Origin of the sequence: Mesorhizobium sp. CA12, assembly GCF_020165255.1 — a bacterium.
Classification (GTDB): Bacteria; Pseudomonadota; Alphaproteobacteria; order Rhizobiales; family Rhizobiaceae; genus Mesorhizobium.
In genome coordinates this window covers 111554-167084 of sequence record NZ_JAIUHT010000011.1, presented here as the reverse complement: position 1 = coordinate 167084, position 55531 = coordinate 111554, and the positions used below count along the sequence as shown (strand labels likewise).

Sequence of the window (55531 nt, the reverse complement as noted above, 5' to 3'; positions counted from 1 at the left end):
GGCTTTGCCGTCGAGGTCTTCGACGTGCCGGGCGCCTACGAGATTCCGCTGCACGCCAAGACGGTTGCCGAGACCGGCCGTTACGCCGCGATTCTCGGCACCGCCTTTGTCGTCAATGGCGGCATCTACCGGCACGACTTCGTGGCGAGCGCCGTCATTGACGGCATGATGAACGTGCAGCTTGCGACCGGCGTGCCGGTGCTGTCGGCGGTGCTGACGCCGCACAACTACCATGACAGCGCCGAGCACCATCGCTTCTTCCATGAGCATTTCACCGTGAAGGGCAAGGAAGCGGCGAAGGCCTGCGTCGAAATCCTCGCCGCGCGCTCACGCATCGCCGCATGAAAGCAAAACCTAAAGCGTGGAGCCTGAATCCTTTTCAGCGCGACGCGCTTTAGGCCCGGCCGCGGCCGGATTTCAGCCCTGCAACAAGAATTGCGGCCGAAAAGGCTCCGAAAGGTTGCGGTAGCTCCGAAATCCGGCCAGAAGCAACGGGGCCGCCCGACGCCCGGGCGGCCTTTTCAAACACGGGCTCGAACCAGATACGGGAGACTATTCGTTGGCTCGCATCACACTGAGACAATTGCTCGACCATGCTGCCGAACATGGCTATGGCGTGCCTGCCTTCAACATGAACAATATGGAACAGGGCCTCGCCATCATGGAGGCGGCGGAGGAGACCAAATCGCCGGTCATCCTGCAGGCCAGCCGCGGCGCGCGCGCCTATGCCAATGACGTGGTGCTGGCCAAGCTGATCGACGCGCTGGTCGAGATCCATCCCGACATCCCGGTCTGCATGCATCTCGACCACGGCAACAACGAAGCGACCTGCGTCACCGCGATCCAGTACGGCTTCACCTCGGTGATGATGGACGGCTCCCTGAAGGAGGACGGCAAGTCGCCGGCCGACTACGCCTATAATTCCGGCATCACGCGCCGTGTCGTCGACATGTCGCATTGGGGCGGCGTTTCGGTGGAAGGCGAGATCGGCGTGCTCGGCTCACTGGAGAGCGGCGGCGGCGAGCAGGAAGACGGCCACGGCGTCGAGGGCGCGATCAGCCATGACCAGCTTTTGACCGATCCGGTGCAGGCCGAGCAGTTCGTGCGCGACACGCATGTCGACGCGCTGGCCGTCGCCATGGGCACCAGCCACGGCGCCTACAAATTCTCGCGCAAGCCGGATGGCGCGGTGCTGGCGATGAACGTGATCGAGGAGATCCACCGCCGCCTGCCCAACATGCATCTGGTCATGCACGGCTCGTCCTCGGTACCCGAGGAACTCCAGGAGATCATCAACAAATATGGCGGCCAGATGAAGCCGACCTGGGGCGTGCCGGTGGAAGAGATCCAGCGCGGCATCAAGCATGGCGTGCGCAAGATCAACATCGACACCGACAACCGGATGGCGCTGACCGGCGCGATCCGCAAAGTGCTGAGCGAGAACCCCAGCGAGTTCGATCCGCGCAAATATCTGACGCCGGCTATGGCGGCGATGAAGAAGCTCTGCAAGGAGCGCTTCGAGCAGTTCGGCACCGCCGGCAACGCCTCGAAGATCAAGCCGATCCCGCTGGCCGACATGGCCAAGCGCTACAAGTCGGGCAGCCTCGACCCGAAATTCGGCTAAGCCAACTTTCCCGCGGCCGGTTTTCGGCCGGTCGCGGTAGCCGGCCCTGCCCCGCCTCAGCATCCGCGTGGCGGAACTTCATGCCGGCCAAACCGGTTCCTGCTCTGACGCCTCCCGTGCCCGCTCACAGGGAAGGAGACAACCATGAGCAAGGACCGCGACAGCGAAGGTCCGGTGTTTTCCGGGCAGGACGCGCGACAGGGCGAAATCATCCTGCGCACGCGCACCCGTCGCATCATCTTCATCGCTGGGCTGGTCGGCATCGTCGTGCTGGCGCTGGTGCTGAGCATTGCCGTCCGGTGAGGCGATTCGCGCATGATGGAGTAGCGGCCAGGGAACCATCGGCGGCCAAGCCTAGTTGAGCATTCCAGACGCAACGGAGGGCGCGCTTAGGCTGCCCCGACGGACCATGCTCACGCCGCTTTGCTGCGACATGCCGCTTCATCCGACATGGCCGGACCTCGTCGCGCGGCTGCTGGTCACGGTGCTTGCAGGCTTCCTCATTGGCCTGAACCGCCAGGCCCGCGGTCATTCCGCCGGGTTGCGGACGACCATCCTGGTCGGCCTTGCGGCCTGCGTCGCAATGGTCCAGGCCAACATGCTGCTCGGTGTCTCGGGCAAAGGACCGGACTCCTTCGTGCGCATGGATGTGATGCGTCTTGCGCTCGGCGTGCTCACCGGTGTCGGCTTCATCGGCGGCGGCGCTATCTTGCGGCGCGGCGATCTGGTCACCGGCGTCACCACCGCCGCCACGATGTGGATCATGACCATGATCGGCCTTGCCTTCGGCGGCGGTCAGTACGGCCTCGGCGCGATCGCAACCGTGCTGACGCTGGTGACACTGCAGGCGCTGAAATGGGTCGACCTCAAGATCCGGCGCGATCACAAGGCAATCCTTTCGGTCTCCTGGCCGAAAAACGCGCCGCCCGACCTCCAGGAAATGGTGCGGCCGCTTGGCTACAGTGCCCGCTTCGTCGGCATGGAGCACGACGCAGACCGTGAGCGCTTTGTTTATTCCTTCAACATTCTGTGGAAGCAGCCCGACGCTATTCCACCTTCGACCGACGTGCTGACGCTTGTCGGCGAGCATTGCGCGGTCGAGCGCTTCGAGGTGATCAGCGAGAAGCCGTTCTAGTGTCGTAACGGAGGATGCTTGAAATCGTCCCGGACATGAAACTTTCCCGCCCGCAGATGGTTCTGGGAAAGATGGTACTTGTCCATGATCGGTAGGCATTGATGGCCGAACTTTCTCTGACGCGCGGCCGGATGGTCGATGTCCAGATCGCCCAGCGTGGAATTCATGACCGCCGGGTTCTGGAGGCCATGCGGGAGGTTCCACGCGAGGTCTTTGTCGACCCCGATTTCGAGGAATTCGCCTATGAGGACACCCCTCTGCCGATCGGCAAGGGTCAGACGATCTCGCAACCCTTCATGGTCGCCTACATGATCGAAGCCGCCGAGATCGATCCTGGCGACCGCGTTCTCGAGGTCGGCACAGGTTCGGGCTACGCGGCGGCAGTGATGAGTCGTGTTGCAGCCCGCGTCTACACGATAGAGCGCCATGCGATGCTCGCCGAAATCGCCCGGCAGCGGTTCGAACGCCTCGGTTACGACAATATCGAGGTTCGCGCCGGCGACGGCACCAAGGGATGGAGCGACGCCGCTCCGTTCGATGCCATATTGGTGGCCGCAGCCGGTCCCGGCGCGCCGCTGGCGCTTCAGGAACAGCTCGATGTCGGTGGCCGTCTGGTGATCCCCGTCGGCAAGGAGGTCGACGACCAGCGGCTGCTGAAGGTCACCCGAACCGGCGCAACGACCTACGAGGAGGAAGACCTCGGTGGCGTGCAGTTCGTTCCGCTCATCGGCGAACAAGGCTGGGCGGAACGGCCTCGATATGGAGCCGATCGACCGGCTGTGGTCACGCCGCAGCCGCGCGAAAGAAGCCTGCCGGAGATGATCGCGGCCGCCGCCGAGCCGCTGCGGGATTTCGAAGACCCGGCCTTCGGCGATCTGTTCGACCGCTTCGCGGACCGGCGTGTTGTCCTTCTCGGCGAGGCCAGTCACGGCACCTCCGAATTCTACAAGGCGCGCGGCGCGATCACGCGTCGGCTCATCGAAAAGCATGGCTTCAGCATCGTCGCGGTTGAAGCGGACTGGCCGGATGCTGCGGCCATTGACCGCCATGTACGCCATCGGCCGCCGCGCGCGGCCGCAGAGCCGCCGTTCCAGCGCTTTCCCACATGGATGTGGCGCAACACCGATGTCGACGCATTCGTCGGCTGGATGCGGGATCACAATGGAGACCTCGACGATGTAAACCGCCGGGCCGGCTTTTACGGTCTCGACATCTACAATATGAGCGCGTCGATTGCGGCCGTCCTGCGCTATCTCGACCAGGTCGATCCGGAAGCCGCCGCCGCTGCGCGGCAACGCTATGGCTGCCTGACCCCGTGGCAGAAAGAGCCTTCCACATACGGGCGCGCCGTGCTCACCGCCGGCTATCGCAAATGCGAACAAGCCGTGCTGGAGCAATGTCAGGAGCTGCTTGCAAGACAGCTCGACTACGCTCGACAGGACGGCGCCGACTTTCTCGATGCTACGCAGAACGCAAGGCTGATCGCAGCCGCTGAACGCTACTATCGCATCATGTATTACGGCGGGGCGGAATCCTGGAATCTCCGCGACACGCACATGTTCGAGACGCTAGAGCATCTACTCGAGGCGCGCGGCTCGGAGTCAAAGGCCGTCGTCTGGGCCCACAACTCGCATATCGGCGATGCCCGTTTCACCGAGATGGGAACGATCAGGCAGGAGTTGAACATCGGCCAGCTCTGCCGCGAGCGCTTCGGCGACCAAGTGACGCTGATCGGCTTCGGCACCCATTCCGGAACCGTGGCCGCCGCTTCCGATTGGGACGATCCGATGCAGGTCATGCGGGTGCGCCCTTCGCATGCGGACAGCTACGAACGGCTCTGCCACGACAGCGGGGTGTCGCGGTTCCTGCTCGATATGGACCGCGACGCCGCACTGAGACATCGCCTGCTGGAGCGGCGGCTGGAGCGCTTCATCGGCGTGATCTACAGGCCGGAAACCGAACTGCGCAGCCACTATGCCGATGCCTCGCTGCCGAGGCAGTTCGACGCCTTCGTCTGGTTCGACAAGACGAAAGCGGTGACGCCGCTTGGGCCGGAGCATGCCAGGACCGGTGTACCCGAAACCTATCCGTTCGGACTTTAACGAAGTCGGAGTTTCGAAACGGAGCGGCGGCCAAACGCGCTCGGAACATTCGCTTCGGCCAATCAGTTCCTCATCCAGCAAATCTTGGAAGGAGCCTGCCATGAGCACCAAGCATCTCAAATCGCGCAAACCGAGCGACGCCGATCTGGAAAACAATCCAGGCATCGGAACGTCAAAGGGCAGCATCAAGGAAGGCGATGATCTCGAGCTCGGCGAGAACACGACCGAAGGCGACGTCGAGAACGACACAACGGCCAGCGGCGGCATCAATCCGCGGCAAAAAATGCGCACGAACAAATAGAGTCTAAAGCCAGGCGCGTGCCTCACGCATCCGTTTTTGGCTCTTCCGCGTCGGCGCGAACGAGCTTGATGTCGGCCCCTGCCGCCCAGGCGCCGATGTCCTCGCGGCGCAGCGCCGCCGCCATCATGTCGGGGAAGTGATCCGGCGTGCAGGCAAAGACCGGAATGCCCAGCGCCGCGACCGAGCCGGCCATGGAAGGGTCGTAGCCGGGGCGGCCCTGGTCGGTAAGCGCGAGCAGCACGACCACGTTGACGCCCGACCGCACCAGCGTCGCCAGCCTTTGCAGAAGCTCCTTGCCGTTGCCGCCCTCGTAGAGATCGGTGATCAAGATGAAATGCGCCTTGGCCGGCCGCTCGATACGCTCGGCACAATAGGCGACGGCCTGGTTGATATCGGTGCCGCCGCCGAGCTGGACGCCGAACAGCACCTCAACCGGATCGCTGAGCTCTTCCGTCAGATCGACGATGGCGGTGTCGAAACATACGAGCTTGGTGCGCACGACCGGCAGTGACGCCATCACGGCGGCAAAAATCGAGGCGTAGATGACCGAGCTTGCCATCGAGCCGGACTGGTCAACGCAGAGCGTTACCTCGTCGAGATCGACCAGCCGCCGCTGGCGGCGCATGAAGCCGACCAGCTTTTCCGGCACGACGGTCTTGTGGTCCGGCTGGTAGTGGCGAAGGTTCGCCGTAATAGTGCGCGGCCAGTCTATGTCGCGCTGGCGCGGGCGGTTGGTGCGCCGCGACTTATCGAGCGCGCCACGGATCGCCTCCGCGGTCTTCTGCTCCAGACGTTGCATCAGCTTCGCGACAATATCGGTAATGATCGAGCGCGCGATGTCCTTGGTCTTGTCCGGCATTGCCGAGCGCAGCGAGATCAGGTCGGCGACGAGATTGACGTCGGCCTCGATCGCCTTGAGGAATTCCGGCTCCATCAGCATCTGCTTCAGGTTCAGCCGCTCGAAGGCGTCCTTCTGCACGACCTGCACGACCTGCTCGGGGAAGAAGGAGCGGATGTCGCCCATCCATTGAGCGACGCGCGGCGCCGAGCGGCCAAGCCCGCCACGCCGCTTACGCGGATCGCCGGCGGTGTCGCCGCTGCCGTCGCCATAGAGCGCGTCGAGCGCCGCAGACAGCCGCCGATCCTCGGCCGAGAGCGCCGACGATGTTTCCTCGTCGGCGCCGATCGCCAGCCGCCAGCGACGCTCCCGATTGTCCAGCGTCTGATCGAGCTCCGGCCCAGTCGCTTCGTCAGCCATGGCGGGGCTCCCCTGCGAGCAGCTTTCCAAGAAGGGCAAAATGCCGGCGCCAAGCCTCGCCGCCGTCCGGTGCCGGCGTCAGCCCCTTGGGCAGGCTCGCTCTCTTGCCAAGCACGGCCTCGATCAGGCGCCGGCGTTCCATGCTGTCGAGGTTGGAAAAGACGCGGCGCAGCAGCGGCAGATGCGCCACGAAAGCTTCCTCTTCGAGCGAGGCCAACCAGGCATCGACGGCGCCGCGCAGGCCCTCGTCGTAGATCAGCCTCTGGCCGGCACCGCTGAAAAAGCCTTCGAAGAATGCCGCGGCATCGGCAACGGGCGTCCCCGGCGACAGACGCTTTGCGAGCAGATTAGCGGTCGCCTCGGCGGAGAGCCGGCCGTGCTCGTAGAGCAGATGCGCGGCGCAGCCGGCGACGAGCGCCGTCGAGCGCGATGAATCGAGCACGGCAGCCAGACCGTTGCGCCAGGCCTCCAGGACATGCTCGTCCGGTTCGACCAGCCTGATCGCCTCGTCGGCCTTGCGCAACGCGGCCATCAAGGCCGCGGCGGCCTGCGCGTCGAGGTCGCGCGCCGCATAAGGCAGCGCGATCGATCCTTCGATGATCAACCGTTCCAAGAGGCCGGCGAGGCGTTCGGTCTCGGTTTTGCGCGCCTCGCCGTAGCGGATGATGTCGGCCAGCGGCGGCACCGAGGCCAGCAGCTCCAGGCACTCGCTGCTGTGTGCCGCCTTTTCCTCCAGCGCCGCGAGCCCGGCGGCGGACGCCTCGCTCAGCCCCGCCGTGATCGCGTTTTGCACCAGTGTGGCAAGCGTATCCAGTGTCGCGGCCGCGCCGATCATCTGGATCAGGCGGCCATTGGCGGCCTTCTCGATGGTCGGTCCATAGACCAGGTTCTCGACCAGGCGAACCGCATATTCCGGTTGCCAGGCCAACATCCAGCGCTCGCGGAACGTGCCGCGACTGCGGCCGACATCCGTCAGCCTGCCCCAGTTGACGCCAAGCACATTCAGCCGGTGCAGCAATGTCGAGCGGAAGAGCCCGCTCTCGCTGCGCAGGTCTACGGAAAGTTCCCGCTCAAGGGCCTCGGGCTTCAGCCGGGCCGCCTTCTGGTTGCGCTGCAGATCATCGATCAGTGGGGCAAGCGGCGTGTCGGGTGGAATCTCGCCGACATCGGCGCCGAGCAGCAGCTCGGCCTCGACCATCTTCCACAGCAAAGCCTCGCCGTTGAAGAGCGCTGAGACCGAGGCGTCGCGCAATTCCTCGAAGCCGGGCTTCGGCCTGTCGCGGATGGCGGCGAGCGCGCGAGCCAAGCGTTCTGCCTCGATCAGAGAGGCCGTGGAAACCATATGGCCCTTACCCCTGAGCACCGCGGCGATCCGCGCCAGCCAAAGGACCGAAGCATCATCGCGCCCGCGCGTCGCCCACAGATGCTTGCACCAGCCGGGAGCGACGACGCCGGCGCCATAGCCATAGCCCAGCGCCAGGCGCGGTCCGGTCCATGGCGCGAAGGTCATCGTGGTCTTGCGTCGGCCGATGCCCTTGAGCAGCGCCTGGTCGCTCTTTTGCGTGTGCGCCGCTTGCAGGGCGGGTACATGCCAGGCGCCGCAGACGACGGCCAACGGTCCATCGAATTCCTTTCGCGCGGCGGCGATCTCGAGACGCATATGCGCCTCGCGCATCGCCTCAAAGTTGCCGATCGCGCCCTCGCCGTCGCGCAGCGTCGTCATCGCGTCGGCAATGGCCGCGAAGATCGGGCCGGGTGCAGGATTCTGCTCGATGATATCCGACCACCAGCTCTCGCCGTCCTCGTAGCCGGCGGCGCGCGCCAGGGTGCCGATCGGATCTCGGATGCGTTCGGCCTCCTCGCCCTGCTCTTCCGTCGCCTCCGCTTCGGCCCCATCGGCGTCCGTCGCACTTTCAGCCGCCTTCTCGGCCAGCCGCGCCGCCGACGGCAGGTCGATGACGCGAAGCGCCGCTTTGTTGGCTACGGCCCACAGCGCCGCTTGGTACTCGGGCGAGAATTCGGCAAAGGGCCAGAAGCTCGTTGCCGCGGGATCATCTTCGGGATAGCAGAGCAGCGCCACCGGCGGCTTCATGTCGGGGCTGGCGAGCAGCGGCAGCAGCGGCGTGGCATCCACCGGCCCCTCGATCAGCACGGCGACGGGCCGCAATTCCTGCAACGCCTTGACCAGGCTCTCGGCGGAGCCCGGCCCGTGATGGCGAATGCCGAAATAGCTGATGCCGCCCTCAGTCATCGCTCAGATGGCCGCGTTGAGCGCCGCGTAATAGCCGGCATAGTCCGGCCGCTTCTTGAGCACCGTCTCCAGATATTCCTCCAGCACCACCTTGTCTTGCACCGGATCCTTGACGATGGCGCCGACAAGGCTCGAGGCAAGGCCCGCGGCGTGAAGCTTGCCGTCGTCGAACCAGGCCGCCTGGCTGAGGCCGCCGACCATTGTGGCGATCGCCTCGGCAGTGGACAGCGAGCCCGACGGCGTCTTCAGCGTCACCTTGCCGTCGGCGGTCGCGCCCGAGCGCAGCTCACGGAAGATGGTGAGCACGCGGGCGATCTCCTCGCCGACATTCTTCGGCACCGGCAGGTCAAGCCCACCGGCCATCTCGCCGACGCGCCGGGAGACGATGGAGACTTCCTCGTTCATGTCCTCAGGCAAGGGCAGCACCACGACATTGAAGCGACGCTTCAGCGCCGAAGAGAGCTCGTTGACGCCCTTGTCGCGGTTGTTGGCCGTGGCGATGATGTTGAAGCCGCGCTGCGCATAAATCGAAGCGTTCAATTCCGGCACCGGCATCATCTTTTCCGAGAGCACGGTGATCAGCGTGTCCTGGACGTCGGAGCCCATGCGCGTCAACTCTTCCAGGCGACAGAGCTTGCCGTCCTGCATGGCGCGGTAGAGCGGGGTCGGCACCAGCGCCTCCCGGCTCGGGCCCTTGGCCAGCAGCTGGGCATAGTTCCAGCCATAGCGGATCTGGTTTTCGTCGGTGCCGGCGGTGCATTGCACGACCAGCGTCGAGTTTCCCATGATGGCGCCGGCGAGATGTTCCGACACCCAGGATTTCGCCGTCCCGGGAACGCCGAGCAGAAGCAGCGCCCGGTCGGTAGCCAAAGTGGCGACCGCCGTTTCCATCAATTGCCGGCGGCCGACATATTTCGGCGAAATCACCGTGCCGTCGCTGGTCTTGCCGCCCATCAGATAGGTGAGCACTGCTTTGGGCGACAGGCTCCAGCCGGCAGGCTTCTGACGGTCGTCGCCGCGCGCCAGCGCCTGCAGTTCCGACGCATAGATTTCTTCGACCGGAAGGCGGATGGCTGCGTTCATGCGATCGTCTCCAGCTTGATCATCTGTGGGATTGATTCTCGGCAAGCGCCGCGTTGAGCCGCAGCAGACCGAGCGATGGGGATGCGGGCGGCAAGCCTGCGGCAACGACCTCGCCGATCAATTTTTCCGCCGTCGCCGCCGTGGCGAGAAAACCGATAGTTTCGAGATACTGCTCGGCGCTTCGTTTCATGATGTCGTTGTCACCCGAGACGGCGGCACGCAGCGCCGAAAGCGTCTTGCCGCGTGTGAGGTCGCCCCATTCCAGCCAGCCTGCTTCCGCGCCTTCGACTAGGGTGAGCGCGGCCAGATTTTGCGCGTCATTCAGGATCTGCCTGATCAGGAGACGTTTCCTGCCGCCGTCCAAACGCAACATGAGCTGGAGGACGAGAAGCGCCAACCTGCCGCCGGCGGCGACGAGCAGGTCCGCCAAACAAGCCACCGCCGCATCGCCGCCGGACGCCGAGACCATTCGAACGAGAAAGAGGTCGGCATTATCATCGACGCCAAACTGCCATGCCGCAATGAAATCGGGCTCCGCCTTGCCGAAGCGGGCGACGAGATCGCCGAAATAACAAGACGCGAACAACTCGGCGCGACGTGCCTGTTGCGCGGGCGACTTGATTTTTATCGGCGCATAGGTGGTGCGGCGCCGGATGAAGCCGGACTTGCCTTCCTCGATGAAAGCGGCGAGCTCGGCTATCGGATTTTCCAGCCCGCCATCAGTTGGATTGCCACGTTCGCCCAATCTTGCCAGGAGCCGGCCGGCCGTTTCGCGCACTTTGCCTGAGCGATCGGCGGACAAGCTCTTCAGAAACGGAACGTCATCGGCACCAAGGCCGAAACGCATGAGTTCGACAAGTGGAAGCCTGACCTCCGCCGGTTCGCTTGCCCCTTTGGTCTCGATGAGAGCCCGCGCCAAGGCAGGCCTGGTGCGCCGTAAATCAATCAAGGCAATACGGCGCGCGGCGGGATAGAAATCGTCCCAGGTCTCCGCCGTCAGTTGCTCGCGGCCGGACCGTTTTTCGCCTTCGGCGCCTGCCTGCCAGTCGATCCAAGGCGCATAGACTTCCGGACTGTCCTGATCCGTCGCAGCGGGCATCCAGTCCATCGGATGCAGCACGAAGCCTCGGCTGGCGACGAGCGTGGCCACGCGGGTCTTGAGCCTCGCATCGGCTGCATATTTCAATGCGGCACGCAGCGACGGCCGCAGCCGTTCAGGAAGCATCGGCAAGGCCAGCACCGGCAGTGGCGGACGGCGTTTCAAGGTTTTCGGCGCCGCCGGGCGAAGCGCGACATCCAGCGCCTGCGCGGCAATGGCCAGCAGCCGCCGCTCCTGCTCGTCCGGGTTGGCCGCCGCCACGACTTCCTTCCATTCGGCGGGAGCCAATTCGAAAGCAGCGCCGCCGGAAATCCAGCCGTCGCGCAGCCTCGCCAGCCCTGCCTGATCGAGCTCGTTCACGACAGGTCGAGCCTCCCCATGCTGCTTTGCGAAGCCAGAAGCTCGAGCCTCGCGCCATTCCAGAGCGCGGCCGTCGCCGCGAGGTCGAGACCGAGCAAGGTTTGATTGACCGAACCCGCGACAGGCAAGGCGATGCCATGCGGATCGTTCGCCGCCTGCCACCAGGCGCCGTCCCTTTCGTCCAGCGCGATCGCGCCGGCCGGCAGGATGAGCGGGCAATCGGACAGCCAAGGCGTTTTGTCCTGGAATACGGAATAAGCGGCGAGCGGATCGGCCTCGGCGCCGCCGGCGAACGCCGGCCATGCGCCAGGCGACGCGTCGCCCAGCCGCTCCGCGATCAGCGCCCTGAGCGGATTGCGGGATGGGTAGAACACCAGCCTCGCCTTGAAGCGGTCCCCGGCGGCAAAAGCGCCGGAGCGCCGCCCCGCTGATGCCGGGAAGAAATCGAGCAGGAGTGCAAATCGTGGAGTTGGACTCCCGAGATCGAGCAACCAGGTGGCGTGGCTCACAAGGCCGTCGCGCCGCGTCTCGATCTTTTCGCCAAGCACCTCCCAGTCACTCTCGACCCGGACGGCATCGGGGTCGGCGAGGATCTGGTCGCGCGTCTCCGACGTCGAGACCAGGCGCTTCAATTCGGCATCGTCGGGCGCGGCACGCCAGGCCTTGCCGAGCAGCACCAGCTTGCCGAGCTCGCGGATCGCGGCATCCGGGCGCTCCTCGCCACGCAGCGCCATCAGCCGCGCCGGCAACTCGTCGATGCGCCCGGCGAGCGTCGTCGCCTTCAGATCGACAAGACGCGCCGCGATGCGGCGGCAGCGTTCACTGCTGGCGTTGACAAAACCGGCGAGACCGAGCCGAAGCTGGTCGGCGATCCATTGGTCGAGCTCATCGAGCGCCGCAGAAACCGCGCTGCGCGTGTCCTCGGCCCGTTTGCGCTGCGCGGCCTCGCGGCGTTCGGCGGCAGCAGCGTCCTCAACAGGAGCGGTCTCTTCCGGCCGCGATGCCTCGTCGATGCTTTTGCCTTCCGCGCGCGCGGGCGCTTGCGCCGGCGGCTGTCCTGGCTTGCGGCGCCGGCCGAGCCAGTCGTTCACCCAGTCGGGCGTCTGGTCGACACGCGCGAAGCTGTCGGGCGCCGTGGCACCGATCCACGCCAACGCCAGTATGTGCTTGCACGGAAATTTTCGCGACGGACACGTGCATTTTGCGCCGTGATCGGAGGTGTCGAATGCGACCCGGTACGGGTTGGATCCTGAGCCCTGGCATTCGCCCCAGATGAGCGGAAGCTGTTCATGTGCTTCAAGCCTGGGCCAGTTCGACCGCTTGGTTAGCTTGGCCGCGGCGCCAAGCGAAGCCTGATCGGGGGCCAATGCCTCGATTGTCTTCAAATCCAGCTGCAAGCCGCGCGCCTCTCACCACCCCGAAGCAATGACGTCGCAACGATTGATAGCCGTTTGCGGCGCGCCGGTGTAGCTCCAGCCGCCGTAAAATTTGAGAACCTGTCTAACGTTCCGTTGCTCTCCTGACAGTGCCGGTCAGTCACTTGTGAACATCGTTCAATTTTCCGCTTGAACGTCGTTCACGATGTGCTATAGTGCATTCGTGAACAGCGTTCAAGGCAATGTATCCGGCCTGAAACAGACCGGCGCCGATCCGGCTTAACGCTGAAACGAAAGGATCATATCGATGCTCGCCGACAGCCAAGCCCGCAAACAGTCAAGCGCCTGGAAAGCCTGGAGGCCGATCATGAACGACGGATTCCAGGCGCCAAGAACAAGAAACAAATGGATTGGATTGAATCGCAGTAACGAAGTTTAACGGCTTCCCGATAAACAAGGCTCAAACCGCGCAAGTGTCCGCTCAGTCCAATCGGATTGCCAGCCGGCCTTGCCCAATGGAAATTGCCATGAACACCCATCTGATGATGTCGCGGCGCTTCGCGCCTCTCTTCTGGACGCAATTCCTCTCAGCCTTCAACGACAATTTCCTGAAGAACACGCTGGTGTTCCTCATTCTCTTCACGCTAGCCAAGGACCAGGCCGCGTCGCTGGTGACGCTGGCGGGGGCTGTCTTCATGGCGCCCTTCCTGCTGCTGTCGGCGCTTGGCGGCGAGATCGCCGACCGCTTCGACAAGGCGCTGATCGCGCGGCGGCTGAAGTTCACCGAGATCGCCGCGGCCGCCGTCGCCGTCGCCGGCATCGCGCTGTCCTCGATCCCGGTGCTGATGACGGCGCTGTTGATGTTCGGCACCATCTCGGCGCTGTTCGGGCCGATCAAATACGGCATCCTGCCGGATCATCTCGAGCGCAAGGAACTGCCAAAGGCCAATGCCTGGATCGAGTCGGCCACGTTCGCAGCGATCCTCGGCGGCACCATCGCCGGCGGCGTCGTCTCCGCCGATGGTATCGGCGTTTGGGTGTTCGGACCGATCATGATGGCGCTGGCCGTCGGCTGCTGGTTCGTCAGCCGCTATATACCGTCCACCGGTTCGGCCGCGCCCAATCTTGCCATCGACAAGAACATCTTCCGCTCGACCTGGCGGCAGGTCGCCGACTTGCGCACCGACACGCGCATCTGGCGTGCCGGCCTGATGACCTCCTGGTTCTGGCTGGTCGGCGCCATCGTGCTTTCGATCCTGCCGACGCTGATCAAGGATTCGCTCGGCGGCAACGAGATCGCCGTCACCGCCTATCTCGCCGTGTTCGCCGTCTCGATCGCCATCGGCTCGGCCATCGCCGCCTGGATGTCGCAAGGACGAATGGTGCTGCTGCCGGCGCCGGTCGGCACGGCGCTGCTGGCGCTGTTCGGCCTGCATCTTGCCTGGACCATCGGCAGCATGCAGCCTTCGCCCAAGGCCGAGACGCTTGCCGCCTTCTTCGCCGGGCCTAACACCATCCGCGTCGCCATCGACCTCGCCGGCATGGCCATTGCCGCCGCCTTCCTGGTGGTGCCGACCTTCGCCGCCGTGCAGGCCTGGTCGCCGGAAGCGCGCCGCGCCCGCATCGTGGCCGCGGTCAGCATCGTCAATGCGGGCTTCATGACCGTCGGCGGCATTCTCGTCGCGGCCATCCAGGCTGCGGGCGTCTCGATCGCGGGCATCCTGTTCGGCCTCGTCGCGGCCAACGCCCTCGCCGCCTGGCTGATGCTGAAATATCTGCCGACCAACCCCTTCCGCGACTTCGTCTCTATCCTCTTCCGCGCCTTCCTGCGCTTGGAGATCGAGGGCATCGAAAACCTCAAGGCGGCCGGTAAGGCGCCGATCCTGGCCCTCAACCATGTCAGCTTCCTCGACGGTCCGCTGGCGCTGACCCTGACCGACGAGGAACCAGTCTTCGCCATCGACTACACGATCGCCCAGGCCTGGTGGATGAAGCCGTTCATGAAGCTTGCTCGCGCTTTGCCGCTCAATCCGGCGAAGCCGATGTCGACCCGCACGCTGATAAAGATCGTGCAGGGCGGCGACCCGCTGGTCATCTTCCCGGAAGGCCGCATCACTGTCACCGGCGGCCTGATGAAGGTCTATGACGGCGCGGCCATGGTGGCCGACAAGACCAGCTCGATGGTGGTGCCGGTGCGCATCGAGGGGCTGGAGAAGAGCTACTTCTCGCGACTGACCTCGCAGCATGTGCGCCATCGCCTGTTCCCGAAGGTCAAGGTGACCATCCTGGAACCGGTGAAGCTCGAAGTCGCGCAGGAACTGAAGGGCCGCCAGCGCCGCGCCGCGGCCGGTTCCGCGCTCTACCAGGTGATGTCGGACCTGGTCTTCCGCACCCAGGACATCGGCAAGACGGTGCTGGAGAAGATCATCGAGACCGCCAACGAGCGCGGCATGAAGGAGCTCGCCGTGCAGGATCCGGTTACCGGGTCGCTGAGCTACGGCAAGCTGCTGGCGGCCGCTGCGGTGCTCGGCGAGAAGTTCGAGCATCTCTATGCCGGCCAGCAGACATTGGGCATCATGCTGCCCAACGCCAACGGCGCCTGCGCGGCACTTCTCGGCGTGATGTCGGCCGGCAAGGTTCCGGCAATGATCAACTTCACCGCCGGTGCAGCGAACATCCTGTCGGCCTGCAAGGCGGCCGAGGTGCGCACCGTGCTCACCTCCCGCGCCTTCGTCGAACAGGCAAAGCTCGGGCCGGTCGTCGAGGAGATCGGCCGCTCGGTCGACATCGTCTGGCTCGACGACCTGCGGGCCACGATCGGCCTCAAGGACAAGCTACTCGGCCTGTTGCGCAAGACGACGCCGCGGGTGGCGCGCAAAGCGGACGATCCGGCAGCGATCCTGTTCACCTCGGGCTCGGAAGGCACGCCCAAGGGCGTGGTGCTCACCCATCGCAACATCCTGGCCAATGCCGCCCAGGCCGCCTCGCGCATCGACTTCCATTCGGGCGACAAGGTGTTCAACGTGCTGCCGATCTTCCACTCCTTCGGCATGACGGCGGGCACGGTGCTGCCGCTGATCTCCGGCGTGCCGGTCTATTTCTACCCCTCGCCGCTGCACTACCGCATCGTGCCGGAACTGATCTACGGGTCGAACGCGACGATCATCTTCGGCACCGACACGTTCCTCTCCGGCTATGCCCGCACGGCGCACCCTTACGACTTCCGCTCGGTGCGCTACTGCTTCGCGGGCGCCGAGCCGGTCAAGGCCGCCACGCGCACGACCTATATGGAGAAGTTCGGCCTGCGCATCCTGGAGGGCTATGGCGTGACCGAAACCGCGCCGGTGATCGCCATCAACACGCCGATGTACAACAAATCGGGCAGCGTCGGTAAGATCATGCCCGGCATGGAGTACCGTCTCGAGCCGGTGCCCGGCGTCGACGAAGGCGGGCGCCTTTTCGTGCGCGGCCCCAACGTCATGGCCGGCTATCTGCGCGCCGAGAATCCTGGCGTGATCGAGCAGCTGGAAAACGGCTGGCACGACACCGGCGATGTCGTCACCGTCGACGATGCGGGCTTCATCTCGATCCGTGGCCGCGCCAAGCGTTTCGCCAAGATCGGTGGCGAGATGGTTTCGCTTGCCGCGGTGGAGGCGCTGGCGGGCGAATTGTGGAAAGGCTCGCTGTCGGCCGTCGCCACGCTGCCGGACGCGCGCAAGGGCGAGAAGCTGATCCTGATCACGGAAGCGTCCGGCGCCACCCGCGCCGAGTTCCTCGCCTTCGCCAAGGCCAACGGCGCCATGGACCTGATGGTGCCGGCCGAAGTGCGTGTCGTGGCGAAAGTGCCGGTGCTCGGTTCCGGCAAGCTCGACTTCGCCGGCGTGACCAGGATGGTGCGCGGCGAGGAGGACCTGAAGGTCAAGGCCGCCTGACCCGCGCATGCGAACAGGCCGGCAACAAGCTCCGGCCTGTTCATTGCCAATCGCTGGCGTTCACTCACATGTTGGCGGCGGTCGGGCGCACGATCACTTCGTTGACGTCGACGCCGTCGGGCTGTTCGAGCGCGAAGCGGATCGCGCGGGCAATGGCGTCCGGCTTCAGCGACTTTTGCCGCCACTCTTTCAAAGCCGCTGCCACCTGCGGGTCGCTGATGTCGTCGCCCAACTCGGTCGCTGTCACCCCGGGGGAGATGATCGTGGCGCGGATGTCGTCGTGCTCCTGCCGCAGGCCTTCGGTGATCGCCCACACCGCATATTTCGTGCCACAGTAGACCGCCGCGGTGGGCAGCACGAGATGCGCGCCGACGGACGCCACGTTGACGACGTGCCCGTTTTTCTGCGCGACGAAGCGCGGCAGCACCGAAGCGATCCCGTTCAGCACGCCAAAGATGTTGACGTTTATCATGCGCGCCCACTCATCGCGCTTCAGCGCGGCAAGCGGCGACAGCGGCATGACGCCGGCATTGTTGACCAGCGCATCGATCCGTCCGAATTGGGCATGAGCGGCATCGACGAAAGCGTCGAAGCTCTCGGCATCCGTTACGTCGAGCTCGCGCCAGGCGACGCGTTCACCGATTTCCTCGGCCAGCGCCTTCAGACGCTCGGCGCGTCGGGCTCCGATGAACAGTCTGGCGCCGGCCGCGGCAAGCTCTCGTACCGTCGCTTCGCCGATGCCGCTCGATGCGCCGGTGATGAGTACAATCTTGTCTTTCAGTCCCGTCATGATCGTTCCTTTTTGGCTTGCGGTGACGGGATGCAAAATGGCGCCGCACAGGTGAAGACCGGTAGCGTGATCGTCCAAAGAGTTTGCACAATCCTCCAAACGAGGCGGACAAGCCTTGCAACATTCCGCGTCATGCAGATTTATGCGGCATGGAAAAAATCACCGAACTGGCCGGGCTGATTGCCCGACATACCAGGGATCCGGGCATTTCAGGCACCGCGATCCCCCGGCTGACGCTCATTCGTGCCGACCGGCCCAGCGCGCCGGTGCCGGCGGTCTATGAAGCCTCGCTTTGCATAATCGCCCAAGGGTCGAAGCGCGTCTCGCTGGCAGACCAGAGCGTGGTCTATGATGCATCGAGCTATCTTCTTGTTTCGGTCGACCTGCCTCTGGTCGGCCATGTTCTCGAGGCCAGTCCGGCCGCACCATATCTATGTTGCAAGATCGACTTCGACCTCGCGGCACTTGCCGATCTGCTGGTGACGGAGCGGCGGGCTTCTGGCGAAAAGGACTTGCCTGTGCTTGCTGTCTATCCAAGCGATCCGGACCTGATCGATGCCGCGGGCCGATTGGTGAAGCTGCTCGATCGCCCCGAAACCATCGATGTTCTGGCCCCGCTGATAGAGCGCGAAATCCTCTACCGTCTGCTTACCGGTCCGCATGGCGCAACGCTTCGTCAAATGGGAACCGTGGACAGCCACCTGAACCAGGTGAGCCGCGCGATCGCTACGATTCGGAACGGCTTCCAGGCGCAATTGCGGATCGACGAGATTGCCGCGGCGTCAGGCATGAGCGCGTCGTCGTTTCATGCTCACTTCAAGGCGATCACGCGCATGACTCCGCTGGAATATCAAAAACAGCTACGCCTGCAGGAAGCGCGAAGGCTGATGCTGGCCGACGGGGCCAACGCCGGCACGGCCGGTTTCGCGGTCGGCTATGACAGCCCGTCCCAGTTCAGCCGCGAGTATCGGCGCCTGTTCGGCGCCCCGCCCCGTCAGGACATCGAGCGTCTTCAGGCCATACCCGGCTCGGCCGCGGCCTATTGAGGCTTTGGCCGAACGGGGTGCAGCTGTCAAACAGGCCCTGGATCGCCGGAGACTTTGCGCCGGACCGATCGGCTCAGGCCGCGTATCTTGCCATGACGGGCTGCCTCGACCACTGGGCATACCAGGTGTCGAAGAGCTTGAGCTGCTGCTCGGCATAACCGCGTTGGCTCTCGCTCAGCGCGTCCGTCTCGTTGAAGTGCAGCCTGTATTCGGGATTACCCTTCAGCACCATCATGTGCTTGAAATAGAGCACGAGGTCCGGACCCTCGTCGAAAGAGGACAGCACGGCCAGTGCCGCGTCCAGCTCCTGCGCCAGCCGGCGCGCTTCGGCATCGCCTTGCGCCGCCGCTTGGCTGAGACCCACCAGATGCAGCACTTCCTTCGGCAGGACATTGCCTATGCCGGTGATGGCGCCGGACGCTCCGCAATTGACGAAGCCGTGGAAGACGGCGGTGTCGACGCCGATCATCAGCGCGACCTCATCGTCGCGGCTGGTTATGTTTTCCGCCGCATAGCGCAAATCCGCCGGGCCGCCGAACTCCTTGAAGCCGACCAGGTTCGGATGCTCGGCGCGCAGCGCGAAGAACAGGTCGGCGCGCGTGGCAAAGCCGTAATAGGGACTGTTATAGATGACGGCCGGCAGGTCGGGCGCGGCGGCAAGGATTGCCTTGAAATGATGGCGCTGCGCCGTCACCGACGGGCCGCGCGAGAGCACGCGCGGGATCACCATCAGGCCCCGCGCGCCGACCTTTTGCGCATGGGCGGCGTGCGCCACGGCGCTGGCGGTGTTGACCGCGCCGGTGCCGACGATCACCGGGACGCCGGCTTTCACCAGGCGCTCGACGCCTTCCATGCGTTGAGCGTCGGTCAGCAGCGGCCAGTCGCCCATGGAGCCGCAATAGACGACGGCCGACATGCCGGCGGCGATCAGCTCGCGCCCCTTGCGCACCAGCGCGTCGAAGTCGGGAAGTCGGTCATCGGTGCAAGGCGTCATCAGCGCCGGCATGCAGCCGGAAAAAACATTGGCGGTCATCTTCGAAGTCTCCTTGAGGCAGGCATGCGGAACGACCAGTTTGGCCCGGCGCAGCACCGCTTGCCAAGCGGATAGTCGCTTTTCCGGCTGAAGAGAGCCTCAAACGGTCACCACGATCTTGCCGAACTGTTCGCCTGCTTCCAGAAAACGGTGCGCCTCGGCGATCTTCTCGAACGGAAACGTCCTGGCGATGACCGGCTTCAGCGCGCCTGCGGCGAGGCCGTCGAGGATGAAGGCCTTGGCGGCTTCAAGCCGGGCGGGATCGCCGGTGATCTCGTGGACGAGGTAGCCGCGCAGCGTCAGCGTCTTCGCCAGGACATCGGGCAGCGGGAACGGCGTCGGCTCGGGGCTGAGGCCGCCATATTCGATGAGAATGCCGCCGGGCGCCATCGCGGCGGTAAGCGGCGTGAAGATCGGGCCGCTGACCGCGTCGAGAACGACGCGCACGCCTTGCGGTGCTATCTCCCTCAGCCTCGCTTCGATATCCTCCTCGGCAGAGGCCACCACATGCGCCGCGCCGGCGTCGAGCAGCGCCATCTTCTTGGCCGATGTTCGGGTGACGGCGATCGGCACCGCGCCAATTCTGTTGGCGATCTGGATGGCGGCCAGTCCGACGCTGCTCGACGCGGCGGTGATGACGACAGGCTCGTCAGGGCCGAGACGCGCGATATCGACCAGCGCGCCACAGGCGGTGAGATATTGCATCCATGTCGCGGCGGCGGCCTCGAACGAAAGCGATGGCGGATGTTTCACCACAAGCTCGGCGGGAAAATTCACGAGCTGGCCATAGGCCGGCCAGCGCGCCATCGAGCGCGGCGGGATGATGCTGACTGCATCGCCCAGTGCGAAGACTTCCACGCCGGCTCCCACCGCCTCGACGATCCCCGCCGCTTCGAGGCCGAGGCCCGATGGCAGCGTCGGCGTCTCGATGTAAGAGCCGTTGCGCATCAAGGCTTCGGCGCGGTTCAAGCCCAGCGCCCTGACGCGCATCCGCACCTCGCCGGGGCCTGGCGACGGAACATCCATATCTTCGATGCGAAGCACCTCGGGACCCCCGTGACTGTGAAAGCGAACAACCTTTGTCATCCTGCAACTCCAAACCCACCTGATGGAATGGACTATGCAGCGGTATCGAGAACCGATAAATCTGCACGCAGACAGAACAGTCGAAACGGTTGGTTTTGAATATGGATCGCCTCGAAAGCATGGAGGTGTTCGTCAAGGCTGTCGATCTCGGCTCGTTCGCGGCCGCCGCGGCGGCGCTCGACCTGTCGGGGCCGATGGTCGGCAAGCATGTCCGCTTCCTCGAAGAGCGGCTCGGCATGCGGCTCATCAACCGCACCACGCGCCGGCAAAGCCTGACCGATTTCGGGCGCGCCTATTACGAGCGCTGCCGCATCGTGCTGGCCGAAGTGCAAGCGGCCGATGCCTTGGCAGCCGATCAGTTGTCCGAGCCGCGCGGCACACTGCGCGTGACGATGCCGGCGCATTTCGGTCGCCACTGCGTCACGCCGATCCTAATCGAGCTGGCCCGGCGTTATCCGACGCTGGAATTGGACCTGTCGCTCAGCGATCGCTTCGCCGATCTCGTCGAGGACGGGTTCGACCTGGCGATCCGCACCGGCACGCTGGACGACAGGGCCGGCATCATCGCGCGCCGCGTCGCGCGCCAGCGCATGATCGTCTGCGCGTCGCCGTCCTACATCGAAAGCTTCGGCCGACCGCATCAACCCGAAGACATAGCCAGCCATCAAGCGATCGTCTACCGGCGGCTCGGCCAGGCGCTGCAGCCATGGCTGTTTACGCGCGACGATGACTCGGTGACGCAGATCGCCCCCGCCGGCCGGCTGCGGCTCGACGACCTCGACGCCATCGCCGATGCGGCAACCGACGGCATGGGACTGGCCTGGCTGCCATACTGGCTGGTGCGACAACGCATCGAGGGCGGCACACTGGTCCGCCTGCTGCCCGAGCAACGGGACTATCTCTATGACTGCCATGCGCTCCGGCTGCAGGCGCCGGATTTGCCGCTGAAAGTGCGGCTGGCCGTCGACGCGCTGGCGGCGGGATTGCCGAAGATGATGAGCTAAGTCCACGCCGATTCCAGTCGCTGCATCACACCGAGCCGCATCAGCACCTTCGTCGCGAACAGATGATCGTAAGCCCCGGAACCTTCAGCACTGCGGCGGGTTCGACGGTCTATGCGCTGGAAGTCTCATGCCTTTCACACCGTAGAGCGCAGAAGGGCCTGCATGTGTTCTGGCAGGTCGAGCTCGCCGCGCGCCTCGATCTCCAAAAGGTATCGGGCCTTGGCCAGGCGGTCGCCTTGCTTGACCGCCCGATAGGCGCAGATGGCTAGCAGCGCCCTCTCCTCCTCTCGCCCGGCCTCGATGTGGTCACGGCTATGGCTGCCCCTTTTGTGGACGGCCTTGCCGAACGCTGCGTACGCTGCCTTGTGCGCCTCAATCAGGGCGAACAGGTCATTGGATGGTTGCCGGTCACGCCTCAGCGCCTTCGTGCTGTGACCGTTTGCTGCGACGGTCGAGGCGACGACCGCGCAGCCGGAATGAAAGAGCAAGGCGCGGCGGCTGATCCTGGACGTGGCGAACTCTCCTCTTCACTTTACGGCAGGTCCGAGCGGATGCCGTGAACATCACCAACACCGTAACACAACGGTTCGCGCATTCATGTCAGGATGGAATAGCGGGGAAAATGCGCTTGAGGTTCGAGCGCGCGAAATATTCGAGCGGCGGCGGCTGACGAGTCGGAGCCGGTGAAGGGGTCGACATCCAAATGCAGGCCGAGCGCTTCGCCGGTCTGACCGGAGGATTCCCGACGCAGATAAGAAAAAGGCCGGGCGCGAAAGCGGCCCGGCCAAAGTATGAAGGTCATAACCTTCAGAGGGGAACATCGCCCGGCGCAATGGGAGGAAAACACCGAGCGATACTTCCTATGTGGGCCTGAAGCGGCATATTTTCCACGAACGGAATTCCAAAAAAGAGGAGAAACGCGAAAAATCTCGCTCAAATCCAACGAAATCGTCAGCCGATGGCCGCTGCTTTTCCCAGAAGATCGGCATAGTGACGCCGCGCCACGTTGGGATGCGACCGCAGGCGGCTTTTCAGCACATTGGTTCCGACGTTGCGGAAGAGCGGATTGTCGGGATCGCTGGCCGGGCCGCGCGCTTCGGCAGCGAGCTCCTCCGGCAGGTCGAGCAGCGGGATCGTGGCATCGAGCCGGGCGCTGAAGAAGAACGGCACCGAAATGCGTTCGACGCCGGCCGGCGGCGTGACGACGCGATGCACAGTCGCCCTGAGATAGCCGTTCGAGGCGAGCTCCAGCAACTCGCCGATGTTGACGACGAGCGTTCGCGGGATCGGGTCGACATCGACCCAGTTGCCGTCATACTCGACCTGCAGGCCCTTGTTCTCGTCCTGCAGCAGAAGGGTGAGGAAGCCGCCATCCTTGTGCGCGCCGACGCCCTGGTCGTCGCCGGTGACGTTGCGGCCAGGATAGCGCACGATCTTCATACGGTGGTTCGGCTCATCGCGAAAGATCGGATCGAAAGCATCCTCCGGCTGGTCGAGCGACAGCGCGAAGGCTTTCAGCAGCCGGATCGCCACATCGGTCGCCTTGGCCTGCCAGGCAAGCAGCGCGGGCCTCAGATCGGGAAGCGCGGCAGGCCACTGGTTCGGACCCTGCAGCCGCGTCCAGGCCGGCACGCCCGGCCCTTGCGCAATCGTCGTGCGCTCGACGCCGATGTCGAGCTGCTCACGCCAGTCGGCCTTGCCTTTGGTCAGCTCGCCGCCGGCGCGCGTATAGCCGCGAAACTGCGGCGACTTGACCATTTCGATGTCGAGCTTGTCGGCCTCCGGCAAGGCGAAGAAGCGGCGCGCGGCGCCCAGCACTGCATCGATCTCCGGCTGGGTGATGCCGTGGCCGCTCAGATAGAAGAAGCCGACATCGCGCGCGGCGGTACGCAGATCGAACAGAAATGTCCGCAGTTCCGATGCGCCCTGCTCCAGGCGGTCGAGATCGAGCACCGGGATTATTCTGGCCATGGACAGGCTCCTCTTGGCGGTAACTTTTTTTTCGCAATCCCGGGACGGAAAACCGCTGCGCACCGTTCCTGGAATTGCTCTCTTTAGTTTCGGCGCAATTCCGAACGGAAAACCGCTACGCACTTTTCCTGGAATTGCTCTAGCGACCCCGTCGCACGATGACATGCGCGCCATTGCGGGTGAAGAAACGCACCGCTCAATCTCGTTGCAAACGGAGCAAGCCGGCGCTCAATTCCAGGCTTTTGCGGCAATTTGCGTTCGCGCCGGGGCCCCTGCTCGCCCGGTCAGCGATGATCCAGCCGCGCGACGAGCCGGTCGCCGATCCACTGGATGCCGCAGACCAGCACGATGAGAACGACGACCACGGCGACCATGACGCTGGTCTCAAAGCGTTGGTAGCCGTAGCGGATGGCCAGGTCGCCGAGACCGCCGGCACCGATGGCGCCGGCCATGGCCGAGGCGCCGACCAGCGTCACCAGCGTCACCGTGAAGCCGGCGACGATGCCCGGCAGCGCCTCCGGCACCAGCACCTCGCGGATGATCGTCCAGCGATTGCCGCCCATGGCGCGCGCCGCCTCGATCAGCCCGTGGTCGACCTCGCGCAGCGACACTTCGGCGATGCGGGCGTAGTAGGGCGTGGCGGCGATCGACAACGGCACGATCGCCGCCCAGGTGCCGATCGAGGTGCCGACGATCAGCCGCGTCACCGGGATCAATGCGACCAGCAGGATGATGAACGGCACCGAGCGGAAGCCATTGATGATGGCGCCGAGAACGCGGTTCACCCAAATGTTCTCCGCAATGCCGCCGCGATCGGTGGCGACCAGGGCAAGGCCGAGCGGCAGGCCGAAGACGAGCGAGATGATACCGGACGCGCCGGTCATCAGCACGGTCTCCCAGATCGAGCGAAGCAGGAGTTCAAACAGGACCGGCGACATGGCCAAGCACCTCCACCCGCGCGCCGCGGTCCTTCAGGAATGTCGTCACCCGCGCAAGATGCGCGGCTTCAGCGCCGGCAACGGCCAGGAACAGCGTGCCGACAGGCTGACCTTGGACATGATCGACGCCGCCCTGCACCAGGCGGAATTGGCCTGGCACCGCTGCGGCAAGATCGGAAAGCAAAGCACCGCGCGCTGCCTCGCCGGCCACATCGATCCGGAGAATCGTTTCCGCGCCTTCGCCCGGAGCCAGCCGGCTGGCGATCTCGGGCGGCAATTGCGGCCGGATGCTGCCGAGCAGGCTGCGGGTGATCTCCGATTTCGGATTGGCGAAGACCTGCCAGACGGCCCCTTCCTCGACGATCCGGCCGGCATCGATCACCGCCACGCGGTCGGCTATCGAACGGATCACCTCCATCTCGTGGGTGATGAGCAGGATTGTGAGACCGAGCCTGGAATTGATGTCCTTGAGCAGCGCCAGGATCGAGCGCGTCGTCTCCGGATCGAGCGCCGAGGTCGCCTCGTCCGACAAGAGCAGCGCCGGCCGCGCGGCGAGCGCCCTGGCGATGCCGACACGCTGCTTCTGTCCGCCCGACAGCGACGCCGGATAGGCCTTGGCTTTCTCCGACAGACCGACGAGCTGCAGCAGTTCCGCCGCGCGGGCCAAGCGCTCGGCGCGCGGGCGGCCCTCGATCTTGAGCGGCAGCGCGACATTCTCCTCGACGGTCTTGGCCGACAAAAGATTGAAGTGCTGGAACACCATGCCGATGCGGCGGCGCAGCGGCTGCAGCTCGCGTTCGCTCAGGCGGCCGATTTCGCGGCCCTCGATGAAGACCTCGCCGGAATCGGGCCGCTCCAGCCCGTTCAGACAGCGGATCAGCGTTGATTTGCCGGCGCCGCTGCGGCCGATGATCCCGAGGATCTCGCCCTTCTGAACGGTCAGCGACACACCGTCGAGCGCCGGCGTCCCGCCGAAGCGGCGCTTCAGGCCGACGAGGCGAACAACGTCTTCCCGCCCGGTCGGCTGGGTGTGGACCGGATCGGCGCGTTCGGCCGTGACATGGTGGTTCATTTCTATGTCCGTTTCTGTGCCGCGCAAACGCGACGGCGGCCCGCTCAGCAGCGGGCCGCCTATTTCTGCCAGCCAGGCGCCGATCAATAGGCGCTGATCCCGGTGCCCTTGTAGACCTTGTCGAACTCGGCCTTCACCGTTTCGTTCTGGTAGGAAGCGACCAGCGTCTTCACCCATGGCTCGTTCTCGTTGCCCGCCTTGACAGCGATGAAGTTGCGATAGGGATTGTCTGCCACCGGTTCCTGCGCGATGCGGTTTTCCGGGCCGAGGCCGCTCTTCAGCGCCCAGTCGGTGTTGACGACGGCGGCGTCGAGATCGTCCACCGAGCGGCCGACGATGCCGGCGTCGAGTTCCTTGATCTCGAGCTTCTTCGGGTTGTCGGCAATGTCAGCGGTCGTCGCCAGGATGCCCGTGCCGTCCTTGAGCTTGATCAGGCCTTCATGCTCCAGGACATGCAGTGCGCGCCCTTCGTTGGACGGGTCGTTCGGCAGGCCGATCACCGCGCCTTCCGGCAGGTCGGCGACCTTGGCATGCTTCTTCGAATAAAGCCCGATCGGCCAGACGCCGGTATAGCCGACCGGCACGATGTGGTAGCCTTGCGTCTTGATCTGGTTGTCGAGATAGGGCTTGTGCTGGAAAGCGTTGGCGTCGATCTCGCCGCGCTCCAGCGCCTCGTTGGGCTGGGTGTAGTCGTTGAAAACGACGGTCTCGATCGTCAGCCCTTTCTTGGCCGCCTCGGCCGTGACGACGCGCCAGACATCCTCATCCTCGCCGCTGATGATCCCGACCTTGATCGACTTGTTGTCCTCGGCGAAAGATGTCGACGACGCACCAAGGCCGATGACGGCCAATGTCGTAGCGAGAAGCACGCCAAGTCCGGCGCGCCTGGTGACTGACGTAACGAGAGAATTTGAAGCGTCGGGCATGATGCGTTCCTTGCAATCCTGAAATCAGTTCGGCCCGGCGGAATGCGAAGCCTTGTTCTCAGGATCATCAATGCTGCCTCATCGGGCAAAGAAGCGCATTTCCTCTGAAGCGGAGTGCGGGAAATATTCTCTCAAAGATTTGATGACTTGGAGCACGCCCGGAGCGGATGTTCGATATGGCTAAGGCGGGCAGCGCCTATGAAGCGCGCCGGGCAAGACGCAAGGGCAATTGGTCGCCCCCCAGCAGCAACGAGACGGTCGGCAAGCCGCGCGCCTCCTGCGTGGCAAAGCCCAATCGGGTCAGGCAGGCCCGCGCCAGGGCCGCATTGCTGTCGATGACCAATAGTCCGGCCGGATCGTTGAGGCTGGCGGCCACCACGGACAGTTCGGTGCAGCCGAGAAGTGCCGCATCGGCGCCGGCCATTTGCGCGAGATCGAGCGCGCGCTCAGTCTCGGCCGCGGCTTGCGCGATCGAGCCCGCCTTTACGAGATTGATCGCGCTGTCGACGCGTTCCTGGAATTCCGCGTCTGCCGGAACGCAGACCTCGAACCCCGCCGGCGAAATCCTGTCCTGATAAAAGCCGGAGGCAAGCGTGCCCCGGGTTGCGAGATTCGCAACCCTGCCCCGGTCCAAGCTCCGGCGGATCTCCGCCACCACCGCGTCGCCGATGTGGATGATCTCGGCGCGCGAGTTCGCCGCCAGCTTTTCGTACCAATGGTGGGCGGTGTTGCAGGGCATGGCGATACAGGAAACGCCGAGCGCGTTGAGCGTCGAGACCGCAGCTTGCAGCGGCGCCAGAGGGCCATCATGGCCAGCCAGGATCGCTTCGGTCCTGTCAGGCAGTTGCGGCACGCTGAGGATGACGGAAGGCACATGCTCGTTGTCGCGCAGCGCCTCGGTCATCCGGGTCAGCTTGAAGTAGAAGTCGGCCGATGCGAGCGGCCCGAGACCGCCGATGATGCCGAGTTGCGGACGGATGCCGTCGTCGATCATCGGGCGGGCTCGGCTTCGAGCTCTTGTGCGACTGTTTCAGCGGCCTGCGCCGCTTCCCGATGGCTGGGCGCGATCATTGCCGTGCTTGCGGCCACGGTGGAGACGCTGGACAGCGTCATCAGCGTGTCCACGGCCGCGTCCACCGCGACGAACAGGACGAACGCCGCCTCGAAGGGAAGCTTCAGATAGCCACAGACAATGGACATCTGCGACAGGATGAGCAGGCTGCCCATGCCGCCTGTGGTCAGTGCCAGAAGCGCGGAGACGACGCCGATAAGCAAGAGGTCCGGTATCGCCAGCGGATGGCCGTAGAGCTGGGCGATGAACAGGACGCCCGAGGTGTAGACCAGCGCCGGGCCGGTCCGCAGCAGCGCCGCCTGCAGGGGCACGAGCAGCTCGACGACCACCAGATTGAACCTCAGGCGCTCTGTCAAAAGGTTGATGACCCAGGGCAGCGAGGCGACCGTGGAGCGCGTTGTGATGGCCACCATCAGAAGCGGCTGAAGGGTCTTGATCGTGGCCCAGTAGCTTCGTCGCGAGCGTATGGCGATGACGGCAAACGCGCCGGCGAGGAATGTCACGCAGGAAAGGCCCATCACCAGCAGGTAGCCGCCCATCAGCATCAGCGGCTTGATGCCGGTCGACGCGGTCTGGTCGGCGATCAGGATGAAGGTCGCGAAGGGCAATCCCCAGACGAACCAGTTGGTCAGCACGGTGCAGGCCTTGTACACCGCGTTGAGCGCCTGTGAGAGGCTGAGCGACGAGGGCTGGGGAATCTTGCCCATTGCAAGCCCGAAAAGCAGGCAGAACAACAGGACCTGGATGGTCTGGCCCGAGGCCAGCGCGTTGAAAACGTTGTTCGGCACCAGATCCAGGAAGATCGAATGTCCGCTGTTCGGATCCCCGGTCGACGGCGGCGGCTGGAAGGGGAATGCGAGATCGGTGGAGACGCTGCCTTGCGAATTGATGAACTCGCCGAGCTCGATGCGCGACTGCGGGTTCTCGATCTGGCCGGGCTTGAGGATCAGCGAATATGTGCCGCTGACCAGCACGGCGAGGAACGACACGACCAGTACCGCTATGCCGACCTTGCCGAGATAGCGGACCGATTTCGGGTCCTGGACCATGGCGGTGATGGAGAAGATCACCGACGAGACCAGATAAGGCAGGACGACCATCTTGAGGAAATTCAGGTAGACCTGCGCGACAGGGCTGATCGCATGGGCGAAGGCCGGGTAATAGAGGCCGCACAGGATCCCGGCCAGGATCATGATGATCGTCGTCGCCGGCGAGCGCAGGATGCGCTTTGCCGCCAAGCGCCAATCGAAAGGCATGGCTGCGGCTACATCCGAGACGGCCATTGTCAGGCTTTGCTCCCCTGGCGATAACGCGCGATGATCTCGTCGGTGTTGAGGACCTGCTGGCCTCGCGCGAGATCGAGATAGAGATCGACGAAGGCCGCAAGATGCGGGTTGTCCGGACTGATGCCGACGGCGATCGTGTCGACCTTGTCGGTCAGCGTGATCGAGCGCGCGATCACCGTCATCGACGGATCGTCGACCATCAGCTTCTTGATCTCGAAATCGTCACGATAGGCGAGGTCGATCGTGCCGTTGCGGATCGCATCGATGACCGTGTTCCAGCCGGCGAAGCGCTGGATCGTGGCGTGCGGAAACGTGGCGGCCGCGTAGGTGGCGAAGGACGAGCCTTCGATCACGCCGAGGTCGCCGGAGAAGTCGCGGATGATCTGCTCAGGCGGCTTGCCTTGCGTGATGCGGGCCAGGTTGACGCGGTTCGCCAGCAGCCCCTGGTGCAGCATGGCGTAAGGCCGCGAATAGAGGATCGAGCGGCCGCGCCGCAGGGTGCGGCTCAGCTTGCCGATCGCCAGGTCCGCCTGGCCGGACGTCAGCTGCTGCACCATGGCGTCGAAGGTCCCGGCTGATCGGTCGAACACCGGTTCGACGCCGAGTTCCGCGGCTATGCCACGCGCCAGGTCCATATCGATGCCGCTCTCCCCAGAGCCGTCGGCCGGGAAGAAGGGATCGGAAGCGAAAGCCGGCATGGCGATGCGTAGCTTGTTGTCGCTGACGATGGGTTTGGGAGCGTCTTGCGCCTGGGCCGGCGTGGCCAGCGCCTGCGCCTGCGCGAGCAGCAGCCCTCCGCCTCCGGCTGCAAACAGCGTGCGACGTGTGAGCGGCATGCGCATTTCTCTATCGTGCAGGAGAGCCGGACAACAATTCTGACCGATGCGCAGTATGCACGCCGAAGTTAAGTAAAGGTATCTTTTGTTTTGCGCTTTTTTACATTGCAGACGGCCGAAATGGTCTCGGGATACATGCAGACTTTCTAAAATAAACGAGTCCGCGGCGGGGCGTGTTGTTGCCCGGTTCGTGCGAGGGATCGTCAGAACGTCTCGACCCAGGGCCTCAGCTCGACCTCGAAGCTCCACGCGCTGCGATGCTGGCGATGGACGGCGAGATAGGTCTCGGCGATCGCATCGGGCGAGAGGCGACGATCCGGCCGGTCGGACTCGGGCACCTGTCCGGCCGGCTCGATCTGGCCGTCGATGATGAAATGCGCGACGTGGATGTTCTTCGGGGAAAGCTCGCGTGCCATCGATTGCGCCAGCCCGCGCAGGCCGAATTTCGGCATGGCGAAACCGGCGGAGCCGGAGAACCCTTTCAGGCTTGCGCTGGCGCCGGTGAACAGGATCGAGCCGGAACCACGTGCAAGAAGCCGGCGCGCCGCCTGCTGGCCGACAAGAAAGCCGCCATAGGCGCCGACGAGCAGGGCTTGCTTGACCGCTTGCGCGTCGAGTTCGGCGATTGGGCCGCGCGTGCGGCCGCTGGCGTTGAAGACGGCAATTTCGAGGGGACCTGCCTTGTCGGCCGTCTCGAAGAGGCGCTCCACGGAGGCTGCGTCCGATACGTCTGTTTCGAGGGCCTGCGCGCCGGTTTCCTTGACCAGCGCGGCCAGTTTGTCGACGTTGCGGGCGGCAAGGACGACACGGAAACCCTGCTTGGCGAGAAGCCGCGCCAGCGAGGCGCTTAACCCGGAACCGGCGCCCGCGATCACTGCGACGTTGGCTGCCATGGCATTTTCTCCTTGCGATAGTCCATTCGGGCAGTCGCCCGGCCGATGGTCTTGTTCGCAGCCTCGCGCCTTCTTCGCCGAGAGGCAAGAACGGCGTTGCTCCGTTTTCACCATTCGATGCAAAAAGCCGTCGGTCTATGCGCCGCCTGCTCGGGTGTAGCGAGACACTTGCCTGCCGGGCCGATCCGTCCGACACGTGAATGAAGGGCGATTCGAGGAACGACCATGGAACCAATCTGGGCTGTCGGCCTGATGACCGGCACGGTACTCGATGGCAATATCGACGTGGCGCTGATCAAGACGGACGGCGAGCGCATCGCCGACACCGGCACCTACACGCTGGCCCCCTATCCGCAATCGATCCGCGCCCTGCTGGAAGAAACGCTGCGCCAGGCGCGCGCCTGGAATTTCGAAGGGCCGGAGCCGGCGATTTTTCGCGAAGCCGAGGAGGCGCTGACGCGCGCGCAATCGGCGGCGGTCAGGGATCTGGTCGAGAGCCAGGGGATGAGCATGGCCGATATCGGCGTCGTCGGCTTCCACGGCCAGACCGTGCTGCATCGCGCCCCGCAGCCGGGGCGCATCGGCCGCACCCGCCAGCTCGGCGATGGCGAGCTGATGGCCTCGCTGCTCGGCACCAAGGTCGCCTATGATTTCCGCTCGGCCGATGTCGCGGCCGGCGGGCAAGGCGCGCCTTTGGCCGCCGCCTATCATGCCGCGTTGCTTAAAGAGGCGGACGACAGCGGCGACACCGCGGTGCTCAATCTCGGCGGTGTCGGCAACATCACATGGTGGGACGGCAAAGACGCAATCGTCGCCTTCGACACCGGTCCGGCCAATGCGCCGGTCAACGATTTCATCAAGTCGAAAGGCCTCGGCGAGATGGACCGCGACGGCAGGCTGGCCGCCGCAGGCAAGGTCGACGAGGAACGGCTCGCCAGGCTCTTGCAGCATCCGTACCTGACGAAGCCCTATCCGAAATCGCTCGACCGCTTCGACTTCGCCGCGGCGATGGCCGAAGGGCTGAACGCCGAGGATGGCGCAGCATTGCTGACCGCCTTCACCGTCTCGGCCGTCGGCAAGGCGCTCGACCTGTTGCCGCGTCGACCGAAGCGGCTCGCGGTCAGCGGCGGCGGTCGTCACAACCCAACGATGATGGCAATGCTCGAGAGCCGCGCCGGCGTCGAAGTGGTGCAGGCCGAGACGCTCGGATGGAAGGGCGACGCGGTCGAAGCAGAGTGTTTTGCTTTCCTCGCCGTGCGCGTGCTGCGCGGCCTGCCGATCAGCTTTCCGAGCACCACCGGCGCGCCAAAGCCGATGCGCGGCGGAAAACTGGCGGGCTGATCAGGCCGACAGCTTCTTCTGCAGGAAGACACGGCTGCGGCCGATGGGGAAGTCAGGTAGCGATCCGAACGGTTGGTAGCCCTGGCGCCGGTAAACCTTCTCGGCGGTCGGATTGAAAGTGTCGATCCAGGCGCCGTGGCAGCCGCGCGCGGCAGCCTCCTGCTCGGCCGCGTCGAGCATGCCGGCGGCCATGCGGCGGCCGCGCAGCTTTTCGTCGACCCACAGCCACTGCACGTAGAGCCAGCCCCAGGCGGTGTAGCCGGAAATACCGGCAACGAGGGCGCCGGTTTCCCCGCGCACGAAAACCGCGAGCGACTTTCGGCCTGACGCTCCGACATCGGCATCGTTGAAAGCGGTAAGGCTTCCGCCCAGGAAAGCGAGGTCCTGCGGCGAGGGCTCGGCGGTGATCTCGAGACTCGTCTTCATCGGCTGCGACTCCGGTTCGCAAGCCAGCCTTAGAGCAATTCCAGGAAAAGTGCGAAACAGTATTCCGGCCGCAAGCGAAGACTGAGGCCTGTTACCGAGGATCGACTGACCGCCACGCCGCTGCGCCCGCCGCCACCAGCATCAGTGCCGCCGCGATCAGCGCGCAATTGGCGAAGCCGAGGCTCGTGTAGAGCGGGCCGAAGCCTGCCGTGCCGACGGTGACGGCGAGATAGGTGACCGCGCTGTTCAAGCCCATGATGGTGCCGCGCCGCGACGGGTCGAGCGCGGTGAGGCGCATGACCAGCACGTTCAGCCCGAAATGGTTGGCGAGGCCCCATACGGCGATCGTCGCGATCAGCAGACCGAAGCCGCCGCTTGCCAGGGCAATCGCGACATAGACGGCGGCGACCAGCAGATAGGCAAAGGGCATGACGCGACGGGCGCCGAGGCGATCGATAACGCCGTCGAGCAAGGCGGCCGCGCCGAAGCCGAGACCGTAGGCGACCGCCGCCAGGCCATTGGCGCTGACCGGCTCGCCGAGGGCTTGGTGGAGATGATCGCCGAGATAGCCGTAGACGCCGTAGAAGGCGGTCATGAAGGCGCCGCAGGCAATGAGCAGCGGCAGGATGCCGGGAACGGCGAGCGCGCCGAGCGGCGACGGCGCAGGGCCGCTTTTCCCGGTGTCGTGCAGCGAGCTCATCGCCAGACCGGCAACGGCCGCTCCAGCGAGCAGCGCAACGGCGGCGAAGACGGCGCGCCAGTGGATAAGATCGGCAATCACGGCCGACAGCGAGACGCCAGCGACCATGGAAAGCGTCCAGCCGGTCAGCACGACCCCGATGGTGCCGCTTTCGCGGCCGGGCGGCGCGATCACGGCCGAGCTGGCATAGATCGCCGGCATGGCGATGCCGGCGGCAATGCCGGCAACCAGCTGGGCGGCCACCAGCATCGTCACCGTCGGCGCCAGGGCGCTGGCGACCAGCGCGATTGCCAGCAGCAGCAATGCGCCCTGCAGCATGCGGCGCGCGCCGATCCGGTCGATGTAGCGGGCAAGGAAGAGCGCGCTGGCCGACGTGCCGAGGCCGAAGGCGGCGGCAGCCGTCATCACCCCCGGCACGCTGGCGCCGAACGATGCCGCGACGGCCGGCGCGATCGGTCCGAGAACAAGCGAATTGGAGCCGATGACGGCGATGCAGCCGGTCAGCAGATAGGCCGCGGCCGGGATCGACGCGCGCGGCGCCTCGGTTATGATTGCTGATTGATTGCTGTTCGACATATCATCATAATGGCCGAATTAAATTCCGCATCAATGGAGAATTTCCATATGGACGCAGAAACAGATGACATTCAGCGGAACAAGCATCCGGCCCGCGAGGTCGACCCGATCGACCGAAAGATATTAGGCGTCCTCGTCGAGGACGCGACCATCAGCTATGCCGAGCTCGGTGAGCGCGTCGGCCTGTCGGCGCCGGCGGCGCATGAGCGGGTCAAGCGGCTGAAGCGCAGCGGCGCTATCCGCGCCACATCGGCGATCATCGATCCGAGGGCGGTGAAGAAGCCGCTGCTTGCCTTCGTGCATATCGACACCAGGGGCTGGGGCAAGACGCCGGAGCTGATGGCGGTCTCCAAATATCCGGAGGTCGAGGAGATCCACACGGTCGCCGGCGACACCTGCATGCTGCTCAAGGTGCGCACCGAGGACACGCGCGCGCTGGAGGGCCTGCTGGCCCGTCTCTACGACACGCCCGGCGTGACCTCGACGCGCAGCTATGTGGTGCTGTCGACCTATCTCGAGCGGCCGGTGCAGCCCGAGATCACGAACGAATGGCCGGCGCCCAAGCATATGGCGACACCGGTTTATTAAGTCGCCGTGAGCTGATGGCGCCTGGAACGCGCCAGCAGATAGAAAGCCGCGACATGCGTGACCATCAAAAGCGGCACGTAGAGGATCGGGATCGCATAGGTCGTGCCCAACTGTCCGGCATGGCCCGGAAGGTCGAGCGCGACGCCGTGATAGTAGTCGCCGACAATGTCCACCACGCCTACGAGGTTAAAGGCGACGACCAGCGGCCAGAAGATCACAGGCCTCGCCACGGTGATTAGCGCCAGCATGGCGAGCAAGCCGGTGGCGAAGTCGCCATAGGCGGCGAAGCTTGCGAAGGCAGGTGCAAGGTCGGGGCCGACCACGCCCGGGATGAGGAATACGAGCCCGAAGAAGCGGAAGCTGTGCAGCGTTGCGATGGCGCGCTGCGCCTCTATCGGCTCCATCGACCTCAGCCTTGGCCAGATATAGGCGGCGAAGCAAAGCAGCCACGGCACGTAGCCGAGCACGAGATGGATGTTGAAGATCATCGCAGGTGACATCTTCGCCCCGATCAAGCCTTGGCCGGAACGGCCTCGAACACTGCCGTCAGAATGCCCAGCCGTCCCTCCATGAGATTGCGCCCGAGATTGGCGGCGAAGTCGGCGAAACCCTGGCCCATGACGACGCCGAGATTGAGCGACGGCGGCGGGCCGGAGGCACGGAGTTCGGCGAACCAGGCCTTGGCGGCAGCCGTGTCGTCACGGCGGACGAGCGTGCCGAAGCCGGCGGCTTCGATCGCCTCGCAGGTCGCCTCGGCCGTCAGCAGGAAGCTTTCGCCCGGCGTCTTCGCCCAGGGCACCGGATAGAGCGGATCGCGGCCATTGAGCACGACGTCGAAGGTCGCGAATTTTCCGCCCGGCTTCAAAACGCGCCTGATCTCACGGTAGAGCAGCGGCCGGTCGGCGATGTTCATCGCCACATGCTGCAAGAGCGCGGCATCGAAACGGCTGTTTTCGAAAGGCAGCGCCAGCGCGCTGCCGGCTTCGAACGACACTTTGTCGTCTTGGCCGGTGCGCGTGGTCAGATAGCGCGCGGCTTCGACGAAGGGTTCGCTGAGATCGACGCCGGTCACCGCGCAGCCATAGGTCTCGGCAAGAAACCGCGCCGGCCCGCCGACGCCCGATCCGACGTCGAGCACGGAGATATCGGCCTTGATGGCGGCAAGATCGGCGAGCTCCGCCGTCGCGGCCAGCCCGCGGGTATGGAACTGGTCGAGGGTCGCCAGCTGTTCGGGCTTCAGCCGCTGTTGCTCAGGCCCAAATACCGCTAGTGCGTTCTTCAATCGACCGGTCAAGCCGGTCGCGCGATAGTGATCGCGCACGCGATCGAGTTCATCGGTCATTGCCGCTTCCCTTCAGGCTTCCAAAGTCATGCAAGAAATACGGCCGCTTTCCGCGAACCACTATCCACGATAATGTCGATGGGTCATGAAGCAGAACTTCACAGTCAGGCACGGCGCGCTCGACGGCGTCGAAGCATTCCTGAGCGTCGCAAGGCATCGCAATTTCCGCAAGGCGGCCGCCGAGCTCGCCGTCACGCCGTCAGCGATCAGCCAGGCGATACGAACGCTCGAGGCGCGCATCGGCACCGCGCTGTTCATCCGCACGACTCGCAGCGTCGGCCTTACCGAAGCCGGCGAGCGCTTCTTCGCCCGCGCACGGCCCGCCTTCGAGGAGCTGATCGCGGCGAGCGAGATCGCGCGCGGGATAGGCCAGCGGCCGGCGGGGCTCTTGCGCCTCTCGGTACCGCCGGCCGTGGTGCCGATGCTGCTGGAGCCGATGGTCGCCTCCTTCTGCCAGACCTATCCCGAGATTGAGCTGGAGATCGTCGCCAGCGGCGAGCTCGCCGATCTCGCCGCCGAGGGATTCGACGCCGGCATCCGGATGGGCGACTTGATCGCGCCCGACATGGTCGCGGTCCGTCTGACGCCCTCCTTTCCGATGGCGGTCGTCGGCAGTCCGGACTACTTGCGCCAGCGCGCGGCGCCCGAGCGCATCGAGGACCTGCGCGACCACGCCTGCCTGCGCCTGCGCCGCTCGAATGGTTCGGTCGCGCCCTGGTCTTTTGTCGACGGCAACAAGTCCGTCGAGGCAATCGTGTCGGGACCGCTCATCGCGCACGACTATCCGTCGCTGCTCGGCGCGGCGATCCAGGGTGTCGGGCTGGCGCAGGTGCCGGGCCCGATCGCCGAAGCGCCGATCGCCGACGGGCGACTGCAGGCGCTGCTCGGCCGCTTCGCGGTAACCACGCCGGGCGTTTTTCTCTATTATCCGGAAAGGCACCAGGTGTTGCCCAAGCTGCGCGCTTTCATCGACCACATCAGGCAGCCAGGCGGCGCTGACGCCGCCCCGAAGCGATCAGGCAGGCGGCGGCAAAGCTGACGCTTCGAAGGCCCGTGAAGACAGCTGAGCCAGGCAATAATCCGCTCGACCGAACAGAGCGGCTTCGGCGATGCCGGCCGCATGCGCCGCGCCTTCATGAGGAGCTTCGGCCAACCACCGCAAGCGATCCGGCGTGCGGGGGCGCGAAGGTAACGCTTCTAAACCCTTATCCCTTGTGCCACGCAAGCATTCTGCGGATCTCCTCGCGTTTTTCTTGCGACAGACCCGATAGTAAGTCCTCGTCCAGATATCCTTGCCGGATGAGAGTTGCGAAAACGACGGTCAGTTGCGAATAGCGATAGTCGAACGTCCGATCCAAATCGCGACGTTGCTCCTTCAGATAGTCCTCGATCTCCCACATCTCGGAGGGTGTGGTCGCGGCGTTCGCCCGTCTTTTGAATTCGGCCATGATGCTGGCCAGTGCCCTCTCAAGAGCCTTGTCATATGCGGCGCGGGCAACTTTTTTTCGGGGGGCGACCAACTAAGCTCATTCAAGGTCATAGACATCTTCCACGAAGGAATCGGGCGGTGGATATTATCCTAACCGAGTCGCCTTTGTGACCTGTTTTCCGCTTCGCCGCCGCACCTTGGCGGAACACCGCGCATGGCGGCCATCATTCTGCGGCGCGAGATGCGATCAGTGATCGAATACGTTCCGCATCCGACTGCGTGACGGGATTGTAGACGATCATGCCGAGTTCCGGGCGGCCGTCGACCGCGAAGACCGAGAACTCCAGCTCGATCAGTCCGATCTCGGGATGCCGCAGACGCTTCACGCCCTCGCCATGCGCCGCAACGACGTCATTGTCGCGCCACAGTGCCGCGAACTCGGGGCTGATCCTGGAAAGCTCCTCGACCAGTTCCGTGACCTCCGCGCCGGCGCCGGCGCGGACGGCGTCGGCTCTGAAGGATCCGACCACGAAACGCGCGACGCTCTGCCAGTCGTCCTGCGCGTCACGCACGCGCGAATTGCCGAACATCAGGCGCAGGATGTTGCGCTGCTCGCGCGGCAGCTTGGAATAGTCCGTCAGCATCGCGGCCGCCGCACGGTTCCAGGCAACCACGTCCCAGGTCGCGGTCTTGATGATCGCCGGGCTCGGGTCCAAAGCGTCGAGGACACGCTGGAGTCGCGGCGTCACGCTGTCCACGCTTTTGTAGCGAACTTCCGGAGGCCGCCCGAGACCAAGCATGAACAAATGCTCGCGTTCGGGCTCAGTCAGCATCAGCCCGGTCGCGATGCGGTTGAGCACGTCGGCGGACGGCGCGCCGCCCCGCCCCTGCTCCAGCCAGGTATACCAGGTCGGGCTGATATTGGCGCGCTGCGCCACCTCCTCGCGGCGCAAACCTTGTGTGCGCCGGCGCCCCGTGGCGAAACCGAAGGCGGCGGGATCGAGCCGCATGCGGCGATCGCGAAGAAAGGTGCCAAGCCTGTTGGTCGTCTCGACGGGCATTGCGATCCTGTTGGCTGTTATACCATGATAAAGTCACTACTTTAACAGAATGAGTTATAGCGCAAATAAGGCCTCCGAACAACCACAGGAGACCTTTCCATGCGTGTATTCCTTACCGGCGCGACCGGCTTCATCGGTTCCAGAATCGTGCCCGAACTTCTTGCCGCCGGCCATAAGGTGCTTGGCCTGACCCGCTCCGATGCAGGCGCGCGGTCGCTTGTCGCCGCGGGCGCCGAGCCGCATCGCGGCGACCTCGAAGACCTCGACAGCCTGCGCGACGGCTCGGCGAAATCGGATGCGGTGATCCACACCGCCTTCGACCACAATTTCTCGAATTTCGTGGCCAATTGCGAGAAGGACAAGCGCGCCATCGAAGCGCTGGGCGGCGCGCTCGCCGGCTCGGACCGGTTGCTGATCATCACGTCCGGTGTGGGCATGGGTTCCACCGAGCACGGACAGCCGGCGAGAGAAGACGTGTTCAACACCGACCATCCCAATCCGCGTATCCTGTCGGAGCTCACCGGCGCGGCGATGGCCGAGAAGGGCGTCAAGGTGTCGGTGGTGCGGTTGCCGCAGGTGCATGACACGGTGAAGCAGGGCCTGATCACACCGCTGATCGCGCAGACGCGCGCCAAGGGCGTGTCCGCCTATCTTGGCGAAGGCCGCAACCGGTGGTCGGCGGCGCATGTGCTGGATGTCGCGAAGCTCTACCGTCTGGCGCTGGACAAGCAGGAAGCCGGCGTGCGCTACAACGCCGTCGCGGAGGAAGGCATTCCGGTGCGCGAGATCGCGGAAGTGATCGGCGCCGGTCTCAACGTGCCGGTGGTCTCGCTGTCGCAGGAAGAGGCTGCTGACCATTTCGGATGGCTTGCCATGTTCGCCGGCCTCGACATGCCGGCGTCCAGCGAATGGACACGCGCGCATCTCGGCTGGCAGCCGACCGGACCCGGCCTCATCGCCGATCTCGAGCGAATGGATTACACGCAGGCGGCCGCAGCCTAGACTGGTCCTCCGGCGGGTCAGCGACCCGGCTGAACCGCCGTTCGCTCTAAGCTCGAAGCAGATCCGCCAGGCTGTCGGACTTCTCCACCTTGTCGGTAAGGTCGAGTCCGGACAGCAGGTCGACCAGATGGCTGTTCATCAAGGCCGCGGCGTCGGCACTGTCGCCGGCCTCGATCGCGTCGACCAGCGCGTGATGGGCGTGCTTCTCGCAGGTAGCGTCGCGGCGCTTCCAATAGAGCGCGATGATCAGCGAGGAGTGCGAGACGAGGTCGCGCACGAAATTGGTGAACACCGAATGCGCGGCGATCTCGGCGATGCCGACATGAAACCGTGCCGACAGCATGATGGCGTCGCTGTCGCGGCCGGCATGCAGCGCGTCGTGCTCCTTCTCCAGGTGTGACCGCAACTGCACGATATCGGACGGCACCGCCGTCCTGGCGGCGAGCGCGGCAACCTTGGGTTCGATCAGCGCCCTCGCCTCGAACACTTCCCGCGCCTCGATCTTCGATGGCTGCGCGACGAAGGCGCCGCGATTTGGCTCCAGCCGTGCCAGCCGGTCATGGGCAAGGGCCTGCAGCGCGGACCGGACCACCGTGCGGCTCACCGAATAGATCGAGGCCAACTCGTCTTCCGGCAATTTGGTACCCGGCGCGAGACGATGGCTGACGATGGCGTCCCTCAGCCCATAATAGATCGGCGACCAGCGCGCAGCCGGCTTGTCGTCTCGATCTTCTTCCTTGAGTACCGTCAACATGCTTTCAATGCGCAGGCCCGAAATGGCCCGATCTGCCCCCCAAATCGCCGGCAGCCCGTCCAATCTAGTACCGCTCGCGCGGCGGTCAATCCCACCTGCCCGGGCGCCGGCGGGTCGTCCGGCAGCATGAAGCCGCCTAGACAACCTCCGTGGGCGACAGCGGTGCGAACATGCCGGCGAACCGCTTGCCGCGCGGCGCGGCATAGCCGCCGATCTTCGATGTCCTCAATCCCACCTTGCACAGGCTCTCGGCCAGCGTGACGGCGCAGACGACGCCATCGAGCACGGGGACCCCATGTTCCTCCGACAGGCTGTTGGCAAGGTCGGCCATGCCGGCGCAGCCAAGCACGATGGCTTCGGCGCGATCCTCGCCTATAGCGCGGGCGATCTCCTGCGATATCTTGTGCCTTGCATTCGAGCCCGGACGTTCGAGCTCAAGCACGGCGACCTCCGACGAGCGCACCTTGGCGCAGCGCGAGGCGAGACCGTATTTCGCCAGATTGTGCTCGATCGCCGGCACCGAGCGGGCAAGCGTGGTGACGACGCTGAACTTGCCTGCGATCAGGCTCGCCATATGGAACGCCGCCTCGCCGATGCCGATAACGGGGGCTCCGCTGGCACAGCGCGCTGCGTCGAGCCCGGTGTCGTCGAAACAGGCAATCACATAAGCATCGGCCGCCGGCGCCTTGCCCATCTCGGCAATGATGCCCGGCACGGCGAAGACCTCGTCGAAGTAGCCCTCGATGCTTGGCGGACCGTCGGCCGGATTGACCGCCATGATTTCGGTTCCCGCGGAGGCGACGCTTTGCGCCGCCTCGCCGATCTTGGCGGTCATCGAGGCGGTCGTGTTGGGATTGATGACGAGTATGCGCATTGAAATCAGCCTCAGATCTCACCGCCGAGATAAAGACGCTTGACCCGGTCGTCGGTCAGCAATTCGGCGGAGTTGCCGCTCAGCGCGACACTGCCGGTGGTCAGCGCATAAGCGCGTTGCGAGATACGCAGCGCCATGCGCGAATTCTGCTCGACCAGCAGAACGCTGACCTTCTCATCGTGGTTGATGGCGACGATCGAGCGGGCGATGTCCTGGACGAGTTTTGGCGCGACGCCGAGCGACGGCTCGTCAAGCAGGAGGAGCTTCGGCTTCGCCATCAGCGCACGACCGATGACCAGCATCTGCTGTTCGCCGCCGCTCATCGTGCCGGCGGCCTGCGAGAAGCGCTCCTTCAGCCGCGGAAAGCGCCCCAACACCATCTCCATCGACGCGGCGATCTCGGATTTGCTGGTGCGGGTGAAGGCGCCCATCAGGAGGTTGTCCCTGACCGACATGAAGGGGAAGACGCGGCGCCCTTCCGGCACCATGGCAATGCCCATCTTGACGATCTCGTCGGGGGCGGCGCCGTCGATGCGCTTGCCGCCGTAATGGATCTCGCCGGACCTGATCTTGCGCAAGCCGGTGATGGCGCGAAGGATCGACGACTTGCCGGCGCCGTTGGCGCCGATCAGCGCGACGGTCTCGCCCTCGTTGACCTCGAGCGAGACGCCTTTCAGCGCATACACGTGATCGTAATAAAGCTCGACATTGGCGAAGTTCAGGATCTGGTTCATAGGCCGATCGCCTCGTCTTCGCTGCCCAGATAGGCTTCGATCACCTTCTCGTTGGCCTGGATTTCCGACGGCGTTCCTTCGGCGATCTTCTGCCCGAAATTGAGGACCACGATGCGGTCCGAGATTTTCATCACGGCCGGCATATCGTGCTCGACAAGCAGGATGGTGAGGCCGAGATCGCGCAGGCGCCGCACCATCGCCACCATGCGCATCGTTTCGTCGTGGTTCATGCCGGCGAAGGGCTCGTCGAGCAGCAGGATCGAAGGATCGGTGGCAAGGCCGATGGCGATGCCCAGCGCCCGTAAATGGCCGTGCGGCAGGTTGCGGGCGGTCTCATTGGCAAGCGAGGAGAGGCCGAGCAGCGCCAGGATTTCGTCGGCGGAGGCGCCGAAGGCCACCTCGTCGGCCTTCGCCACGCCGGTGCCGAGGAAAAAGCCGAGAAGGCTTGCCTTCGAGCGCAGGTGATGCGCGATGACGACGTTGTCGCGCACGCTCATGTTCTTGAAGATGGTGGTCTCCTGAAAGGTGCGCACGACGCCCTTGCGGGCGGCGATATGCGGCGCCATGCCTGAGATGCGTTCGCCCTTCAGGCGCACCTCGCCCGTCGTGGGCTTGAGGAAGGACGAGATCAGCTTGAACAAAGTCGACTTGCCGGCGCCGTTCGGGCCGATCACCGACAGGATTTCCTTCTCGCGCACCGAGAAGGAAATGTTGTTGACAGCGACCAGACCGCCGAAGCGCTTGGTGATGCCAGAGACTTCGAGCATTTCGGCCATGGCTCAAGCCTTCTTCCGGATCGAAGCCGCGAGGCTGAGCAGGCCGTTGGGCAGCACCAGCATCAGGACGATCATCAGGCCGGAATAGATGAGCAGTTGGAATTGGCCCGTCTGGAACAAAAGGTCCCAGCCGAAATAGAGCACCAGCGTGCCAAGCATCGGCCCGAACACATAGCCGAGGCCGCCGAGGAAACAGTTCAGCATGAAGTTGACGGAATCGGTGACCGTGAAGCTCGACGGATAGATCGATTGCGAGATGGCGGCGAAGATGGCGCCGGCCACGCCGCCGAAGAAGGACGACACGGCGTAGGCGATGATGCGCAGATAAGCGATGTTGACGCCGATCGAGGAGGCCAGTTCCTCATTCTGCTGCAGCGACTGGCAAAGTTTGCCGATGCGCGAATTGACCAGCCGGTACATCACCCCGAAGCAGATCACCATCAGCGTGACCGCCAGAAGATAGAAGGCAAGCCGCGAATTCTGCAGCGTGGCGAAATCCGGAATGATGGTCAGGCCGAAGACCGACAGCGCGCCGGGCAGCGGGATGCTGACGATGCCCTTGGCGCCGTTGGTGATCGGCAGCGCCAGCGCGAGCAGCCGCGCCACCTCGGTCAGCACCAGCGTGACCATGGCGAAATAGACGCCACGCAGCCGCAGGATCGGCAGGCCGATCAGCACGCTCGCAGCGGCGCAAAAAAGTCCGGCCACCGGCAAGGTCAACCAGAACGACCAGCCATAGTTCATCACCAGTATGGCCGAGACATAGCCGCCCATCAGCGCGTAGGCGCCCTGGCCGATGTTGATGCGGCCGATGTAGAAGGTGAGCCACACGCCGGCGCTGGCGATGCTGAGCAGCGCCACCGAGGTCAGCGTGTAATAGAGGTCAAAGCGGCCGCTTGCCGAGATCGCGGCCGGCACGGCGATGAAGACGATCGCGAGGAAGGCCGCGACAGATGCGATTTTCATATTGCGGTTGCGGGTCATGGCGCCATCAACCCCACGGCTTGCCCATCAGCCCGTTGGGACGGATCGACAGGAACACCATCAGGGCGGCGAAGATGACGAGATAGGTGATGTCGCCATATTCGCGCAGCACGGTGAGGCCGACCGACTCCATCATGCCGAGAATGAAGCCGCCAGCGATCGCGCCGCCGACGACGCCGGCGCCGCCGATCATCACCATCAGGAAGGCCTTGATCGAGATCGGCCCGCCAATGCCCGAATTGACGCCGGTGATGGTGACCAGCAGCCCGCCGACGACGCCCGCGAGCATTGCGCCCATGGCAAAGCCGATCATCGAATAGCGATCGACGCGGACGCCCATCAGCTGGGCCGCGACGCGATCCTGGGCAAGCGCGCGCATGGCCCGCCCAACCCGGCTGTACTGCATATAGAGCACGAAGGCGGCGATGAAGACGATCGCCAGCACGCCGACGACCATACGATCGTAAGGCATGATGATGCCGGCATCGTTGAAGACGCCCTTGACTATCTTGGGAACGCCGCGCTGCTTTTCGCCGAACAGAAGCAGGATGACGGCGTCGAAGAAAAAGGCCGTCGCGGCAGCGAGCAGCATGGTGCTCTCCTCGCGATGGCTGCGCCTGATGACGGTGCGGAAGAGGAATTTCTCCATCAGCGCGCCGATGATGGCGAGCGTGACGCCAGAGGCGAGCAGCGCGACCACGAAAGGCAGGCCGAGCTGACCGTAGACGGTGTAGGTGATGAACCCGCCCAGCACATACATCTGCCCGTGGGCGAAATTGAGCACGTTCATCAGGGCGAAGATCAGGGTTAGGCCCAGCGCGATCAGCGCGTATTGGGCACCGAGATACAATCCGTTGGCGATGACCTGTTCCATGAATACCTTCGATCTTCCGCGGGGTCCGGCCTATCGGACCCCGCGGCAAGCTGGAGGAATGACGCTCGAAGGTGGCGCTAGTCGACGGAACCGACGAACAAGGTCTGGAAAGCGCCGTCCTTATATTCGTTGACCACCATCGGCACCGAAAGCTGGCGCTTCTGGCCGAAGGAGGTCATGCCGACATAGCTGAGCTTCGCGTCGCCCTTCAGGAAGGGATTGGGCGCCGAGAAAGTGTCCATGGTCTTCTTGAATTCCTCGACGTTGTTGATGGCCGCCGGATTGGCCTTCAAGGTCTCGATGATGTATTCGAGCGCATAGACCTTGGTGTTTGACTCGTCGTTGTATTCGCCGAACATCTTGGTGTAGCGGGCGACGAATTCCTTCATCGCGTCCGAGGCGATCTCCGGCGTGGAGGCGCCGCCGACGGAGATGAAGCCGTTGGCGTATTCGCCGGCGCCCTCTTCCAGGACCTTGGCGTCCTGCGCGGTTTCCGTCGAGATCAGGCCTTCATAGCCGAGCTCGCGGGCGGCGCGGATGAGCAGCGGCGCGTTGGCCGGGGCCACGCCGGACAGGACGAGCAGGTCGGGCTTCAAGGCGACGATCGGCGTCAGCACTGGCGTGAAGTCGCGGGTGTCATTCTGGTAGGTGTCGTTCTGGGCGACGACTTCCAGTCCAAGTGCCTTCGCCGCCTCGACGCCGCTGTCGCGCTGGCTGAGCGGGTCGGATTCATTGGCCGCGACAAAGGCGATCTTCTTCACGCCTTTGTTTTCCTTGAGATATTTGTAGATCGCAGGGCCTGACTGATAGTTGGCGATCATCCCGAGCACCGCATTGGAGGCCGGCTTCTGGTAGAGCGCCTTGGGGAAAGCGTAGGGAAAATAAATGATGCCGTTGGCCTCGGCGACGGGGCGCACCGCGGCGGCGCCGTCATCGACATTCGGCCCGACGACATAGTGGATGCCTTCCTGCGCCATTTTCTCCATGCCGGCGATGGCGCGCTTGGGATCCTTCTGGTCGTCGAAGGTCACGATATTGATCTTGTAGGTGTCGTTGCCGATCTTGACGCCACCTGTCTCGTTGATCCAGGCGGCGCGGGTCTGCATCGAGCGCACGTTCGACGTGCCCCAGGCGGCAGCGGGGCCGCTGGTAACGCCGACGAAGCCGATCTTCAGTTCCTTGTTTTCAGCCTGCGCGGACGAAATGCCGAGAGCGGCAAGCGCCAGGGTCGAGACGGCGCCGAGCGCCATTGATTTCAGAGTCGAGCGACGGTTGATCATAGTTTCAGTTCCCCTTGGTTATCGCGCTTTGTGTTTTGCTCATAGGCTGCGCGTATAGCGTAAGGGAAACCGGCCGAGGTCGATTGTCAACATCTTTCTTCATTATTGTATACAATGTCTGGGTCGACTGTGTGCGATGACCCGCAGACCCGCGAGAGGATCGGTATTCAAAAGAGGCCACGTCCGGCCAACCACAGCCACCCCGGCGAACTCCGATAAGTTCGCAGAGACCATAACGCAAAGAGGGTCGAGGCTTGTCGAAAACGCTCCGAGGAACGCCGCCCCAGGGAATCCTACTTCCCGCAATAGTTATCGTTGATGTAGTTCACCGCATTCGCGTCCGGTCCGACGCGGTGATACGCGCAGGCGCCCGCCGCCGTGGTGGTCATCTGCTGATCGTAATAGCGCGGACCGCCGAACAGCGTCTCGATGATGTCGTCGCTGGCTGGAACATAACGCTCCTGTTTGACGACGCGGTAGCGATGCTGTTCGCCAGCGGCGGCCGGGCCCGCCATCATGGCTGCTGCGGCAAGCACGAGCGCGGCGATTGCAAAATATTTCGTCATGGCAGCGACCTTCCGGCAATTCGGATCTGCAGCATAGCCAAAATCGCCAGCGGAACAAAAGTTCCCGTTTCCCGCTTGCGGTCGGTGAGTTCCTCGACACAGAAATTTGTGTGTTTGCGTTGGCGGTTGGCATGCGTTGGAGATTGGCCGAAATGCGCATCGCCATCGTCATCCACGGGCAGAGCAAGGAGCGAAGCGACGCGCGCAGACCCGAGGGTCCATTCCGTGACTTCAGAGTTCGCGCTCGAGGTGTCGATCGATCGCCGCCACGTTCAGCAGGAGCATTTGAGCGACCAGCAAGGATGGGCTGCGACAAAAACCGCAGCCGAGACCAAGACTCCTGTATGTTCGCCCGATTGCGATCAAGGAATTAGGAAGGAACTACCCAATGGACTTGTTCAAACTGGACGGCGACGTCGCGCTGGTCACCGGCGCCGGCAGCGGCATCGGTCAGGCGATAGCGGTCGGCCTTGCGGAGGCCGGTGCCGACGTCGCGTGCTTCGGTCACGCCTCGAAAGGAGGGCTCGAGGCGACGGCGCAGAGGATCACCGCGCTCGGCCGCAAGGCGCTTGCGATAACCGGCTCGGTGACGTCGGAAACCGATCTTGCCGCTGCCGTCGAGCGTATCGAAAGGGAGCTCGGCGCGCTTACGGTTGCCGTCAACAATGCAGGTATAGGCGGCGCACACGCGGCCGAGACCTTGCCGCTGGCCACGTGGGAAGAACTTTACGGCATCAATGTTGGCGGTGTGTTCTTATCCTGCCAGGCCGAGGCTCGCGTGATGCTGCCGCGCCGCAAGGGATCGATCATCAACGTGGCCTCCATATCCGGCTCGATCGTCAACCGTGGTCTCCTCCAGACGCACTACAACTCGTCGAAGGCAGCGGTCATTCACATGACCAAGAGCCTGGCGATGGAGTGGTCGGACCGCGGACTGCGGCTCAACGTGCTCAGCCCCGGATACACGCTGACCCCGATGAACCGGAGGCCGGAAGTGGCCGAGCAAGTGAAGAACTTCGAGCGCGATACGCCCATGGGTCGCCTCGCGGCACCCGAGGAGATGATAGGCCCGGCGGTGTTTCTGGCCAGTCGAGCCGCGTCTTTCGTTACCGGCATCGATCTTATCGTGGATGGCGGCTTCGTGTGCTGGTAGCAGAAGCGATGCACGGCGCGCTTCGCACTTAAATCGAAGGACGTCGCGGCCTTGGCAAGGCCGCGGGAAACTCGCGGCGGTCCGACACGAACCGGGACCGCCGCTGCATTTGTGCCAGGTCGCCCGCCTTCTCAAGCGCAGCGGCCGGCAGTGGCTAGTTATGGTGGATTTCCGTGCCCAGCACCTTCAGACACTCACGAATGAAGGCGGCAAGTGCAGTCCATCCTTTGGCCGAAACCATCGTGCCGTCTACATAGGCGTCGGTGGGCGAGAGGTCGACATAGGTGCCGCCCGCAAGGGTGACCTCCGGCTCGCAGGCCGCCAGCGCACCGACCTTCTTGCCGCGCACGACACCGTCCACCGCTATCAGAATCTGCACGCCATGACAGATCGTGAAGATCGGCTTCCCGGTCTCGTGGAAGTGGCGGACCATGGCCTGAACGCGCTTGTCGGTGCGGATGTATTCCGGCCCGCGGCCGCCGGCGCAGTAGACCGCATCATACTGGTCGATCTGCCTTTCCGCCTCCGAAAACGTCTTGTTGATCAGCGCGTAGTGTCCGGGCTTCTCGGTATAGGTCTGGTCGCCCTCAAAATCGTGCAGCGAGGTCTTGATCCGGTCTCCGGCGTTCTTGTCGGGGCACACGACATGGATGGTGTGGCCTACGGCTTCCATGGCCTGCTGATAGACGAAGATTTCGTATTCCTCGGTGAACTCTCCGGTCAGCATCAGTATCTTTTTGGCTGGCATGGTCTTCCTCTCGGTTGCGTGGCAGTGCAAGGCGCGCCTTGGGTTTTGGGCATCGGATTGTGGATGTCAGCAAAGGGCATGTTTCACCCGCTTGGAACGTCCGGCCGCCTATTCGAACGCAGGCAGGAGCCTGTCGCGCGAGTTCTCGATGTGCACCCGCATCGCCCTTCGCGCCGCGTTCGCATCGCCGGCTGCGAAAGCCGAGAGAATGGCTTCGTGCTCGTCGAGCGCCTCCTCGGTTACGCGCGAGTGGTACATGAGCCGGAAAATGTGAAAATGCGTGTGCTGGTGGTTCAGCGTCTCGCGGATGATCTCGTTCTGCGCGAACTCCATGATCTTGTCATGGAAGATCGCATCCTGGCGGGCGAAGTTGGAATAGCGAAGGCGCTCGTCCCTGCCCTCGCGGCGGGTCATGACCCCCGCCGCCTCTTGCAGGGCCGCCAGCCGGGCAGCGTCCAGGCCGGCCGCTGCCTTGGCCGCGGCGGCAGGCTCAAGCAAAAGGCGCAATTCGTAAAGCTCGTCAAAACGCCGGCGTGTGATCTGCGGTGCGGCGCGATAGCCGATCAGATGGGTCTTGATCACCAGGCCTTCGCCTTCCAGACGCCCGAGAGCCTCGCGGATCGGCGTATGGGAGACATCCAGTTCCCGGACGAGATTGTCCACGGTTATGCGCGACCCCGGCGCGATCTTGAGCGACATGAGTTGCTGGAAGATCGCCTCGTAGACGTCTCCCGCGAGGCTGTTTGCGCGCTGAATTCTGCCTGTCGGCCGCGCGTCCTCATCAAGCTTCACATCGGGGTTCTGCATCTTTTTGCCTCTTGACAGGAAGGACCACTAACACGATGCTCCGGCCAATTCAATCCTATATCCTATACGATTTTATAGCGGATACGCCTAAATGAAGCGATGGATCGCCGATCCATACTGGAAGGGCTCACTCGATGACCTTGTTCGCCGCAGCGCGATTACCGCGTGAGATCTTGTTCGGCAAAGGCCAGCGCCAGGTGCTGCCGCAGGTCGCATCCAGGCATGGCAAGCGCGCGCTCGTCTGCACGGACGAGCGCTTCGCGGCAACGGCCATATTCGACGAGATAATGACCGCGCTGAGGAATACCTCGGTTGAAATCCTTGTCCATGACCGCACTCTGCCGGACGTGCCTCGGGACAGCGTCGCGGTCTGTGTTGCCGAGGCGAAGGATTTCAAACCCGACATGGTCGTTGGGATCGGTGGCGGAAGCTGCCTCGACATGGCCAAATGCGCGGCGCTGCTGATCAGTCATGGCGGCAGGCTTCAGGACTACTATGGCGAGTTCAAGGTCCCGGGCCCAACGCTGCCGCTGATTGCCGTGCCGACCACCGCCGGCACCGGCTCGGAGGTGACGCCCGTAGCCGTCATTTCCGATCCGGAGCGCCTGCTGAAGGTCGGCATTTCAAGTCCTCACCTCATCGCCGCCGTCGCGCTATGCGACCCGGAGCTGACCGCGACTTGCCCGCCCGCGCTCACGGCAATTGCAGGCGCCGATGCCCTGACGCACGCCATCGAAGCCTTTACGGCGGCGAGACGCGGAACCGATCCGACACTGCCGCAGCAGCACGTCTTTGTGGGCAAGAGCGCTCTCACCGACCATTTCGCGCTATTGGCCGTCAAGCTTCTTGGCCGCAGCCTGGAAAGGGCCTACCGGGACGGTGCGGACGAGGATGCGCGCGCCGATGTGATGATGGGCGCCTTGGCGGCCGGCTGCGCCTTCGGCACGGCCGGGACGGCCGCCGCCCATGCCGTGCAATATCCGGTTGGCGCGCTTACCCACACGCCGCATGGGTTGGGGGTGGCGACCATGCTTCCCTACGTGATGAACTACAACCTGCCCGCCGCCGCCGGCGAGTTTGCCGAGGTTGGTGCCGCGCTCGGTCTTCCCCATGCCGACATTGAACTCAAGGACAGGGCTTCCGCGACCATCGCAGAGGTCTCACGGCTTTTCGGCGCGATCGGCATCACACGGACGCTGGCCGAACTGGGTTTGCCTGCCGGCAAGATCGAGTGGACCGCCGAGCAGGCGCTTGGCATCGACCGCCTGATCAAGAACAACCCCCGCCCTTTCGACGCCGCCGCGATGCGACGGCTGGTGCAAGCGGCCTATGACGGCGATATGCCGGCCAGTCTGATGTGAAACAGGAGACACCTGATGAACGCTTCTCCAGGGCTTTTGGATGAGGAGGACGTCTCCGAATATGCCACGTTCTCACACGGGCTCTATATTGGCGGGCAATGGCGGCCCTCGTCGGACGGGCGCGTTATCGAGGTGGTCGATCCATCGACGGAATCCGTCATCGCGGCTGTTCCCGATGCTACGCTGGCTGACGCCGCCGCCGCCGTCGACGCCGCGGCCAAGGCGGCGGCTGCTTGGCGCGAAACCGCCCCACGCAAACGGTCGGAGATCCTGAGACGTTGCTTCGAACTGATGACCGAGCGGGCGGAGACGTTGGCCGTGCTGATTTCGCTGGAGAACGGCAAGGCGCTGCGCGATGCACGCGGCGAAGTCGCCTATGCGGCCGAGTTCTTTCGGTGGAACGCCGAGGAAGCGGTTCGCATCAGCGGCGAGTTCGGCCTTGCGCCTTCCGGCGCAAACCGTATCGTCGTCGACTACCAGCCGATAGGCATATGTGTGCTGATCACGCCATGGAATTTTCCAGCTGCCATGGCCACTCGCAAGATCGCGCCGGCGCTCGCGGCCGGTTGTACCGTGATCCTGAAGCCCGCCAGCGAAACGCCACTGACTGCCTATGCGCTTGCCGCGCTGTATGAGGACGCCGGCGTCCCGCCCGGTGTCGTGAACGTTCTCACCACGTCCAATCCGGGACCGCTGACCGCTGCCATGCTGGCCGACCCGCGAGTGCGCAAACTCTCGTTCACCGGCTCCACCGGCGTTGGGCGCGTTCTTCTGGCCGAAGCCGCCAGGCACGTCATCTCCTGTTCGATGGAGCTTGGCGGCAACGCTCCCTTTGTCGTGTTCGACGACGCCGACCTGGAGGCAGCGCTCGACGGAGCGATGATTGCCAAGATGCGCAACGCCGGCGAAGCATGCACCGCCGCCAACCGGCTTTATGTCCAGGCGGGTATACATGATGCGTTCGCGGAGGGACTGCGCAAGCGCATGTCCGCCCTCAAGGTAGGCTCCGGCACGGACGTCGAGACCGAATGCGGCCCGATGATCACTCGCAAAGCCATCGAGAAAATCGACCGGCTCGTCAAAGACGCGGTCCGTCGCGGTGCAAAGGTGCTGTGCGGAGGCGCAGCCTCGGATGACAAGGGCTATTTCTACCCGCCGACGGTTCTTTGCGACGTTGCCCTGGATGCGGAGATGGCGCACGAGGAAATATTCGGTCCCGTCGCTCCAATCATGCGCTTCGACGATGAGGCCGAAGTCATCGCACGCGCCAACGACACCGAATACGGGTTAGCGGCCTATATCTATACGCGCGATCTGGCCAAGGGCATGCGCGTGGCATCAAGGATCGAGTCGGGTATGATAGCGCTGAATCGGGGCCTGATGTCCGACCCTGCGGCTCCCTTCGGCGGCGTCAAGCAGAGCGGCCTGGGACGCGAAGGCGGGCAAAAGCACGGCATCAGCGAGTTCCTGGAAGCCAAATATATCGCCGTGACGATGTGAGGGCGCAGGCGTGACCAGGGATCCGTTTCGCATCCGCGACCACGTTACGGAGTTCGACGATATCGTCGCCGAGATCGTTCGCCGCAGCGCGGAGACCCGGGCGAAAATCCCGAGCGTCGCCGATATCGCCTACGGACCGGACGCCGCCGAAACCGTCGATCTGTTCTTTCCCCTGGGAAAACGCGATCGCCTGCCGGTGCACATGTTCATCCACGGCGGCTACTGGCGCATGTTCTCCAAGCGCGATTATTCCTATGTCGCGGACACGGTGACGCGGGCGGGCGCGATCGCGATCATCGTCGACTATTCACTGATGCCCTCGGTGAGGATGGCCGCCATCGTCGAGCAGGTGCGCCGAGCCAAGCGTTGGGTGCTCGAGCACATCGCCGAGCATGGCGGCGATTGCGGCCGCCTGACGGTCAGCGGGCACTCCGCCGGCGCCCATCTGGCGACGATGCTGTTCAACGATGACGGCCGATCATCAAGCGTTAAAGGCGCGCTGCTGCTTGGCGGCTTGTACGAGCTGAAGCCTCTGCAGACCTCCTTCCTTGCCGCCGAGATCGCCATAACGGACGAGGAGGCCGCCAGCCTGTCGCCGCTGACACATCGCTTCGATCCCGCCGTAGAGGTCGAGATTGCTGTTGGAGCCGAGGAAACGCCGCCGTTTCACAGCCAGGCCGAGGCATTTGCGAAGCATCTGCGAAAACAAGGGCTGGCAGTGTCTCAAACTGCCCTCTCCGGTGCCAATCACATGAGCAGCGTTCGCGACCTTGGAGTGAGTGGAACCGAGGCATCGGATCGTCTGGCCAAGCTCATCGCCACATAGAGCCCTATCCAGATACCGCTGGCCTGCGAAGTGGAATGCTGCGCTCAATCCCGCTCAAGCGGCGCAGGCCGCAAGCGCGCCGGCTGCATGGGGCGGCTATGGCGACAAAAGCGTCAAACCGTAAGAGACCGTAGCCGCTCAAAAAGTTCCCCGCCTTGAAGGCTGCCGTCGCCCGAACCATCAGATGCGCAAGCGTCTCCGGCGACCTGCCGCGCGTCAGTCGCGCGATATGGACAGCCCGGCGAGAAGCGGCGCGTGCGCGGCAAGCCTGCGGGATAAGACCTCGGTGAAGAGCCGCACGCGCTTCGTCTTGCGGGACTCTCCCTGAGAAGCCAGAGCGTTCCGTACATGTGCAGGTCGGTTCCCGCACGCGCTTGGCGCGACAGAGAAACATTGTGCGCCTTCGAGCGCTTCATCCGCTCCTTGGGGACTGTCCACACCGCGGGCCCTTCCAAGGAAGGCAGCCAGATCGACGAGGTCTAGCCCGGTCACCAAGTCGCTGGTCGGCTCAGATCTCGAGCAGCGCATAGGGCCGGCCCGTCGGCTTCGCGACGTGCATGGCGACATTGTAGACTTTCGCGCCGCCGGGAGTTTGACCTTCGAAGGTGCCTCGATGCGCGTGACCATGCACGACGGCGCTCACCTTGAACCGGTCGATCGTTTCGGCCAGCCGGGAAGAGCCGAGGAACGGGAAGATTTCAGGCGGCTCGCCAGCGACCGTTTCCGCGATCGGGGCGTAGTGAAGCACAACAAGCGTCCGCTTGGCGCGGACTTGCCGCATGGCGTTTTCCAGCCGCATCGCCTCGCTGACGCTCTCGGCCACCATGGCCTTGATTGCCGGCTCACCGAAGGACCCGAGCATCCTCGAGCCGAACCCGCCAACAAAACCTTTGACGCCGACAAAGCCGACTTCCATCAGTTCCGTCGCCTGTCCGTCGAGGAGGTAAACGCCGGCCTGGCGAAGTGTCGCCGCTATCTGCTCGGCGCAACCGGATTCGTAGTCGTGGTTGCCGAGCACCGCGACCACGGGAATCGAGCAGGCCCGGAGATCCTCCGCCAAAAGCTCGGCCTCCTTCGGCTTGCCGAGATTGGTGAGGTCGCCGGTAAGCACCAGGACGTCGGCTTCGCGCGAAACCTCGCCGAACAGGTCGCGATGGGAGGTCTGGGCATCTTCCTGAACATGCAGATCGCCTACCGCGGCGACTTTGATTTTGCCGTTTCCGCTCGTTTTGCTTGCCCTGCTTTGTTCAGCCATCGTGAAATTCTCCAACGCCGCCGACACCGGCAAAGCCCCATTCCTTGACATCGATCTCGTAGTCGACCTGCGACAGCAGTCGACCGCGGCAGATCTTCATCCTCGGTGAAGGCAATTGCCGCTGCCTGGCGAGCCGGTCGAGCAGATCGTCAAGCAACCAGTCGGGAATGCGGTCCCGTTCGCTGGGATAGATCCAGCGGAAATTCAGCAACTGCATCAGCAGCACCTCCCAGTGAATGTCGAGATAAGACAGCAGCCTTTGCCAGTCGATCTGCTCATGTGCCTTGAGGATGGTATGGGCGATATCGGCGCCGTCGTGCCGTCCCCTGTCCTGGATGAAGCATTTCGACCAGATAAGTTCCGTAGGTCCGATGATCCTGACCCGGCTGCCCAGTAGCTCGACCTGCCGGGCATGCTCCAGCCACTGGTCCTCGACCTGCATGGTGCCGTTGGCGGAAGCAAAGATCACGTCGAAGAAATGCGGACCTTCGAAGACCTTCCCCAGCCAGCGATCGTCCTCGATCACGACGGCGTAGCCGATATCCTTGAAATGGGCGAGGATGCGCGGACAATCGCCTGCCTTGCAGAAGATATCGAGGTCCTTGGTCTGGCGCACGACGCCGGTATAGGCGCTCACCGCATATGTCCCGGCAACCAGAAAAGGAATGTCGGTGGCGGCGAGCTCCCGGATCGCGTGCGTATAGAAAGCTTCCGCCTCCGCGCTCTTCAGCGTCGGCTCCGCCTTGGCGTCGATCACAGGCAGCGTCGCCAGCACGCCCGGCAACTCGTCATCGGCCATCGACCGTTGCTCCGAGCTCAAATCTTCATCCGGGATGTAAACAGCAACCTGACCGGCTGGTTCCGTCGCCGGCGACTGTGGGTGAGCCTCACCTCAGTCCCCTTGCTTGCGGTATAGGCGCTCGGTTGCACGATCGCTCTCGCGGCGTTCGGCCGGTCCTCGATGCCGGCGAGTCAAAAGAGCATAAACGAGCACGAGCAGGAGAATAATCGGCCCGCCGATCACGACGAAGGCCCATAGATCGATACCGAGCATGGCTTTTCCTTCCCGGTTGGAGGCGGTCGGTCATCCGGCTAACCGAGTTGGCGGCCAAATGTTCCGCCCCGTCCGTGCGAGGCGACAGTCAAGCCGATCTCGACTCACGGCCGTGCCCATGCTCGCGTCCATGTTTACTGAAGAAGCGCGCTTTCCATGGAGAATGGGATCGCTGAAGGCCTTCCGCAGGCATTGCGGAGCCAATTGAAAGCCCGGTCTGCTTATCCTCGGTGGTGACACAGGAGCGCAGACCGGGCCTGCCTCGGTGAGGGAACTAAGGCCGCCGCACTCTGCGCCACGATCGGTCGCGCCGCCTTAACATAGGTTGTTGTCGCAAACGCCGATTGAAGGATGATGCCGTGTCCGATCACCGTTTCAGCGGCAAAGCGGCCATGCGCTATCGCAGCAAACGTTTTCGCAAACCGGTCGTGGTGCAGCCAGGTCGCATCGACCGTGACCGCGTCGTCGTGTCGGTGCTGGATGCGGCTGACGTGCTTTTGCACGATTGGCCCAAGCCTCATTTGAGGACACGGCGCCGCGCAATCCAGGCCTGCCTTGCGGTGTTGCGCAATCAGGAGCCGCCAAGGGTCGCACGCCAGGCTTTCATCGCTGCTGCCGAGGACGCCAGAATATTGCTTCGCGACCAGAGCTGAGATCAGACGCATCCCGGGTCCGCTATGGGCGAGCCGAGATTTGCCCGCCCCGATCTGAGCCAGCAGCCCAGCGGGATCGTTCCAGCAAAAAGGCGGCTCCCCACGATGGCCATGCCGTTTCTCCGATCAGGCGCTCGGTACGCCGGCGGGTGCGAGGGGGGACTCCCGAACCGCACCGAGCCGCATGTTCCGTGCAGCGGCCGACGGAACGTTTACCGGCGGACGTTGTTCTTCAACCAGGAGGAACGGTGATGGCCGACGACAAGAACAAGCGCGATTTCCGCGACCGCGACCGCGTATCGGGCGATGAGGAATATGAGGTCGCGTATTTCGCACGGAAATTCCAGCTGACGATGCCCGAAGCCCGGGAGCTTATTCGCAAACACGGCAATG

General features: G+C 64.2%; 56 protein-coding genes and 1 pseudogene (2 of these 57 cut by a window edge). 19 read left to right on the top strand and 38 right to left on the bottom strand.

From position 1 onward, the window contains the following. The 6 genes from LB520_RS19435 to LB520_RS19410 all read left to right on the top strand — a co-directional run. Nucleotides 1–345 carry the 3' portion of a 6,7-dimethyl-8-ribityllumazine synthase gene (locus tag LB520_RS19435; protein ID WP_224638530.1) on the top strand. It extends 123 nt beyond the left edge of the window, so only the last 345 of its 468 coding nucleotides appear in the window; the start codon falls outside the window, past its left edge; its stop codon occupies nucleotides 343–345. Nucleotides 346–559: 214 nt separating this feature from the next. Further along, nucleotides 560–1624, top strand: a complete 1065-nt coding sequence (gene fba / locus LB520_RS19430) for a class II fructose-bisphosphate aldolase (protein ID WP_224638529.1) — start codon at nucleotides 560–562, stop codon at nucleotides 1622–1624. Nucleotides 1625–1768: 144 nt separating this feature from the next. Continuing rightward, entirely contained in the window at nucleotides 1769–1927 is a 159-nt protein-coding gene (locus tag LB520_RS19425; RefSeq protein ID WP_140634712.1) for a peptide ABC transporter permease, read from the top strand. A 106-nt stretch (nucleotides 1928–2033) separates the two neighbouring features. Next, nucleotides 2034–2759: an MgtC/SapB family protein gene (locus tag LB520_RS19420; protein WP_224638528.1), complete on the top strand. Its 726-nt coding sequence runs from the start codon at nucleotides 2034–2036 to the stop codon at nucleotides 2757–2759. A 101-nt stretch (nucleotides 2760–2860) separates the two neighbouring features. Beyond that, nucleotides 2861–4861 carry a protein-L-isoaspartate(D-aspartate) O-methyltransferase gene (locus LB520_RS19415; protein WP_224638527.1) on the top strand — a complete coding sequence of 667 codons (2001 nt, stop codon included), beginning with the start codon at nucleotides 2861–2863 and terminating at the stop codon, nucleotides 4859–4861. Nucleotides 4862–4961: 100 nt separating this feature from the next. Further along, nucleotides 4962–5162, top strand: coding sequence for a hypothetical protein (locus LB520_RS19410; RefSeq protein WP_095768799.1), 201 nt, complete (start codon nucleotides 4962–4964; stop codon nucleotides 5160–5162). A gap of 22 nt (nucleotides 5163–5184) precedes the next feature. On the opposite strand, the gene LB520_RS19405 is transcribed toward LB520_RS19410, so the two are convergent. The 5 genes from LB520_RS19405 to LB520_RS19385 form a co-directional block, all read right to left on the bottom strand. Beyond that, on the bottom strand, nucleotides 5185–6420 hold the full coding sequence (locus LB520_RS19405; protein ID WP_224638526.1) for a VWA domain-containing protein: 1236 nt from the start codon (nucleotides 6418–6420) through the stop codon (nucleotides 5185–5187). Beyond that, complete coding sequence (locus LB520_RS19400) at nucleotides 6413–8671, bottom strand: DUF5682 family protein (protein ID WP_224638525.1); 2259 nt, start codon at nucleotides 8669–8671, stop codon at nucleotides 6413–6415. The genes LB520_RS19405 and LB520_RS19400 overlap by 8 nt, the downstream gene beginning before the upstream one ends. 3 nt (nucleotides 8672–8674) lie before the next feature. Beyond that, a complete protein-coding gene (locus LB520_RS19395; RefSeq protein ID WP_224638524.1) occupies nucleotides 8675–9754 on the bottom strand; it encodes an ATP-binding protein in 1080 nt (359 codons plus the stop codon). Nucleotides 9755–9773: 19 nt separating this feature from the next. Then, entirely contained in the window at nucleotides 9774–11114 is a 1341-nt protein-coding gene (locus tag LB520_RS19390) for a DUF5691 domain-containing protein (protein WP_224638523.1), read from the bottom strand. Between the two features lie 95 nt (nucleotides 11115–11209). Further along, nucleotides 11210–12580, bottom strand: coding sequence for an SWIM zinc finger family protein (locus LB520_RS19385; protein WP_224638555.1), 1371 nt, complete (start codon nucleotides 12578–12580; stop codon nucleotides 11210–11212). 536 nt (nucleotides 12581–13116) lie between these two features. Between LB520_RS19385 and LB520_RS19380 the strand changes: the two genes are divergently transcribed. Then, entirely contained in the window at nucleotides 13117–16521 is a 3405-nt protein-coding gene (locus tag LB520_RS19380; RefSeq protein ID WP_224638522.1) for an acyl-[ACP]--phospholipid O-acyltransferase, read from the top strand. 64 nt (nucleotides 16522–16585) lie between these two features. Here LB520_RS19380 and LB520_RS19375 read toward each other — a convergent pair whose 3' ends face one another. Then, nucleotides 16586–17311, bottom strand: coding sequence for an SDR family oxidoreductase (locus tag LB520_RS19375; protein WP_224638521.1), 726 nt, complete (start codon nucleotides 17309–17311; stop codon nucleotides 16586–16588). 149 nt (nucleotides 17312–17460) lie between these two features. On the opposite strand from LB520_RS19375, the gene LB520_RS19370 reads away from it, so the two are divergent. After that, nucleotides 17461–18357 carry an AraC family transcriptional regulator gene (locus LB520_RS19370; RefSeq protein WP_224638520.1) on the top strand — a complete coding sequence of 299 codons (897 nt, stop codon included), beginning with the start codon at nucleotides 17461–17463 and terminating at the stop codon, nucleotides 18355–18357. 73 nt (nucleotides 18358–18430) lie between these two features. Here LB520_RS19370 and LB520_RS19365 read toward each other — a convergent pair whose 3' ends face one another. Together LB520_RS19365 and LB520_RS19360 are read right to left on the bottom strand one after the other, a co-directional pair. Next, complete coding sequence (locus tag LB520_RS19365) at nucleotides 18431–19390, bottom strand: dihydrodipicolinate synthase family protein (protein WP_224638519.1); 960 nt, start codon at nucleotides 19388–19390, stop codon at nucleotides 18431–18433. Between the two features lie 99 nt (nucleotides 19391–19489). Continuing rightward, complete coding sequence (locus tag LB520_RS19360; protein WP_224638518.1) at nucleotides 19490–20476, bottom strand: zinc-dependent alcohol dehydrogenase family protein; 987 nt, start codon at nucleotides 20474–20476, stop codon at nucleotides 19490–19492. A 101-nt stretch (nucleotides 20477–20577) separates the two neighbouring features. Between LB520_RS19360 and LB520_RS19355 the strand changes: the two genes are divergently transcribed. Next, on the top strand, nucleotides 20578–21480 hold the full coding sequence (locus tag LB520_RS19355) for a LysR family transcriptional regulator (protein ID WP_224638517.1): 903 nt from the start codon (nucleotides 20578–20580) through the stop codon (nucleotides 21478–21480). 134 nt (nucleotides 21481–21614) lie between these two features. On the opposite strand, the gene LB520_RS19350 is transcribed toward LB520_RS19355, so the two are convergent. The 10 genes from LB520_RS19350 to LB520_RS19305 form a co-directional block, all read right to left on the bottom strand. Next, complete coding sequence (locus LB520_RS19350; protein WP_224638516.1) at nucleotides 21615–21968, bottom strand: hypothetical protein; 354 nt, start codon at nucleotides 21966–21968, stop codon at nucleotides 21615–21617. A 107-nt stretch (nucleotides 21969–22075) separates the two neighbouring features. Beyond that, nucleotides 22076–22282: a hypothetical protein gene (locus LB520_RS19345; RefSeq protein ID WP_224638515.1), complete on the bottom strand. Its 207-nt coding sequence runs from the start codon at nucleotides 22280–22282 to the stop codon at nucleotides 22076–22078. 149 nt (nucleotides 22283–22431) lie between these two features. Next, nucleotides 22432–23451, bottom strand: coding sequence for an isopenicillin N synthase family dioxygenase (locus LB520_RS19340; protein WP_224638514.1), 1020 nt, complete (start codon nucleotides 23449–23451; stop codon nucleotides 22432–22434). Between the two features lie 284 nt (nucleotides 23452–23735). Further along, nucleotides 23736–24389, bottom strand: a complete 654-nt coding sequence (locus tag LB520_RS19335; protein ID WP_095768896.1) for a methionine ABC transporter permease — start codon at nucleotides 24387–24389, stop codon at nucleotides 23736–23738. Next, nucleotides 24370–25461 carry a methionine ABC transporter ATP-binding protein gene (locus LB520_RS19330; protein WP_224638513.1) on the bottom strand — a complete coding sequence of 364 codons (1092 nt, stop codon included), beginning with the start codon at nucleotides 25459–25461 and terminating at the stop codon, nucleotides 24370–24372. The genes LB520_RS19335 and LB520_RS19330 overlap by 20 nt, the downstream gene beginning before the upstream one ends. Before the next feature lie 83 nt (nucleotides 25462–25544). Then, nucleotides 25545–26387 carry a MetQ/NlpA family ABC transporter substrate-binding protein gene (locus tag LB520_RS19325; protein ID WP_224638512.1) on the bottom strand — a complete coding sequence of 281 codons (843 nt, stop codon included), beginning with the start codon at nucleotides 26385–26387 and terminating at the stop codon, nucleotides 25545–25547. Nucleotides 26388–26583: 196 nt separating this feature from the next. Further along, the gene (locus LB520_RS19320) at nucleotides 26584–27381 is read right to left on the bottom strand and encodes an aspartate/glutamate racemase family protein (RefSeq protein ID WP_224638511.1); all 798 of its coding nucleotides are present in this window, start codon (nucleotides 27379–27381) and stop codon (nucleotides 26584–26586) included. Beyond that, a complete protein-coding gene (locus LB520_RS19315) occupies nucleotides 27378–28742 on the bottom strand; it encodes a dicarboxylate/amino acid:cation symporter (RefSeq protein ID WP_224638510.1) in 1365 nt (454 codons plus the stop codon). Before LB520_RS19315 ends, LB520_RS19320 begins: the two co-directional genes overlap by 4 nt. A 2-nt stretch (nucleotides 28743–28744) precedes the next feature. After that, nucleotides 28745–29581: a substrate-binding periplasmic protein gene (locus LB520_RS19310; RefSeq protein ID WP_224638509.1), complete on the bottom strand. Its 837-nt coding sequence runs from the start codon at nucleotides 29579–29581 to the stop codon at nucleotides 28745–28747. Nucleotides 29582–29784: 203 nt separating this feature from the next. After that, a complete protein-coding gene (locus tag LB520_RS19305; RefSeq protein WP_224638508.1) occupies nucleotides 29785–30474 on the bottom strand; it encodes an SDR family NAD(P)-dependent oxidoreductase in 690 nt (229 codons plus the stop codon). Nucleotides 30475–30699: 225 nt separating this feature from the next. On the opposite strand from LB520_RS19305, the gene LB520_RS19300 reads away from it, so the two are divergent. After that, the gene (locus tag LB520_RS19300) at nucleotides 30700–31815 is read left to right on the top strand and encodes an anhydro-N-acetylmuramic acid kinase (RefSeq protein WP_224638507.1); all 1116 of its coding nucleotides are present in this window, start codon (nucleotides 30700–30702) and stop codon (nucleotides 31813–31815) included. On the opposite strand, the gene LB520_RS19295 is transcribed toward LB520_RS19300, so the two are convergent. Beyond that, on the bottom strand, nucleotides 31816–32241 hold the full coding sequence (locus LB520_RS19295; RefSeq protein WP_224638506.1) for a GNAT family N-acetyltransferase: 426 nt from the start codon (nucleotides 32239–32241) through the stop codon (nucleotides 31816–31818). Between the two features lie 91 nt (nucleotides 32242–32332). Beyond that, nucleotides 32333–33517: an MFS transporter gene (locus tag LB520_RS19290; RefSeq protein ID WP_224638505.1), complete on the bottom strand. Its 1185-nt coding sequence runs from the start codon at nucleotides 33515–33517 to the stop codon at nucleotides 32333–32335. Nucleotides 33518–33565: 48 nt separating this feature from the next. On the opposite strand from LB520_RS19290, the gene LB520_RS19285 reads away from it, so the two are divergent. Beyond that, nucleotides 33566–34105: an Lrp/AsnC family transcriptional regulator gene (locus tag LB520_RS19285; RefSeq protein ID WP_224638504.1), complete on the top strand. Its 540-nt coding sequence runs from the start codon at nucleotides 33566–33568 to the stop codon at nucleotides 34103–34105. On the opposite strand, the gene LB520_RS19280 is transcribed toward LB520_RS19285, so the two are convergent. Beyond that, nucleotides 34102–34605, bottom strand: a complete 504-nt coding sequence (locus LB520_RS19280) for a hypothetical protein (protein WP_224629408.1) — start codon at nucleotides 34603–34605, stop codon at nucleotides 34102–34104. The genes LB520_RS19285 and LB520_RS19280 overlap by 4 nt on opposite strands. An 11-nt stretch (nucleotides 34606–34616) precedes the next feature. Further along, on the bottom strand, nucleotides 34617–35447 hold the full coding sequence (locus LB520_RS19275; RefSeq protein WP_224638503.1) for a class I SAM-dependent methyltransferase: 831 nt from the start codon (nucleotides 35445–35447) through the stop codon (nucleotides 34617–34619). Nucleotides 35448–35532: 85 nt separating this feature from the next. On the opposite strand from LB520_RS19275, the gene LB520_RS19270 reads away from it, so the two are divergent. Beyond that, nucleotides 35533–36486, top strand: a complete 954-nt coding sequence (locus LB520_RS19270) for a LysR family transcriptional regulator (RefSeq protein ID WP_224638502.1) — start codon at nucleotides 35533–35535, stop codon at nucleotides 36484–36486. A gap of 166 nt (nucleotides 36487–36652) precedes the next feature. Here the strand turns inward: LB520_RS19270 and LB520_RS19260 are convergent, their stop codons facing one another. Then, complete coding sequence (locus LB520_RS19260) at nucleotides 36653–36895, bottom strand: hypothetical protein (protein WP_263483771.1); 243 nt, start codon at nucleotides 36893–36895, stop codon at nucleotides 36653–36655. 205 nt (nucleotides 36896–37100) lie between these two features. Then, a complete protein-coding gene (locus LB520_RS19255; protein WP_140844325.1) occupies nucleotides 37101–37937 on the bottom strand; it encodes a helix-turn-helix transcriptional regulator in 837 nt (278 codons plus the stop codon). Nucleotides 37938–38036: 99 nt separating this feature from the next. Between LB520_RS19255 and LB520_RS19250 the strand changes: the two genes are divergently transcribed. Next, nucleotides 38037–38939: an SDR family oxidoreductase gene (locus LB520_RS19250; protein ID WP_224638500.1), complete on the top strand. Its 903-nt coding sequence runs from the start codon at nucleotides 38037–38039 to the stop codon at nucleotides 38937–38939. A 46-nt stretch (nucleotides 38940–38985) separates the two neighbouring features. Here LB520_RS19250 and LB520_RS19245 read toward each other — a convergent pair whose 3' ends face one another. From LB520_RS19245 to LB520_RS19210, 8 genes are all read right to left on the bottom strand, one after another. Continuing rightward, the gene (locus LB520_RS19245; protein ID WP_224629425.1) at nucleotides 38986–39693 is read right to left on the bottom strand and encodes a GntR family transcriptional regulator; all 708 of its coding nucleotides are present in this window, start codon (nucleotides 39691–39693) and stop codon (nucleotides 38986–38988) included. A gap of 136 nt (nucleotides 39694–39829) precedes the next feature. Continuing rightward, nucleotides 39830–40567 (bottom strand): aspartate/glutamate racemase family protein, encoded by a 738-nt coding sequence (locus tag LB520_RS19240; protein ID WP_224638499.1) that lies wholly within the window; start codon nucleotides 40565–40567, stop codon nucleotides 39830–39832. An 11-nt stretch (nucleotides 40568–40578) separates the two neighbouring features. Further along, on the bottom strand, nucleotides 40579–41301 hold the full coding sequence (locus tag LB520_RS19235) for an ABC transporter ATP-binding protein (RefSeq protein WP_224638498.1): 723 nt from the start codon (nucleotides 41299–41301) through the stop codon (nucleotides 40579–40581). Then, nucleotides 41298–42077, bottom strand: coding sequence for an ABC transporter ATP-binding protein (locus LB520_RS19230; RefSeq protein ID WP_095768824.1), 780 nt, complete (start codon nucleotides 42075–42077; stop codon nucleotides 41298–41300). Before LB520_RS19230 ends, LB520_RS19235 begins: the two co-directional genes overlap by 4 nt. 3 nt (nucleotides 42078–42080) lie before the next feature. Continuing rightward, the gene (locus LB520_RS19225; protein ID WP_224638497.1) at nucleotides 42081–43043 is read right to left on the bottom strand and encodes a branched-chain amino acid ABC transporter permease; all 963 of its coding nucleotides are present in this window, start codon (nucleotides 43041–43043) and stop codon (nucleotides 42081–42083) included. A 25-nt stretch (nucleotides 43044–43068) separates the two neighbouring features. Beyond that, on the bottom strand, nucleotides 43069–43935 hold the full coding sequence (locus LB520_RS19220) for a branched-chain amino acid ABC transporter permease (RefSeq protein WP_095768826.1): 867 nt from the start codon (nucleotides 43933–43935) through the stop codon (nucleotides 43069–43071). Between the two features lie 77 nt (nucleotides 43936–44012). After that, the gene (locus tag LB520_RS19215; protein ID WP_095768827.1) at nucleotides 44013–45215 is read right to left on the bottom strand and encodes an ABC transporter substrate-binding protein; all 1203 of its coding nucleotides are present in this window, start codon (nucleotides 45213–45215) and stop codon (nucleotides 44013–44015) included. 293 nt (nucleotides 45216–45508) lie between these two features. Beyond that, complete coding sequence (locus tag LB520_RS19210) at nucleotides 45509–45781, bottom strand: hypothetical protein (RefSeq protein ID WP_095768828.1); 273 nt, start codon at nucleotides 45779–45781, stop codon at nucleotides 45509–45511. A gap of 388 nt (nucleotides 45782–46169) precedes the next feature. Here LB520_RS19210 and LB520_RS19205 point away from each other — a divergent pair, with 388 nt between their 5' ends. Then, nucleotides 46170–46934 carry an SDR family oxidoreductase gene (locus LB520_RS19205; protein ID WP_095768829.1) on the top strand — a complete coding sequence of 255 codons (765 nt, stop codon included), beginning with the start codon at nucleotides 46170–46172 and terminating at the stop codon, nucleotides 46932–46934. 154 nt (nucleotides 46935–47088) lie between these two features. Here the strand turns inward: LB520_RS19205 and LB520_RS19200 are convergent, their stop codons facing one another. Both LB520_RS19200 and LB520_RS19195 read right to left on the bottom strand, forming a co-directional pair. After that, nucleotides 47089–47682, bottom strand: coding sequence for a DJ-1/PfpI family protein (locus tag LB520_RS19200; protein WP_224632572.1), 594 nt, complete (start codon nucleotides 47680–47682; stop codon nucleotides 47089–47091). A 108-nt stretch (nucleotides 47683–47790) separates the two neighbouring features. Beyond that, the gene (locus tag LB520_RS19195) at nucleotides 47791–48489 is read right to left on the bottom strand and encodes a GntR family transcriptional regulator (RefSeq protein WP_224638496.1); all 699 of its coding nucleotides are present in this window, start codon (nucleotides 48487–48489) and stop codon (nucleotides 47791–47793) included. A gap of 134 nt (nucleotides 48490–48623) precedes the next feature. On the opposite strand from LB520_RS19195, the gene LB520_RS19190 reads away from it, so the two are divergent. The 3 genes from LB520_RS19190 to LB520_RS19180 are packed head-to-tail and all read left to right on the top strand — an operon-like array spanning nucleotide 48624 to nucleotide 52176. Beyond that, entirely contained in the window at nucleotides 48624–49850 is a 1227-nt protein-coding gene (locus LB520_RS19190; RefSeq protein WP_224638495.1) for an iron-containing alcohol dehydrogenase, read from the top strand. A gap of 36 nt (nucleotides 49851–49886) precedes the next feature. Continuing rightward, on the top strand, nucleotides 49887–51350 hold the full coding sequence (locus tag LB520_RS19185) for an NAD-dependent succinate-semialdehyde dehydrogenase (RefSeq protein WP_411969906.1): 1464 nt from the start codon (nucleotides 49887–49889) through the stop codon (nucleotides 51348–51350). A gap of 10 nt (nucleotides 51351–51360) precedes the next feature. Beyond that, complete coding sequence (locus LB520_RS19180; RefSeq protein WP_224527757.1) at nucleotides 51361–52176, top strand: alpha/beta hydrolase; 816 nt, start codon at nucleotides 51361–51363, stop codon at nucleotides 52174–52176. 216 nt (nucleotides 52177–52392) lie between these two features. On the opposite strand, the pseudogene LB520_RS19175 reads toward LB520_RS19180, so the two are convergent. The 4 genes and pseudogenes from LB520_RS19175 to LB520_RS19160 all read right to left on the bottom strand — a co-directional run. Next, nucleotides 52393–52541: pseudogene (locus LB520_RS19175) on the bottom strand (LysR family transcriptional regulator); the annotation flags it as partial. Between the two features lie 143 nt (nucleotides 52542–52684). Beyond that, nucleotides 52685–53431, bottom strand: a complete 747-nt coding sequence (locus tag LB520_RS19170; RefSeq protein ID WP_224638493.1) for a metallophosphoesterase — start codon at nucleotides 53429–53431, stop codon at nucleotides 52685–52687. Next, entirely contained in the window at nucleotides 53424–54230 is an 807-nt protein-coding gene (locus LB520_RS19165) for a hypothetical protein (protein ID WP_095768838.1), read from the bottom strand. Before LB520_RS19165 ends, LB520_RS19170 begins: the two co-directional genes overlap by 8 nt. Before the next feature lie 93 nt (nucleotides 54231–54323). After that, complete coding sequence (locus LB520_RS19160) at nucleotides 54324–54485, bottom strand: hypothetical protein (protein WP_181174855.1); 162 nt, start codon at nucleotides 54483–54485, stop codon at nucleotides 54324–54326. Nucleotides 54486–54829: 344 nt separating this feature from the next. On the opposite strand from LB520_RS19160, the gene LB520_RS19155 reads away from it, so the two are divergent. Both LB520_RS19155 and LB520_RS19150 read left to right on the top strand, forming a co-directional pair. Then, the gene (locus LB520_RS19155; protein WP_224527751.1) at nucleotides 54830–55138 is read left to right on the top strand and encodes a DUF982 domain-containing protein; all 309 of its coding nucleotides are present in this window, start codon (nucleotides 54830–54832) and stop codon (nucleotides 55136–55138) included. 251 nt (nucleotides 55139–55389) lie between these two features. Next, nucleotides 55390–55531: the 5' portion of a DUF3606 domain-containing protein gene (locus tag LB520_RS19150; protein ID WP_095768840.1), read on the top strand. It continues 47 nt past the right edge of the window; the window shows 142 of its 189 coding nt (coding positions 1–142); it begins with the start codon at nucleotides 55390–55392; its stop codon lies beyond the right edge, outside the window.

Excerpts from the sequence above, each read along its gene's own strand:
- LB520_RS19425 (WP_140634712.1), top strand. The coding sequence starts at position 1,769 with ATGAGCAAGGACCGCGACAGCGAAGGTCCGGTGTTTTCCGGGCAGGAC.
- LB520_RS19420 (WP_224638528.1), top strand. The coding sequence starts at position 2,034 with ATGCTCACGCCGCTTTGCTGCGACATGCCGCTTCATCCGACATGGCCG.
- LB520_RS19415 (WP_224638527.1), top strand. The coding sequence starts at position 2,861 with ATGGCCGAACTTTCTCTGACGCGCGGCCGGATGGTCGATGTCCAGATC.
- LB520_RS19410 (WP_095768799.1), top strand. The coding sequence starts at position 4,962 with ATGAGCACCAAGCATCTCAAATCGCGCAAACCGAGCGACGCCGATCTG.
- LB520_RS19405 (WP_224638526.1), bottom strand. The coding sequence starts at position 6,420 with ATGGCTGACGAAGCGACTGGGCCGGAGCTCGATCAGACGCTGGACAAT.
- LB520_RS19400 (WP_224638525.1), bottom strand. The coding sequence starts at position 8,671 with ATGACTGAGGGCGGCATCAGCTATTTCGGCATTCGCCATCACGGGCCG.
- LB520_RS19395 (WP_224638524.1), bottom strand. The coding sequence starts at position 9,754 with ATGAACGCAGCCATCCGCCTTCCGGTCGAAGAAATCTATGCGTCGGAA.
- LB520_RS19380 (WP_224638522.1), top strand. The coding sequence starts at position 13,117 with ATGAACACCCATCTGATGATGTCGCGGCGCTTCGCGCCTCTCTTCTGG.
- LB520_RS19375 (WP_224638521.1), bottom strand. The coding sequence starts at position 17,311 with ATGACGGGACTGAAAGACAAGATTGTACTCATCACCGGCGCATCGAGC.
- LB520_RS19370 (WP_224638520.1), top strand. The coding sequence starts at position 17,461 with ATGGAAAAAATCACCGAACTGGCCGGGCTGATTGCCCGACATACCAGG.
- LB520_RS19365 (WP_224638519.1), bottom strand. The coding sequence starts at position 19,390 with ATGACCGCCAATGTTTTTTCCGGCTGCATGCCGGCGCTGATGACGCCT.
- LB520_RS19360 (WP_224638518.1), bottom strand. The coding sequence starts at position 20,476 with ATGACAAAGGTTGTTCGCTTTCACAGTCACGGGGGTCCCGAGGTGCTT.
- LB520_RS19355 (WP_224638517.1), top strand. The coding sequence starts at position 20,578 with ATGGATCGCCTCGAAAGCATGGAGGTGTTCGTCAAGGCTGTCGATCTC.
- LB520_RS19345 (WP_224638515.1), bottom strand. The coding sequence starts at position 22,282 with ATGACCTTCATACTTTGGCCGGGCCGCTTTCGCGCCCGGCCTTTTTCT.
- LB520_RS19340 (WP_224638514.1), bottom strand. The coding sequence starts at position 23,451 with ATGGCCAGAATAATCCCGGTGCTCGATCTCGACCGCCTGGAGCAGGGC.
- LB520_RS19335 (WP_095768896.1), bottom strand. The coding sequence starts at position 24,389 with ATGTCGCCGGTCCTGTTTGAACTCCTGCTTCGCTCGATCTGGGAGACC.
- LB520_RS19330 (WP_224638513.1), bottom strand. The coding sequence starts at position 25,461 with ATGAACCACCATGTCACGGCCGAACGCGCCGATCCGGTCCACACCCAG.
- LB520_RS19325 (WP_224638512.1), bottom strand. The coding sequence starts at position 26,387 with ATGCCCGACGCTTCAAATTCTCTCGTTACGTCAGTCACCAGGCGCGCC.
- LB520_RS19320 (WP_224638511.1), bottom strand. The coding sequence starts at position 27,381 with ATGATCGACGACGGCATCCGTCCGCAACTCGGCATCATCGGCGGTCTC.
- LB520_RS19315 (WP_224638510.1), bottom strand. The coding sequence starts at position 28,742 with ATGGCCGTCTCGGATGTAGCCGCAGCCATGCCTTTCGATTGGCGCTTG.
- LB520_RS19310 (WP_224638509.1), bottom strand. The coding sequence starts at position 29,581 with ATGCCGCTCACACGTCGCACGCTGTTTGCAGCCGGAGGCGGAGGGCTG.
- LB520_RS19305 (WP_224638508.1), bottom strand. The coding sequence starts at position 30,474 with ATGGCAGCCAACGTCGCAGTGATCGCGGGCGCCGGTTCCGGGTTAAGC.
- LB520_RS19300 (WP_224638507.1), top strand. The coding sequence starts at position 30,700 with ATGGAACCAATCTGGGCTGTCGGCCTGATGACCGGCACGGTACTCGAT.
- LB520_RS19295 (WP_224638506.1), bottom strand. The coding sequence starts at position 32,241 with ATGAAGACGAGTCTCGAGATCACCGCCGAGCCCTCGCCGCAGGACCTC.
- LB520_RS19290 (WP_224638505.1), bottom strand. The coding sequence starts at position 33,517 with ATGTCGAACAGCAATCAATCAGCAATCATAACCGAGGCGCCGCGCGCG.
- LB520_RS19285 (WP_224638504.1), top strand. The coding sequence starts at position 33,566 with ATGGACGCAGAAACAGATGACATTCAGCGGAACAAGCATCCGGCCCGC.
- LB520_RS19280 (WP_224629408.1), bottom strand. The coding sequence starts at position 34,605 with ATGTCACCTGCGATGATCTTCAACATCCATCTCGTGCTCGGCTACGTG.
- LB520_RS19275 (WP_224638503.1), bottom strand. The coding sequence starts at position 35,447 with ATGACCGATGAACTCGATCGCGTGCGCGATCACTATCGCGCGACCGGC.
- LB520_RS19270 (WP_224638502.1), top strand. The coding sequence starts at position 35,533 with ATGAAGCAGAACTTCACAGTCAGGCACGGCGCGCTCGACGGCGTCGAA.
- LB520_RS19260 (WP_263483771.1), bottom strand. The coding sequence starts at position 36,895 with ATGGCCGAATTCAAAAGACGGGCGAACGCCGCGACCACACCCTCCGAG.
- LB520_RS19255 (WP_140844325.1), bottom strand. The coding sequence starts at position 37,937 with ATGCCCGTCGAGACGACCAACAGGCTTGGCACCTTTCTTCGCGATCGC.
- LB520_RS19250 (WP_224638500.1), top strand. The coding sequence starts at position 38,037 with ATGCGTGTATTCCTTACCGGCGCGACCGGCTTCATCGGTTCCAGAATC.
- LB520_RS19245 (WP_224629425.1), bottom strand. The coding sequence starts at position 39,693 with ATGTTGACGGTACTCAAGGAAGAAGATCGAGACGACAAGCCGGCTGCG.
- LB520_RS19240 (WP_224638499.1), bottom strand. The coding sequence starts at position 40,567 with ATGCGCATACTCGTCATCAATCCCAACACGACCGCCTCGATGACCGCC.
- LB520_RS19235 (WP_224638498.1), bottom strand. The coding sequence starts at position 41,301 with ATGAACCAGATCCTGAACTTCGCCAATGTCGAGCTTTATTACGATCAC.
- LB520_RS19230 (WP_095768824.1), bottom strand. The coding sequence starts at position 42,077 with ATGGCCGAAATGCTCGAAGTCTCTGGCATCACCAAGCGCTTCGGCGGT.
- LB520_RS19225 (WP_224638497.1), bottom strand. The coding sequence starts at position 43,043 with ATGAAAATCGCATCTGTCGCGGCCTTCCTCGCGATCGTCTTCATCGCC.
- LB520_RS19220 (WP_095768826.1), bottom strand. The coding sequence starts at position 43,935 with ATGGAACAGGTCATCGCCAACGGATTGTATCTCGGTGCCCAATACGCG.
- LB520_RS19215 (WP_095768827.1), bottom strand. The coding sequence starts at position 45,215 with ATGATCAACCGTCGCTCGACTCTGAAATCAATGGCGCTCGGCGCCGTC.
- LB520_RS19210 (WP_095768828.1), bottom strand. The coding sequence starts at position 45,781 with ATGACGAAATATTTTGCAATCGCCGCGCTCGTGCTTGCCGCAGCAGCC.
- LB520_RS19205 (WP_095768829.1), top strand. The coding sequence starts at position 46,170 with ATGGACTTGTTCAAACTGGACGGCGACGTCGCGCTGGTCACCGGCGCC.
- LB520_RS19200 (WP_224632572.1), bottom strand. The coding sequence starts at position 47,682 with ATGCCAGCCAAAAAGATACTGATGCTGACCGGAGAGTTCACCGAGGAA.
- LB520_RS19195 (WP_224638496.1), bottom strand. The coding sequence starts at position 48,489 with ATGCAGAACCCCGATGTGAAGCTTGATGAGGACGCGCGGCCGACAGGC.
- LB520_RS19190 (WP_224638495.1), top strand. The coding sequence starts at position 48,624 with ATGACCTTGTTCGCCGCAGCGCGATTACCGCGTGAGATCTTGTTCGGC.
- LB520_RS19170 (WP_224638493.1), bottom strand. The coding sequence starts at position 53,431 with ATGGCTGAACAAAGCAGGGCAAGCAAAACGAGCGGAAACGGCAAAATC.
- LB520_RS19165 (WP_095768838.1), bottom strand. The coding sequence starts at position 54,230 with ATGGCCGATGACGAGTTGCCGGGCGTGCTGGCGACGCTGCCTGTGATC.
- LB520_RS19160 (WP_181174855.1), bottom strand. The coding sequence starts at position 54,485 with ATGCTCGGTATCGATCTATGGGCCTTCGTCGTGATCGGCGGGCCGATT.